Source organism: Microbispora bryophytorum, assembly GCF_043197435.1.
GTDB classification, from domain to species: domain Bacteria; phylum Actinomycetota; class Actinomycetes; order Streptosporangiales; family Streptosporangiaceae; genus Microbispora; species Microbispora bryophytorum.
Genome location: NZ_JBICTF010000011.1, coordinates 225,175 through 282,431, shown reverse-complemented (window position 1 = coordinate 282,431; position 57,257 = coordinate 225,175). Strand labels below are relative to the sequence as shown.

The 57,257-nt window shown below is 69.2% G+C and carries 52 protein-coding genes and 1 tRNA gene (1 of these 53 running past the window's edge); 27 read left to right on the top strand and 26 right to left on the bottom strand.

Annotation, left to right across the window (positions count from 1 at the left end):
* Positions 1-445 precede the first annotated feature (445 nt).
* Complete coding sequence (locus ACGFIB_RS31620) at positions 446-2,368, bottom strand: AAA family ATPase (RefSeq protein ID WP_393376724.1); 1,923 nt, start codon at positions 2,366-2,368, stop codon at positions 446-448.
* A 473-nt stretch (positions 2,369-2,841) separates the two neighbouring features.
* On the opposite strand from ACGFIB_RS31620, the gene ACGFIB_RS31615 reads away from it, so the two are divergent.
* Both ACGFIB_RS31615 and ACGFIB_RS31610 read left to right on the top strand, forming a co-directional pair.
* Entirely contained in the window at positions 2,842-3,162 is a 321-nt protein-coding gene (locus tag ACGFIB_RS31615) for a transposase (RefSeq protein ID WP_393376723.1), read from the top strand.
* Positions 3,163-3,191: 29 nt separating this feature from the next.
* On the top strand, positions 3,192-3,617 hold the full coding sequence (locus ACGFIB_RS31610) for a hypothetical protein (protein WP_393376721.1): 426 nt from the start codon (positions 3,192-3,194) through the stop codon (positions 3,615-3,617).
* 241 nt (positions 3,618-3,858) lie between these two features.
* Here ACGFIB_RS31610 and ACGFIB_RS31605 read toward each other — a convergent pair whose 3' ends face one another.
* On the bottom strand, positions 3,859-4,530 hold the full coding sequence (locus ACGFIB_RS31605) for a hypothetical protein (RefSeq protein WP_393376719.1): 672 nt from the start codon (positions 4,528-4,530) through the stop codon (positions 3,859-3,861).
* Positions 4,531-5,132: 602 nt separating this feature from the next.
* On the opposite strand from ACGFIB_RS31605, the gene ACGFIB_RS31600 reads away from it, so the two are divergent.
* The gene (locus ACGFIB_RS31600; RefSeq protein WP_393376718.1) at positions 5,133-5,321 is read left to right on the top strand and encodes a hypothetical protein; all 189 of its coding nucleotides are present in this window, start codon (positions 5,133-5,135) and stop codon (positions 5,319-5,321) included.
* Positions 5,322-5,507: 186 nt separating this feature from the next.
* Here the strand turns inward: ACGFIB_RS31600 and ACGFIB_RS31595 are convergent.
* From ACGFIB_RS31595 to dnaA, 9 genes are all read right to left on the bottom strand, one after another.
* A tRNA-Ile gene (locus ACGFIB_RS31595) sits at positions 5,508-5,584 on the bottom strand.
* Positions 5,585-5,738: 154 nt separating this feature from the next.
* The gene (locus ACGFIB_RS31590; RefSeq protein ID WP_229689480.1) at positions 5,739-6,446 is read right to left on the bottom strand and encodes a DUF3566 domain-containing protein; all 708 of its coding nucleotides are present in this window, start codon (positions 6,444-6,446) and stop codon (positions 5,739-5,741) included.
* A 217-nt stretch (positions 6,447-6,663) separates the two neighbouring features.
* Positions 6,664-9,165, bottom strand: a complete 2,502-nt coding sequence (gene gyrA, locus ACGFIB_RS31585) for a DNA gyrase subunit A (protein ID WP_357238423.1) — start codon at positions 9,163-9,165, stop codon at positions 6,664-6,666.
* Between the two features lie 28 nt (positions 9,166-9,193).
* A complete protein-coding gene (gene gyrB / locus ACGFIB_RS31580) occupies positions 9,194-11,140 on the bottom strand; it encodes a DNA topoisomerase (ATP-hydrolyzing) subunit B (protein ID WP_142573363.1) in 1,947 nt (648 codons plus the stop codon).
* A 387-nt stretch (positions 11,141-11,527) separates the two neighbouring features.
* Positions 11,528-12,061: a DUF721 domain-containing protein gene (locus ACGFIB_RS31575; RefSeq protein WP_357162678.1), complete on the bottom strand. Its 534-nt coding sequence runs from the start codon at positions 12,059-12,061 to the stop codon at positions 11,528-11,530.
* A complete protein-coding gene (recF, locus tag ACGFIB_RS31570; RefSeq protein WP_393376715.1) occupies positions 12,051-13,238 on the bottom strand; it encodes a DNA replication/repair protein RecF in 1,188 nt (395 codons plus the stop codon). The genes ACGFIB_RS31575 and recF overlap by 11 nt, the downstream gene beginning before the upstream one ends.
* Positions 13,239-13,488: 250 nt before the next feature.
* A complete protein-coding gene (gnd, locus tag ACGFIB_RS31565; protein ID WP_393376773.1) occupies positions 13,489-14,433 on the bottom strand; it encodes a phosphogluconate dehydrogenase (NAD(+)-dependent, decarboxylating) in 945 nt (314 codons plus the stop codon).
* Positions 14,434-14,536: 103 nt separating this feature from the next.
* Positions 14,537-15,676: a DNA polymerase III subunit beta gene (dnaN, locus tag ACGFIB_RS31560; protein ID WP_142573366.1), complete on the bottom strand. Its 1,140-nt coding sequence runs from the start codon at positions 15,674-15,676 to the stop codon at positions 14,537-14,539.
* 525 nt (positions 15,677-16,201) lie between these two features.
* On the bottom strand, positions 16,202-17,845 hold the full coding sequence (gene dnaA / locus ACGFIB_RS31555) for a chromosomal replication initiator protein DnaA (RefSeq protein WP_142573367.1): 1,644 nt from the start codon (positions 17,843-17,845) through the stop codon (positions 16,202-16,204).
* 432 nt (positions 17,846-18,277) lie between these two features.
* Between dnaA and rpmH the strand changes: the two genes are divergently transcribed.
* The 8 genes from rpmH to ACGFIB_RS31515 all read left to right on the top strand — a co-directional run bounded on the left by rpmH (position 18,278) and on the right by ACGFIB_RS31515 (position 23,987).
* Complete coding sequence (gene rpmH, locus ACGFIB_RS31550; RefSeq protein WP_015772801.1) at positions 18,278-18,415, top strand: 50S ribosomal protein L34; 138 nt, start codon at positions 18,278-18,280, stop codon at positions 18,413-18,415.
* A gap of 61 nt (positions 18,416-18,476) precedes the next feature.
* A complete protein-coding gene (gene rnpA / locus ACGFIB_RS31545) occupies positions 18,477-18,854 on the top strand; it encodes a ribonuclease P protein component (protein WP_142573368.1) in 378 nt (125 codons plus the stop codon).
* 26 nt (positions 18,855-18,880) lie between these two features.
* Positions 18,881-19,165 carry a membrane protein insertion efficiency factor YidD gene (gene yidD / locus ACGFIB_RS31540; protein WP_142573688.1) on the top strand — a complete coding sequence of 95 codons (285 nt, stop codon included), beginning with the start codon at positions 18,881-18,883 and terminating at the stop codon, positions 19,163-19,165.
* A gap of 4 nt (positions 19,166-19,169) precedes the next feature.
* On the top strand, positions 19,170-20,120 hold the full coding sequence (yidC, locus tag ACGFIB_RS31535) for a membrane protein insertase YidC (protein ID WP_393376713.1): 951 nt from the start codon (positions 19,170-19,172) through the stop codon (positions 20,118-20,120).
* 18 nt (positions 20,121-20,138) lie between these two features.
* Complete coding sequence (locus ACGFIB_RS31530; protein ID WP_142573370.1) at positions 20,139-20,633, top strand: Jag family protein; 495 nt, start codon at positions 20,139-20,141, stop codon at positions 20,631-20,633.
* Positions 20,634-20,831: 198 nt separating this feature from the next.
* Positions 20,832-21,512 carry a 16S rRNA (guanine(527)-N(7))-methyltransferase RsmG gene (gene rsmG, locus ACGFIB_RS31525; protein ID WP_191053173.1) on the top strand — a complete coding sequence of 227 codons (681 nt, stop codon included), beginning with the start codon at positions 20,832-20,834 and terminating at the stop codon, positions 21,510-21,512.
* Positions 21,513-21,834: 322 nt separating this feature from the next.
* Positions 21,835-22,608, top strand: a complete 774-nt coding sequence (locus tag ACGFIB_RS31520; protein ID WP_357263898.1) for a ParA family protein — start codon at positions 21,835-21,837, stop codon at positions 22,606-22,608.
* Positions 22,609-23,000: 392 nt separating this feature from the next.
* Positions 23,001-23,987 (top strand): ParB/RepB/Spo0J family partition protein, encoded by a 987-nt coding sequence (locus tag ACGFIB_RS31515; RefSeq protein ID WP_393376711.1) that lies wholly within the window; start codon positions 23,001-23,003, stop codon positions 23,985-23,987.
* A gap of 827 nt (positions 23,988-24,814) precedes the next feature.
* On the opposite strand, the gene ACGFIB_RS31510 is transcribed toward ACGFIB_RS31515, so the two are convergent.
* Complete coding sequence (locus ACGFIB_RS31510) at positions 24,815-25,765, bottom strand: D-alanine--D-alanine ligase family protein (RefSeq protein WP_142573378.1); 951 nt, start codon at positions 25,763-25,765, stop codon at positions 24,815-24,817.
* Positions 25,766-26,078: 313 nt separating this feature from the next.
* On the bottom strand, positions 26,079-27,311 hold the full coding sequence (locus ACGFIB_RS31505; protein WP_142573690.1) for an aminotransferase-like domain-containing protein: 1,233 nt from the start codon (positions 27,309-27,311) through the stop codon (positions 26,079-26,081).
* Positions 27,312-27,663: 352 nt separating this feature from the next.
* Here ACGFIB_RS31505 and ACGFIB_RS31500 point away from each other — a divergent pair, with 352 nt between their 5' ends.
* On the top strand, positions 27,664-28,284 hold the full coding sequence (locus ACGFIB_RS31500; RefSeq protein WP_139575468.1) for a GNAT family N-acetyltransferase: 621 nt from the start codon (positions 27,664-27,666) through the stop codon (positions 28,282-28,284).
* Between the two features lie 179 nt (positions 28,285-28,463).
* Here ACGFIB_RS31500 and trxA read toward each other — a convergent pair whose 3' ends face one another.
* The 8 genes from trxA to ACGFIB_RS31460 form a co-directional block, all read right to left on the bottom strand.
* A complete protein-coding gene (gene trxA / locus ACGFIB_RS31495) occupies positions 28,464-28,787 on the bottom strand; it encodes a thioredoxin (RefSeq protein ID WP_030508599.1) in 324 nt (107 codons plus the stop codon).
* 78 nt (positions 28,788-28,865) lie between these two features.
* Positions 28,866-29,795 (bottom strand): thioredoxin-disulfide reductase, encoded by a 930-nt coding sequence (trxB, locus tag ACGFIB_RS31490; RefSeq protein WP_357238433.1) that lies wholly within the window; start codon positions 29,793-29,795, stop codon positions 28,866-28,868.
* A 151-nt stretch (positions 29,796-29,946) separates the two neighbouring features.
* On the bottom strand, positions 29,947-30,936 hold the full coding sequence (locus ACGFIB_RS31485; RefSeq protein ID WP_357238435.1) for an anti-sigma factor family protein: 990 nt from the start codon (positions 30,934-30,936) through the stop codon (positions 29,947-29,949).
* The gene (gene sigM, locus ACGFIB_RS31480; RefSeq protein WP_357238437.1) at positions 30,926-31,516 is read right to left on the bottom strand and encodes an RNA polymerase sigma factor SigM; all 591 of its coding nucleotides are present in this window, start codon (positions 31,514-31,516) and stop codon (positions 30,926-30,928) included. The genes ACGFIB_RS31485 and sigM overlap by 11 nt, the downstream gene beginning before the upstream one ends.
* Before the next feature lie 60 nt (positions 31,517-31,576).
* Positions 31,577-33,106 carry a protein kinase family protein gene (locus ACGFIB_RS31475; protein WP_142573388.1) on the bottom strand — a complete coding sequence of 510 codons (1,530 nt, stop codon included), beginning with the start codon at positions 33,104-33,106 and terminating at the stop codon, positions 31,577-31,579.
* Between the two features lie 416 nt (positions 33,107-33,522).
* On the bottom strand, positions 33,523-35,121 hold the full coding sequence (gene murJ / locus ACGFIB_RS31470; RefSeq protein WP_393376709.1) for a murein biosynthesis integral membrane protein MurJ: 1,599 nt from the start codon (positions 35,119-35,121) through the stop codon (positions 33,523-33,525).
* A 93-nt stretch (positions 35,122-35,214) separates the two neighbouring features.
* Entirely contained in the window at positions 35,215-37,470 is a 2,256-nt protein-coding gene (locus ACGFIB_RS31465; RefSeq protein ID WP_393376707.1) for a hypothetical protein, read from the bottom strand.
* Between the two features lie 46 nt (positions 37,471-37,516).
* Positions 37,517-38,053 (bottom strand): aminoacyl-tRNA deacylase, encoded by a 537-nt coding sequence (locus ACGFIB_RS31460; RefSeq protein ID WP_393376705.1) that lies wholly within the window; start codon positions 38,051-38,053, stop codon positions 37,517-37,519.
* 140 nt (positions 38,054-38,193) lie between these two features.
* On the opposite strand from ACGFIB_RS31460, the gene ACGFIB_RS31455 reads away from it, so the two are divergent.
* Positions 38,194-39,630: a CCA tRNA nucleotidyltransferase gene (locus ACGFIB_RS31455; protein ID WP_393376704.1), complete on the top strand. Its 1,437-nt coding sequence runs from the start codon at positions 38,194-38,196 to the stop codon at positions 39,628-39,630.
* Positions 39,631-40,896, top strand: coding sequence for an adenosylmethionine--8-amino-7-oxononanoate transaminase (locus tag ACGFIB_RS31450; RefSeq protein WP_393376702.1), 1,266 nt, complete (start codon positions 39,631-39,633; stop codon positions 40,894-40,896).
* A 71-nt stretch (positions 40,897-40,967) separates the two neighbouring features.
* Here ACGFIB_RS31450 and ACGFIB_RS31445 read toward each other — a convergent pair whose 3' ends face one another.
* Positions 40,968-42,266, bottom strand: coding sequence for an MFS transporter (locus tag ACGFIB_RS31445; RefSeq protein WP_142573398.1), 1,299 nt, complete (start codon positions 42,264-42,266; stop codon positions 40,968-40,970).
* A 102-nt stretch (positions 42,267-42,368) separates the two neighbouring features.
* On the opposite strand from ACGFIB_RS31445, the gene idi reads away from it, so the two are divergent.
* Positions 42,369-42,968, top strand: a complete 600-nt coding sequence (gene idi / locus ACGFIB_RS31440) for an isopentenyl-diphosphate Delta-isomerase (protein ID WP_142573400.1) — start codon at positions 42,369-42,371, stop codon at positions 42,966-42,968.
* 114 nt (positions 42,969-43,082) lie between these two features.
* On the opposite strand, the gene ACGFIB_RS31435 is transcribed toward idi, so the two are convergent.
* Both ACGFIB_RS31435 and ACGFIB_RS31430 read right to left on the bottom strand, forming a co-directional pair.
* The gene (locus tag ACGFIB_RS31435; RefSeq protein WP_142573403.1) at positions 43,083-44,162 is read right to left on the bottom strand and encodes an inositol-3-phosphate synthase; all 1,080 of its coding nucleotides are present in this window, start codon (positions 44,160-44,162) and stop codon (positions 43,083-43,085) included.
* A 13-nt stretch (positions 44,163-44,175) separates the two neighbouring features.
* Positions 44,176-44,814, bottom strand: a complete 639-nt coding sequence (locus ACGFIB_RS31430; protein ID WP_142573405.1) for a PadR family transcriptional regulator — start codon at positions 44,812-44,814, stop codon at positions 44,176-44,178.
* A 125-nt stretch (positions 44,815-44,939) separates the two neighbouring features.
* Here ACGFIB_RS31430 and ACGFIB_RS31425 point away from each other — a divergent pair, with 125 nt between their 5' ends.
* From ACGFIB_RS31425 to ACGFIB_RS31410, 4 genes are all read left to right on the top strand, one after another.
* Complete coding sequence (locus tag ACGFIB_RS31425) at positions 44,940-45,323, top strand: DUF5318 family protein (protein ID WP_142573406.1); 384 nt, start codon at positions 44,940-44,942, stop codon at positions 45,321-45,323.
* An 82-nt stretch (positions 45,324-45,405) separates the two neighbouring features.
* Positions 45,406-48,390 carry a transglycosylase domain-containing protein gene (locus tag ACGFIB_RS31420; RefSeq protein WP_393376699.1) on the top strand — a complete coding sequence of 995 codons (2,985 nt, stop codon included), beginning with the start codon at positions 45,406-45,408 and terminating at the stop codon, positions 48,388-48,390.
* Positions 48,391-48,493: 103 nt separating this feature from the next.
* Positions 48,494-49,870, top strand: coding sequence for a glycosyltransferase family 87 protein (locus ACGFIB_RS31415; RefSeq protein ID WP_357238454.1), 1,377 nt, complete (start codon positions 48,494-48,496; stop codon positions 49,868-49,870).
* A gap of 114 nt (positions 49,871-49,984) precedes the next feature.
* Entirely contained in the window at positions 49,985-51,220 is a 1,236-nt protein-coding gene (locus ACGFIB_RS31410) for a glycosyltransferase 87 family protein (protein ID WP_357238456.1), read from the top strand.
* A gap of 43 nt (positions 51,221-51,263) precedes the next feature.
* Here the strand turns inward: ACGFIB_RS31410 and ACGFIB_RS31405 are convergent, their stop codons facing one another.
* Entirely contained in the window at positions 51,264-52,055 is a 792-nt protein-coding gene (locus ACGFIB_RS31405; RefSeq protein ID WP_142573414.1) for a deoxyribonuclease IV, read from the bottom strand.
* 180 nt (positions 52,056-52,235) lie between these two features.
* On the opposite strand from ACGFIB_RS31405, the gene ACGFIB_RS31400 reads away from it, so the two are divergent.
* Positions 52,236-52,412 (top strand): hypothetical protein, encoded by a 177-nt coding sequence (locus ACGFIB_RS31400; protein WP_167530482.1) that lies wholly within the window; start codon positions 52,236-52,238, stop codon positions 52,410-52,412.
* 41 nt (positions 52,413-52,453) lie between these two features.
* Here ACGFIB_RS31400 and ACGFIB_RS31395 read toward each other — a convergent pair whose 3' ends face one another.
* On the bottom strand, positions 52,454-52,786 hold the full coding sequence (locus ACGFIB_RS31395; RefSeq protein WP_393376697.1) for a hypothetical protein: 333 nt from the start codon (positions 52,784-52,786) through the stop codon (positions 52,454-52,456).
* A 184-nt stretch (positions 52,787-52,970) separates the two neighbouring features.
* Between ACGFIB_RS31395 and rpsF the strand changes: the two genes are divergently transcribed.
* The 7 genes from rpsF to ACGFIB_RS31360 all read left to right on the top strand — a co-directional run.
* Positions 52,971-53,261 carry a 30S ribosomal protein S6 gene (rpsF, locus tag ACGFIB_RS31390; RefSeq protein WP_142573418.1) on the top strand — a complete coding sequence of 97 codons (291 nt, stop codon included), beginning with the start codon at positions 52,971-52,973 and terminating at the stop codon, positions 53,259-53,261.
* Between the two features lie 101 nt (positions 53,262-53,362).
* Positions 53,363-53,920 (top strand): single-stranded DNA-binding protein, encoded by a 558-nt coding sequence (locus ACGFIB_RS31385; protein WP_142573420.1) that lies wholly within the window; start codon positions 53,363-53,365, stop codon positions 53,918-53,920.
* 86 nt (positions 53,921-54,006) lie between these two features.
* Entirely contained in the window at positions 54,007-54,243 is a 237-nt protein-coding gene (gene rpsR / locus ACGFIB_RS31380) for a 30S ribosomal protein S18 (protein WP_030508621.1), read from the top strand.
* A gap of 18 nt (positions 54,244-54,261) precedes the next feature.
* Positions 54,262-54,708 carry a 50S ribosomal protein L9 gene (gene rplI, locus ACGFIB_RS31375; protein WP_142573422.1) on the top strand — a complete coding sequence of 149 codons (447 nt, stop codon included), beginning with the start codon at positions 54,262-54,264 and terminating at the stop codon, positions 54,706-54,708.
* Positions 54,709-54,887: 179 nt separating this feature from the next.
* Positions 54,888-55,766: an ABC transporter substrate-binding protein gene (locus ACGFIB_RS31370; protein ID WP_357263923.1), complete on the top strand. Its 879-nt coding sequence runs from the start codon at positions 54,888-54,890 to the stop codon at positions 55,764-55,766.
* On the top strand, positions 55,763-56,671 hold the full coding sequence (locus ACGFIB_RS31365) for an amino acid ABC transporter permease (protein ID WP_393376695.1): 909 nt from the start codon (positions 55,763-55,765) through the stop codon (positions 56,669-56,671). Before ACGFIB_RS31370 ends, ACGFIB_RS31365 begins: the two co-directional genes overlap by 4 nt.
* A protein-coding gene (locus ACGFIB_RS31360) for an amino acid ABC transporter ATP-binding protein (RefSeq protein ID WP_393376693.1) crosses the window boundary here: on the top strand, positions 56,668-57,257 show its 5' portion. Its footprint extends 154 nt past the window's final position; only the first 590 of its 744 coding nucleotides appear in the window; its start codon is at positions 56,668-56,670; the stop codon falls past the right edge of the window. The genes ACGFIB_RS31365 and ACGFIB_RS31360 overlap by 4 nt, the downstream gene beginning before the upstream one ends.

Sequence of the window (57,257 nt, the reverse complement as noted above, 5' to 3'; positions counted from 1 at the left end):
CGCGCCCACCGGGCTCTCCAGCTCGTTCACGGTCGCGTTCATCGAAGTGTCCGCCGCCTTCAACGCCACGTCCGCCGACCTTCCCGCGCACAGGCCTCGTCACTGCGCCACACCGTTGCCCGTCTTGAGTCACCCACCGGGCGCGGGCAGTCGACGCTGTTCGTCAGCCGGGTGAGGCGTTGGCGGCTGACGTCCAGCATCACTCGCCGATCTCGACGGCGCCTACGGGCTGAGCAGCCCAACCCCATGTTTCGGCTCGAGTCCGAGTGAATCGGCTGCACCGCCGTCGCCCGCGCCGCTGGCAAGACCATGAACGGGGAGATCGCTCGCCGCGCTGCTAGAGGGCACGGACGACGAAATCAAGACGAAAGCGCAAGCGGCTTATGCTGTGACTCGCCGGTGACTGCCAGAGGCGGCCCGATCGAGGTCGGGCTGCCTCGACGTTCTAGGGGAGGAGGCCGTTCAGTCGGGCAAACAGCTGCGCTGCCCGGGAGACGGTGACGGAGCTGATCTTCGGCAGAAGGGTAGCTTGCTCGCGGACGAGCACTGCGGCCGGCCGGTAATGATTGAACTTACCCAGGCTGTTCTGTTGGAAGTAGCTCTCAATCTGTCGTACTACTCGGGGATCGTGGGCGTTGAGGTCGGCCGCGGTGAGAGGCGTGGTCAGTTCCTTGGCGTAGGCCAGGTTGACCAGATCGAGGTAGAAGTCCGTCTCGAAGAGGTCTTCGATGTCGGCGTCAGCGGTGCCGGTGACCTCGCTGATCTGGACCAGGCCGTTGGCGCTGAGCTGTCCGTTCTCGCGTAGGCGCTTGACCGCGCTGACATCCTTGGTGCTTGAGTCGACTAGGACCGCGACATTGAGCTTGTTGGCTCCGAGCAGGCTGACGAAAGTGGAGAGCTTACCTGCCCCACCGATCGGAATCTTGACCCAGCGAGGATCGAGGCCACGCTGTCCGCCCTTCTCCACGACGTCGGTGAGAACGTCGAGATAGATCAGGTCGCTCGGACCTTCAAGGAGGAGGTTGTGCTCACCGATGAACAAGGTCTGGGTCATATCGATACCCATGGCGGTGAGCAGGGGGAAGATGGTGTCCTCGTCGGCCTTGAAGATCTCCGCCGATACCTTCGTACCTACCTTGTCCTGGTCAACGACGGTGCGGACCCTGTCCAAGTGATCGGGCGAGACGAGGAACGGGGAGTGGGTCGTGTACAGCACCTGATGCTTTGGGGCGAGCCGATCATCGATCAGGCGGAGCAGATCCTCCTGAGCGCGGCCATGAAGAGACAGTCCGGGCTCGTCGAGGAGCAGGATCAGGTCCTGCTCCGCGTCCTCCTCGATCTGGTTGAAGTAGGCCAGGAACGAGAAGAACCAGACGAAGCCGCGAGACCGCTCATCGAAGGGCACGGAGGCACGGTGCCGATGATTGTGGACGCGCACCTCGAGAATTGGCCCCTCGTGGAGCGGCGGTTGGGCGTTCTGCTCGGGATGCAAGATCTTGAGCTGCACTTCGAGTTCGTTGTTCTGTGACCAGTACTCGAAGACTTCGTCTGAGATCAGGTTGCTAGCGTTCTCTAGTTCACGGGTCAACCTTTCATGGTTGTCGGTGACGAGGAAGTCTTCGAGTTTGGCACCGGCCATGGACAACAGGCTGAGGAGCGCGTGCTCGCCCCGCTTCAGTTCGTCCTGGGCGCGTCGCCTCATCAGGTCGGGGATGGACACCTTTCCGGGCATGGTGTCGTAGTCCGCGAAGTAGACGAACTTCGGCATGGCCGGGAAGACGTGCTTATCGATGACGTGCGACAGTGCACTGTGATTGCGCCATCCTCCGATTCGTTCCGCTACCCGCTGGAGCGCGGACGGGATCTCGTCCAGGGAGGTGATTGCAGCGAACAGCTCTTCGATAGTCGTCGCCGCGCCGATGGCCGTGGCGGCGGCAGAGGAAAGGTCCAGATCCTTGCGCAGGTGGTCCAGCACTGCCTTTTCGTTGACCTGAACACTCATGCGACCACTCGCGTCGCGGTAGCCGCGTTTGTAGACCACGTTCGGGTCAGTCACGGCTCCTTCGCCGAGATCCTCCTCGATCTTCTCGATCTCGTCGTCGCCCATGCGGAAGGACAGTGTGACGACCGGGATCATCTGATCGGCGTCCCATCCTTTGCGCAACCGAGTGTGCCGCGAGGGGAAGTCGACGATCTCGTCGAATCGCTTGTCGGCCTCGACAGGATTGGACCGGAAGATAGCTTGCAGGACAGCCGTCTTACCGGATTCGTTCTTGCCTACCAGACAGGTGACGTCCGGCTCAATGGCGAACTCTCCGGAGTCTTCCACGGACCTGTAGTAGGTGACATGGGCACCGGTCAGTTGCACGTACTCCTCCTTGAGCTACGTGGTCGGCCGGTGCGCGTCGGATCGGAACGAGGAACGGTCCACTAGGGGGCGACCGTGTGCTCCATCGGAGGCTGGGGTATCGTCCAGGTGCGAATTGGGAAGAACCCCCGGGGCGCTCGTCACCCGCGTGCGACGCATACCGGGCTTTTTGCGTTGATCGAAGCCTACTCCCGGCGCCCGACAAAACTGCGCCATTCGAACAAGGCCCGCTTTGTGGCATCTTGACCTGCGGTCTAAGAGCCTGCTGACGAAGGATTTGGTCGCTGGGGCGGGGACGAGGGTGCCCTGGTCGAGCTCTTCGAGCGATACGCCTGCGGATAGGAGCGGGCTCCTGATAGCTGAGGTGTTGTCTACGCAACTCGGCAACCAGGAGCCCGTGGTTGTCTGTTTACACGCCCGCGTCCGTGAGCGCCAGTGGTTGCGCCTCACCGGGGTGCCGATGTCATGACCGGATGCCGTCATATCCGCCGGATCTGACCGATGCCGAGTGGGCGGTGCTCGAAGGTGAGGCACGGGCGGTCATGGCCGAACTGGTGCAGGCCGCCGGCAGGCCGATGGTGCATGACCTGCGCGCGACACTCGACGCGATCAACTACGTGACCAGGTACGGGATCGAATGGCGGGCCCTGCCGGTGGACTTCCCGCCGCACGAGGCGGTCTACGCCTTCTTCCTGCGGTGGTCGCGGCGTGGTCTGCCCGAACGGCTCGCCGGACGCTTACGCGGCCGGCTGCGCATCCTGGCCGGACGCGGCGAGTTGCCCTGCTCCACCTGAGCGTCGCGATCGTCAAGCGCTCCGACGACGTGCGTGGCTTCGTCGTGCTGCCGCGCAGGTGGGTGGCGGAACGGACCTTCGCCTGGCTGACCCGCTACCGCCGGCTGGTGCGGATCTACGAACGCAGACCCGAGCACCACGAAGCCCTGATCTGGTGGGCCACGGTGCACCAGATGACCCGCCGCCTGACCCGCGAGCTGGCAGGCCAGCCACCCCATGGCCGGTGGGCCGGCCCGCCACCACTTCCGGACCTGTCCAGCCCCGACCGGCGCGGCAAGGTCCTGGAACTCCTGGCCGCCCAGCCCTGGCGAGCCTGGAAGGGGACCGAACTGGCCGCCATTCTCGGGATCGAGAACGTCAACAGCTTCCGCGTCCAACTGTCTCAGTGGTCCCACCAGGGCTACATCAACAAGATCGGACCAGCGCTCTACGGCCCCATCCCCACGAGCACTTAAGCCTTCGTCAGCAGGCTCTAAATCGTGAGTCGGGACCAGCGGGAACGAGGTGGAGGCGCTCGTGTCCGACGGCCGTCCTCCGCATCCGCTGTCTCGCTAGCACGTCGCTTACTGCCGCACAGTGGCCGAACTCCGCCGGCTTCTCAAGCATGGCGATCGAGGTCGACCGGCTCAGGCAAGGCGTTGGAGGCGGTCACCAGCGCATGAGCGGCGAGGCGGACTCCATCGGCCGCAACCTGTCTTAGTTTGCGGACTCGGATCGCGATCGCAGCGTCTCCAACACTCTTTCGTGCGCCTCGCGTGCCGAGAGGTCCGGCTCCCATGTCTTGGGCGACTTCAGCCATTCCAGCGTCGTTGCTTCGATGACCTCTAGGTCCACTCTGGTCTTGTTGATGAGTTGTATGAGTTCGGCAGCCTGGGCTGGCTCGGGAGGATTCCTGAGAGCCCACTTGAGCGGCTGGAGCTCAGGACTGATCGGCCCGGCCAAATATGTGAGCCAGGTCGCGAATGATCCGTGGACGCGGTGACCCGAGTAGAGACTGTGCACTCGCGCATAGGAGGCGACGAAGCGATGGAGCTTCTCATCGAGAAGCGAGGGAGTTAAGTCTGGAGACACAAGCTCTTTGGCCAGTTGGTGGGTGGCGTCGGCGAACTCCAGAGCCAAGTTGCGGCGGTACTCCTCATCGCGCCCCCCACGGTCACTCTTGATGACGAACCAAGTAGCCAGCATCGCTCCCAGGACACCGAGCAAGGCGCCGCCGAAGTTGCCGAGAAAGAAGTCCTTCAGCCAGCTGAAGTCGTCGGCCGGCGCCACGACGCGGATGATCGGCGTGGGGAAGGACGTTGGTACGACCACGGTCTGCGTAACGGTCACAGTGGGGATGGGCGACGGCGTCGGCGCCAGGAAGAGCATGCACGGAACCTATCGGAGGGGACTGAAGATTCGAACAAACCGCCGGGGCTGATCATGCAACGCCTGCCGGTCACGCAGGAGTTCCCGCCATGATGAAAACATGAGGCTGGCTGTCGCCGTCGACTGTCGAAGACGCCGCCTGCGAACTCCACCTTGTCATGACTCGATTCCAAGACCTGTCTACTCGCCTACCAAGCGATCGAACTCCGACGTGAACCCGCGCCGTTGGCTCCTCCGGGGTCCGCTGCGCTGCGAACGACAAGAGGAACGCCCCGCGCTGGTAGCCGTTCTCCCCCTACCACGCCGCCACCCGCATGTCGTTCACGCGGGCGCCGACACTGACGCTGCATCAGCAGCCGGGGGGCGACCGCCGCACCGCGGCCGCGCCGGGCGGTTTTCTGAGCCGGCGCCCTGACCCGCGATCACGAGACGACATCAACCTGCCGCCTCGCTGCGTCATTCCTGCAGCCAAAGTGCAACGGCTCCTCGTCGGTAATACCGCAGCGACGGACGCCAGCCCGACACAGGCGAAACGGGGCGCAAGCCGAGGCCCTCGCGCAAGGGGAAGCGGCCCTGGGCAGGCGACGGGCACCGGCGCCTACGTGCGCGCCATCGCCCACCAGCTGCGCGCGGATGCGGCTGGCCTTGACGCCGACAGCGCCGTCGCGCACGCCAATGCCACCACCCGACGCGCCGATCTGATTCCCCAAGACCTAGCCCATCGGTTCGACCTGACTCACCCGCTCGCCGGGCCACTGCTCATGAGCGGGCTGGTGCCCAACTGGACCTGAAGCGCCAGTGGCGTAGATCTTCCGTGTTCAAGCAACCAGGAATGATCGTCCAGGTCGAACCTGGGTGCTGTCGATGCAGACTGATCTCTGTCACCTGGTCGGGGCTGGCCCACTAACGAGTGGCTAACAAACGATCAAGAGACCAGGTCCCGAATCTTGGGAACTGGCCTCTGAGCTGGTACTTCGTGGTGGGGCTACCAGGACTTGAACCTGGGACCTCTTCCTTATCAGGGAAGCGCTCTAACCGACTGAGCTATAGCCCCGCACCGTGCGACGAACGTTACCGCATCCCGTTTCCGGTGGCGAATCCGTCGCTGCGAACGAGGAAAAGCTTACCGTGTCCGGGCCTGTGGTCGTGCCATAGGGCGCATCCGTACGGCAGGCCGCTCGTGTGGGCGGCCAGCCGTACCGGTGGGGTCACTCGGCTTCGCTGAAGGTGACCTCGACACCGCCCACGAGGTCCGCGGAGATGTTGTAGATCACGGAGCCGAGGGTGGACAGCGCGGTGATGAGCACGACGTTCAGCGCGCCCAGCAGAGCCGCGTACCCGAGGATGCGGACCGGCTCGAACCAGCTCGCGATGTCGATGGTGCCGGCTCCGGCGCCTCCGGCACCGCTGGTGAGCTGGTTGACGGTGTCGGTGATCGAGGCGAAGACGCCGAGCGCCGACAGCACGCCGTACAGCACGGCGACGGCCACGAACAGCACGACGAAGCACACCAGTGACACGACGAAGCTGAACTTCATCGCCGACCACGGCTCGATCCTGCGCAGGACCAGGTGGGCCTTGCGCGGCGGGCGCACGCCGAGCTTCTTGTCCTTCTTGGAGGACTCGGCCTTGGACGACTCCGCGCGGTCTCCGGCCGGGCCGAAGCTCAGGCCGCGTACGGAGCCGCCGTCCGTCGGGGGACGACCGTTGTCCACAGGCGGACGCCCGTTATCCACAGAGGGTGTGGACGCACCGAGGCCGGTGGGCCGGGGATACTGCGCGGTCGCTCCGCCGCCGTCGGCCCTGCCGTTGTCGGACGCGCCGTCCGAGGCCGTCTGCCGCTTCCAGGGCTGGTCGGCGGCCGAGGTCCGGATGCGCATGGTGTCGTCGGCCTTCGCCTTGTCGGCGGCGGTCACGTCATCTCCTTCGGAAGCCACCTTGGCGACGCTACCGCCATCGTGCGCCCGTGCGGTAACGCCGTTCGAAGATGACGACGGGCGAGCGCCCGTGGGTCCCTGCTTGCCGCCAGGTGTCCGCGGTCCGCCGGTGTCACTCATGCCACGCCCTCGTCTGACGGCTCGGGTGCGCATCCGCGGACCGCACTGTGTTCGGCGATTCGCTCGCTACGCTCGCTCATGCCTCGCCTCCTGCCCCGTTCTCCTCGGTCTCCAACGACTCGGCGTTGCGAGCGAGGGCCACAACGCTGTCACCCTCGGCCAGGTTCATCAAGCGGACGCCCATGGTCTGGCGGCCCGACTGCTTGATCTCGCCGGCGCTGGTACGGATCACCCCGCCGGCAGAGGTGATCGCGAAGACCTCGTCCTCGGGACGCACCATGACGGCTCCGACCAGCTTGCCACGAGCGCTGACAATCTTCGCTGTCAGTACGCCCTTGCCGCCCCGGCCCTGGACCGGGTACTGGTCGGCGGGTGTCCGCTTCGCATACCCACCCTCGGTCGCGATCAACACGTCGTCGCCGTCGCCCATGACGTTCATCGCGAGAAGTTCGTCACCGTCCACGAACCGCATGCCGATCACACCGCTGGTGGCACGCCCCATCGGGCGCAGCGCATCGTCCGAGGCGGTGAACCTGATCGACTGCGCGTTCTTGGACACGAGCAGCAGGTCATCACCCTCGGAGACGAGACGGGCGGCGATCACCTCGTCATCCTCGCGCAGATTGATAGCGATCAGGCCACCGGATCGCGGCGAATCGTATTCCGAAAGCCGCGTCTTCTTCACCAGACCGCTGCGGGTCGCCAGCACCAGATAGGGCGCGACGTTGTAGTCCCGCAGGTCGAGAATCTCCATCACGTGCTCGTCGGGCTGCATGGCGAGCAGGTTGGCCAGGTGCTGCCCGCGGGCGTCCCGGCCCGAATCCGGCAGCTCGTACGCCTTGAAGCGGTAGACCCGGCCCTTGTTGGTGAAGGCCAGCAGCCAGTGGTGCGTCGTGGTGACGAAGAAGTGCTCCACGATGTCGTCCTGGCGGAGCTGCGCGCCCCTGACGCCCTTGCCCCCGCGCCGCTGCGCCCGGTACAGGTCGGTGCTCGTCCGCTTGGCGTAGCCACCGCGCGTGATCGTGACGACCACGTCCTCCTCGGCGATCAGGTCCTCGATGGACATGTCGCCCTCGTACGCGATGATCTCGGTCTTGCGCTCGTCGCCGTACCTGGAGACGATCTCGCCGAGCTCGTCCGACACGATCCGGCGCTGCCGCGGCTCGGAGGCCAGGATGTCCTGGTAGTCGGCGATCTGCGCCATCAGGCCGTCGTACTCGTCCTGGATCTGCTGCCGCTCCAGCGCGGCCAGCTTGCGCAGCTGCATGTCGAGGATGGCCTGCGCCTGGACCTGGTCGATGTCCAGCAGCGTCATCAGGCCGCCCTGCGCCTCGGCCGCCGAGGGCGACCGCCTGATCAGGGCGATGACGTCGTCGAGCCGGTCGAGCGCCTTGAGCAGGCCGCGCAGGATGTGGGCCCGCTCCTCCGCCTTGCGCAGCAGGAACCGGGTCCGCCGGACCACGACCTCGATCTGGTGCGTGATGTAGTGCCGGACGAACTGGTCGAGCCGCAGCGTCCGCGGCACGCCGTCCACCAGCGCGATCATGTTCGCGCCGAACGTGGTCTGAAGCTGGGTGTGCTTGTAGAGGTTGTTCAGCACGACCTTGGCGACCGCGTCGCGCTTGAGCACGATCACGAGCCGCTGGCCGGTGCGCGAGGACGTCTCGTCGCGGACGTCCGCGATCCCGGTGACCTTGCCGTCCCTGACCAGCTCGGCGATCGTGAGCGCGAGGTTGTCCGGGTTCACCTGGTACGGCAGGGCGGTGACGACCAGGCACTGCCGTCCCTTGGGGTCCTCCTCGACCTCAACGATGGCCCGCATGATGACCGAGCCGCGGCCGGTGCGGTAGGCGTCCTCGATGCCGCGGCGGCCGACGATCAGCGCGCCGGTCGGGAAGTCGGGGCCCTTCACCATTGTGAGCAGCCCGTTGAGCATCTCCTCGTCGGTGGCCTCGAGGTTGTCGAGCGCCCACTTGACGGCCTCGCCGACCTCCCGGAGGTTGTGCGGCGGGATGTTGGTCGCCATGCCGACGGCGATGCCGGCGGATCCGTTGACCAGCAGGTTCGGGAACCGCGACGGAAGGACGATCGGCTCCTGCGACCGCCCGTCGTAGTTGGGCTGGAAGTCGACGGTCTCCTTGTCGATGTCCCGGAGCATCTCCATGGCGATCGGCGCGAGGCGGCACTCGGTGTACCGCATCGCGGCGGCCGGGTCGTTGCCCGGCGAGCCGAAGTTGCCCTGACCGTCGACGAGCGGGTAGCGCAGCGACCACGGCTGCGCGAGCCGTACGACGGTGTCGTAGATCGACGTGTCGCCGTGGGGGTGATACGAACCCATGACGTCGCCGACGACGCGGGAGCACTTGAAGTAGCCGCGGTCGGGCCGGTAGCCGCCGTCGAACATCGCGTAGAGCACGCGGCGGTGCACGGGCTTGAGGCCGTCGCGGACGTCGGGCAGCGCGCGGGACACGATGACGGACATCGCGTAGTCCATATAGCTGCGCTGCATCTCGGCCTGGATGTCGACCGGCTCGATGCGATCGGCGGGGGGCCCAGGCGGCGTGTTCACTTCCGTCACGAAAAGTCCTTCTGGTTGGCCGCGCTGCTCAGACGTCGAGGAACCGGACGTCGCGGGCGTTGGTGATGATGAAGTTCCTGCGGGCCTCGACGTCCTCGCCCATCAGCACGCTGAACAGGTCGTCGGCCTGGGCGGCGTCGTCGAGGGTGACCTGGCGCAGCACCCGGGTGTCGGGGTTCATCGTGGTGTCCCACAGCTGGGAGGCGTTCATCTCGCCCAGACCCTTGAACCGCTGCACGCCGTCGTGGAGACGGGGGTCGCGCCGGCCGCGGGCGACGCCGTCCTCGATGATCGCGTCCCGCTCCCGGTCCGAGTACGCGTACGACGCGTCCTCGCCCTTGCGGTCCCACTTGATCTTGTAGAGCGGCGGCTGGGACAGGTAGACGTGCCCGGCCTCGATCAGAGGGCGCATGAAGCGGAACAGCAGCGTCAGCAGCAGCGTGGTGATGTGCTGGCCGTCCACGTCGGCGTCCGCCATCAGGATCAGCTTGTGGTAGCGCAGCTTCGAGATGTCGAACTCGTCGTGAACGCCGGTGCCGAGAGCCGTGATGAGCGCCTGGACCTCGTTGTTCTTGAGGACCTTGTCGATCCGGGCTTTCTCGACGTTCAGGATCTTGCCGCGGAGCGGGAGGATCGCCTGGAACTTGGGGTCGCGCCCGCCCTTGGCCGAGCCGCCGGCCGAGTCGCCCTCGACGATGAACAGCTCGCACTTCTCCGGCTCCGACCACTGGCAGTCGGCCAGCTTGCCGGGCAGGCCGCTGCCGCTCTCCAGCAGCGACTTGCGGCGGGTGAGGTCGCGCGCCTGGCGGGCCGCGATGCGGGCCCGGGAGGCCTGCAGCGACTTGTTGATGATCTCCTTGGCCTCGCCCGGGTTGCGCTCGAACCAGTCGCGCAGGTGGTCGTTGCAGGCCTTCTGGACGAACGACTTCGCCTCGGTGTTGCCCAGCTTGGTCTTGGTCTGGCCCTCGAACTGCGGGTCGGCCAGCTTCACCGAGATGATCGCGGCGAGCCCCTCTCGGACGTCGTCGCCGCTGAGGTTGTCGTCCTTGCCCTCCTTGAGGAACTTCTGCTCGCGCGCGTAGCGGTTGACGATCGTCGTCAGCGCGGCGCGGAAGCCCTCCTCGTGGGTGCCGCCCTCGGCGGTGTTGATCGTGTTGGCGAAGGTGTAGACCGACTCGCTGTAGGAGGCGTTCCACTGCATGGCGATCTCGACCGAGATGCCGTCGCCGTGCTCCTCGAAGTCGATGACCGAGTTGTGGATCGGGTCCTTCTTCGAGTTCAAGTGGCTGACGAAGTCGGACAGGCCGCCCTCGTAGTGGTAGGTGACCACCTTGAGCGCGCCGTCGATGATGTGGTCGGGCCGCTCGTCGGTCAGCTTGATCATGAGGCCCTTGTTGAGGAAGGCCATCTCCTGGAATCGGCGCGCCAGCGTCTCGAAGCTCCAGGCGGTCGTCTCGAAGATGTCCTGGTCGGGCCAGAAGCTGATCGTCGTGCCGTGCTCGCCGGTCGGCTCGCCCTTCTCCAGCGGGGCCGTCGGCTTGGCCGTCAAGTACTTCTGCCGCCACACGTGGCCGTCGGTGCGGACCTCGACCTCCAGGCGGCTCGACAGCGCGTTGACGACCGAGGCGCCCACGCCGTGCAGGCCGCCCGAGACGGCGTACGACTTGCTGTCGAACTTGCCGCCGGCGTGCAGCACGGTGAAGACGACCTCGACGGCGGGCCTGCCCTCGGCGGCGACGATACCCACGGGAATGCCGCGTCCGTGGTCCATCACGCGCACGCCGCCGTCGGCGAGCAGGGTGACCTCGATCAGATCGTTGTGGCCGGCCAACGCCTCGTCGACCGCGTTGTCGACGATCTCGTAGACGAGGTGGTGCAGCCCGCGCTCACCGGTGGAACCGATGTACATGCCGGGGCGCTTGCGGACCGCTTCCAGCCCTTCGAGAACGGTGATAGAGCTAGCGTCGTAGGACAAGTGCGAAATCCTCCTGCCGCGGACACGCGGCGGGCGACACCGTGGATCGGCTGCCCCTGCCGTGCCCGTCACCGTCGTGAGTGCCCCGATGCGCACCCAGGGGAAATCGGCCCCATGGGACCGGGGTGACGCAAACCGGACGTGTCCTTGAGTCCGTTTATATTCTACCGGTCCGACAGACATGAGGTGGCATTCACGGGGGCTGTGATGCCCTGTCGCTTGATGATCATGTTTTTGAGCATCCCCCACACGGAACGGGGGTCGGAGCCTCAGACGCGATTATGGGCCGGTTCGGCTCTCCTCGGGCCGGTTCTCGGCTCGTCGCGCGCCGGTGCGGGCCCCGGACAGCCGCCGGTGCGGGTCCCCGACGGCCCTGCCGCCTGGCGCTCAGCCGTACGTGTCGCCCGGCCCGCGGCTCCCCCGTACGCGCAGGCCGCCTGCCTGGCGCTGGCCCGCGCCGGGGCCGTGCACCTTGACGCGGGTCACGATGCCGTCGCCGAGCTCCTCGTTCAACCGCTTGACCAGGGTGGACGCGAGCAGCCGGACCTGGGTCGCCCAGGCGGTCGAGTCGGCGGCGACCACCACCTCGCCGTCCTCGAAGGTCTCCGGCCTGGTGTGGGCGGCCAGCTCGGGGCCGACGATCTCCGCCCAGCGGCCGAACACCCCGCCCACCGCGACCGGCTGCTCCCATCCCCGGGCCGCGAGCAGGTCGCGAATCGCCCGGCCGAACTGCAGCGGGTCGCCGGAGTCCCGTCGCTGGCCGCCCGAGCCGGAGCGGCGGCGCGGCTCGGCCCGCGGGAGCTGCCCCCGTTTCAGCGCGTCGGTCTTCGCCTGGGCCAGCTTCTCCCGCGCCATCGAGGCGCCGCGCGAGGCCGCGCCCTGCGGGGACTGTCCACCGCCTGTGGATATCTCATCGGACACGGGTCACGTCACCCTCCATCACGTCGAACCGGGCACCGGCCAGCTCGGGGGGCACGTCGTCCGGCACCGCCGCCGTGATGAGCACCTGCTCGGCCGGGGCGACGATCTCGGAGAGCCGCCTGCGCCGCTGACCGTCCAGCTCCGCGAAGACGTCGTCCAGGATCAGCACGGGATCGCCGCCGTCGGCTCTCAGCAGGTCATAGGCCGCCAGCCGCAGCGCGAGGGCGAACGACCACGACTCGCCGTGGCTCGCGTAGCCCCGGGCCGGCAACTCGCCCAGCCGCAGCAGCAGGTCGTCGCGGTGCGGGCCGACGAGGGTCACGCCGCGTTCGAGCTCCGCCTGACGCGCTTCCGCGAGGCCCGCCCGCAGGTGCTCGGCCAGCAGCTCCTGATTTGTCCCCAGGGTGGGGATATCTGTGGATAACCCCGACGCGCGGTAGTCGAGATCGGCGAGTCCCGACGACGGGGCGAGAGTGGCGTACGCCTTGGCCACGAGCGGACGCAGCGCGTCCACCAGGCGCAGCCGCGCCGCCAGCAGTTCCGCGCCGTGGCGCACCAGGTGGGAGTCCCAGACCTCGAGCGTGCTCAGGACGTCTCCCGCGCCGGCGGCGGCGAAGGCCGCGTCGTCCTCCTGCCTGCGGCCGCCGCGCCGCCGTCCCACCCGCGTCGCCGCGGCCGTACGCAGGAGTGCGTTGCGCTGCTTGAGCACGCGCTCGTAGTCGGCGCGCACGCCCGCGAACCTGGGGACGCGGGCGACGAGCAGGTCGTCCATGAAACGGCGGCGCTCGGACGGGTCGCCCTTGATCAGCGAGAGGTCCTCCGGGGCGAACAGCACGGTCCGCAGCACGCCGAGGGCGTCGCGCGGCCGGGGGACGGCCGAGCGGTTCACCCTGGCGCGGTTGGCCCGGCCCGGGTTGATCTCGATCTCGATCAGTGCGCGGCGGTCGTCCCTGACCACCGCGGCGCGCACGATCGCCCGCTGCGCGCCGTGCCGCACGAGCGGCGCGTCGGTGGCCACCCGGTGGCTCGAATGGGTCGCGATGTAGCCGAGCGCCTCGACCAGGTTGGTCTTGCCCTGGCCGTTCGGCCCGACGAACGCCGTCGCCCCCGGTTCCAGCACGAGTTCGACCTCCGGGTAGGACCGGAAGTCGGTGAGGGACAGGCTCGCCACGTGCACCCCGCCAGGCTAGTGCCGGTGCCCGGCCTTCGTGTCCCGGCTACGACGTGCTGTGGAGAAACGGCGCACTGTGGAGAAGCGCGTGGGGGCGGGGCGGTTCGTCCACAGCCTGTGGAAGATCGGCGCCGCCGTCCCGCGGTCAGGCCGCGTCACCCGGACGAGCCCGGAATCCACACCCCTGTGGACGAACGTGGACGACCGTGGGCGCGCAGGCGGCCCAGCCCCGGGACACCGAGGTCTGAGGGCGCGGTCAGCCCTCGGCCTCCACCGGCGGGGTGACGTCGGCGCCGGGAGCGTCGGCGCCCTTGCCGGTCTGGCCCTCGGACGAGGCGACCGCGTGCCCGCCGAACTGGTTGCGCAGCGCCGCGACCATCTTCATCGCCGGGGAGTCGGCCTGGCGCGAGGCGAAACGGGCGTACAGCGCGGCCGTGATGGCCGGCAGGGGCACGGCGTGGTCCACGGCGGCCTGGACCGTCCACCGGCCCTCGCCGGAGTCCTCCGCGTAGCCCTTGAGCTCGGTGAGGTCGGGGTCCTCCTCCAGCGCCCGCACCAGCAGATCGAGCAGCCAGGACCGGATGACGGTGCCGTGCCGCCAGCTCTTGAACGTGTCGGGGATGTTGGTGACGGCGTCGCTGGCCTCCAGCAGTTCCCAGCCCTCGGCGAAGGCCTGCATCATGCCGTACTCGATGCCGTTGTGGACCATCTTCGCGAAGTGACCCGCGCCCACGCTGCCCGCGTGGACGAAGCCGTCCTCGCCCTCCGGCTTGAGCGTCTCGAAGATCGGCATGAGCCGGCGGACGTGCTCCTCTTCGCCGCCGGTCATCAGTGCGTAGCCGTACTCCAGGCCCCAGACGCCGCCGCTGACGCCCACGTCGACGAAGCCGATGCCGCGGGTGCGGAGGTCGGCCGCGTGCCGCTGGTCGTCCAGATAGTACGAGTTGCCGCCGTCGATGACGATGTCACCGTCCGCCAGCAAGTCGCGCAGCTGCTCGACCGTGCTCCTCGTCGGCGCCCCGGCGGGCACCATGACCCAGACCGCGCGCGGCGCCTGAAGCCTCTCCACGAGCTCCTGGAGGCTGCCGACGTCGCTGACGGAGGGGTCGCGGTCATAGCCGACGACCTCGTGGCCGCCGCGCCGCAGCCGCTCGGCCATGTTCCCGCCCATTTTGCCGAGCCCGATCATGCCGATCTGCATCTGAGCCACCCCTCAACTCTGCACCGTCCACCGAGGCACGCGTACCCATGCATCAGGGGTCCATGCCCGCAGCAGATCGTACGCCCGGGGTGTCCGGGCCGCGTCAGCTGGACAGGCGGATGGGCATGATGAGGTAGCGGTAGTCCTCGCTCCCCCCGTCGTCCACAGGCTTGCCCCCGGTGAGGATGGCGGGCTTGGTCGGCGTGGTGAACTGGAGCCGCGCGACGTCGGAGTCGATCGCCCCGAGGCCCTCCAGCAGGAACTGGTGGTTGAAGGCGATGTTGATCTCGTCGCCGTCGAACTCGACCGGCAGCGCCTCCACGGCCTGCGCCTCGTCGCCGCTGCCGGCCTCCAGGACGACCTCTCCGCCGCGGAAGGTCAGCCGTACGGGGGTGTTGCGCTCGGCGACGAGCGCGACGCGTTTGACGGCCTCCACGAACGATGCTGTGGACAGATCCGCCCGCGCGGAGAACTCGGTGGGCAGCAGCGAGCGGTACTTGGGGAATTCGGGGTCGAGCAGCCGGGTCGTCGTCCGCCGTCCGGAGCTGGAGAACCCGATCATGCCCTCGCCGGTGCCGCCGGCCGAGCTCAGCGCGATCTCGACCTCCGCGCCGGTGCCGCCCAGCGCCTTGGCCGTGTCCGCCAGCGTACGGCCGGGGATCATCGCCACCGCCTGGAAGCCGGGCTGCTCGGGCTGCCACTTCAACTCGCGTACGGCGAGGCGGTAGCGGTCGGTGGCGGCGAGGGTCACGGTGTCGCCCTCGATCTCCATCCGCACGCCGGTGAGCATCGGGAGGGTGTCGTCCTTGCCCGCGGCGACGGCCACCTGCCCGACGGCGGAGGCGAACACGTCGCTGCCGACCCGTCCGGCGGCGGGCGGCATGGCCGGGAGGGAGGGGTAGTCCTCCACAGGCATGGTGAGAAGGGTGAATCGGGCACTGCCGCAGGTGACGACGGCCTTGGCTCCGTCCACAACCAGCTCGACCGGCTGTGCGGGGAGCGCGCGGGTGATCTCGGCGAGGAGCTTGCCGGAGACGAGGACCACACCCGGCTCGCCGGTCTGCAGGTCTAGGGTCACCTCGGCGGAGACCTCGTAGTCGAACCCGGAGAGCTTCAGCCGCTGCTCGTCGGTCACCTCCAGCCGCATGCCGGCGAGGACCGGCACCGATGGACGGGCCGGAAGGCTCCGTGCCGTCCACGCCACGGCCTCGGCGAGCACGTCGCGATCGATCCGGAACATCACGTGGATCAGCCTCCTGGGTGTCGCTGCTTCGTCAAGTCTTCACTCTCCCGCACCTGTGTGCCTCCAGAACCCCTTCTATGGTTCTTGAGTTCCTTAGGGAGAGAGATACAAGTCGTCTTATTAGGCAGTGTGGATATGTGGATGTCGAGCATTTTCGCAGCTCAGCGAAGCTGGTTCATCCACTGCCGGTGTGGGGGGAACGTGGACGGACACCCCGTGCCCTGTGGGTGGAGCCGCTGTCCCCACACCCGTTCCCCAGATGGAGGGCCCTCTGTCCACGAGTAATCCACGATGTTTCCACCGGTTGTCCACGGGGTAAATGGGACAGCTGAGCTGTGCGTGACGAGTGCACACAGGGCGTCCCCAGCTCGTCCACGGGTATTCCCCAAGCCATCCCCAAGTTCTCCCCAGAGTTGTCCCCAAGCGGGGACGGCGCGTTGGCGGGCCGGAAAGGGTGGGGGTAACGCGGAGAGCCGCCGCCGAGGGGCGGCATTTTTGATCCACAGAGTTATCCACAGCTGTGTACTAAGCGTTGCGTGCGCGCTGCTTGATCCGAGTCGTCAGCTCGTTGACCTGGTTGTACATCGAGCGCCGTTCGGCCATGAGCGACCGGATTTTACGCTCCGCGTGCATCACGGTCGTGTGGTCGCGTCCCCCGAACTGCTGGCCGATCTTGGGCAGAGACAGGTCGGTCAGCTCCCGCGCCAGGTACATGGCGATCTGGCGGGCGGTTACCAGCGCGCGCGAGCGTGAGCTTCCACACAGGTCGTCGAGCGATACACCGAAGTACTCGGCGGTTGTGGACATGATGAGGGAGATGGTGATCTCCGGGCTCGCGTCCTCGCTGATGAGGTCCTTGAGGACGATCTCGGCGAGCTGGATGTCCACAGACTGCCGGTTGAGGCTGGCGAACGCGGTGACCCTGATCAGCGCGCCCTCGAGCTCGCGGATGTTGGTCGCGATGCGGCTGGCGATGTACTCCAGCACGTCGGGCGGCGCGGCCAGGCCCTCCTGGATCGCCTTCTTGCGCAGGATCGCGATGCGGGTCTCCAGCTCGGGCGGCTGGACGTCGGTGATCAGCCCCCACTCGAACCGGTTGCGCAGCCGGTCCTCCAGCGTCACGAGCTGCTTGGGCGCCCGGTCGCTGGAGATGACGATCTGCTTGCTGGCGTTGTGGAGGGTGTTGAAGGTGTGGAAGAACTCCTCCTGCGTCTGCTCCTTGCCCTCAAGGAACTGGATGTCGTCCACGAGGAGGATGTCCACAGCCCGGAAGCGGGAGCGGAACCCGTCGGCCTTGTGGTCGCGGATGGAGTTGATGAAGTCGTTGGTGAACTCCTCGGAGCTCACGTACCGCACCCGGGCGCCGTCGTACAGGCTCTGCGCGTAGTGGCCGATCGCGTGCAGCAGGTGGGTCTTGCCCAGTCCCGAGTCGCCGTAGATGAACAGCGGGTTGTACGCCTTGGCGGGGGCCTCGGCGACCGCGACGGCGGCCGCGTGCGCGAAGCGGTTGCTGGCGCCGATGACGAACGTCTCGAACGTGTACTTGGCGTTCAGCCGGGCCGGCTCGCCGGAGGTGCGTCCGCTGCGGGCGTCCCAGCGGTTCTGCCCGGGGCCGCCGGACCCGGGCCCGGACACGGGGCCCGGCACCGGCTCGGGCTTGGGCGCCGCGGGCGGCTCGGGGGAGTAGCCGCCGGGCCGCTGCGCGTGGTCCGGCGGGGACATGTGCTGCGGCGGCTGCGAATACTGCTGGGCCTGTGGATAGTGCGGCTCGGCGTCCCGCCGGATCGGGCCGTCCTCAGCTAAGGGAAAGCGTGGAGCCTGGGGGTGGGGCTGTGGATAATCTGTGGACGGCGCCTGTGGGCGGTGATCGGCCGACGGCGCCCCGGAGGGGTCCGAGGCGGAGGGCAGGCCGGCGCCGGGATCCACCATCACGGCGATCCGCACAGGCCGGCCGAGCTCCTGCGACAACGCGTGCACGATCAGCGGGCGCAGCCGGACCTCGATGACCTCTTTGGCGAAATCGTTGGGGGCCGCCAGGAGAATCGTGTCGTTGATGAGGCCGGAGGGCTGCGTCATCTGGAGGAACGCCCGCTGCTGCCCCGAGACGCCCTCGTCGAGCAGGGTCCTGAGGGCCCGAGCCCATACAGCGTTGAGATCGACGCCTTCCATGGCTCGGCCCCTCCTCTCGTTACGCGGCCCCGCTCGCCCGCCGCGATCCGTGTCGTTTCCCGTCCTGTACGCCTCGCCACCGGACCTCGTCCGGCTTGCCATCCACAAATGATCCACATGATGTGCACAGCCCGTGCGCCTCCCCCGGGCACATTCACGCTGATGGGGGGAAGGGCCGGACGGCCGACGGTAGCGGTGTGCGCAACCTGCGTTCAAGGCGTTGTCCACAGCCTAACGGCCCATGGTCGCTTGCCGTACTCGCTTGGCGTCACGGGCGCGGTTTGACCTGACGTACCGTGTGCCCGTAACGTGTCCCGGTCGGCTAATCACGCGACGGCTATTTCGCATGCCCGCGCATCTGACGAGCCGTGACCATGGAATGTACCGCGCCCGCGGAACGCCGCGGACGCACCTGAAGCCTGGAGCCCACTCGTGAGCAAGCGTACTTACCAGCCGAACAACCGTCGCCGCGCGAAGACCCACGGCTTCCGGCTGCGCATGCGCACCCGGGCCGGCCGCGCCATCCTGGCCGCGCGCCGCCGCAAGGGCCGCGCCGAGCTGACGGTCTGACGATCAAACGCCGCCCGCCCGTGCTGAGCGGAGCGGGCGGCCATATGCCGAGGAAGGCCCGGTGCTGCCGTCCGCGTCCCGCATGCGGCGGGGTGACGAGTTCGCCGACGCGATTCGCCGTGGGCGGCGCGCCGGGCGTCCCACCCTGGTCGCACACCTGAACCTGCGTGACGCCGACGAGCCACCGCTGGTCGGCTTCGTCGTGAGCAAGGCGGTCGGCGGCGCCGTGGTGCGCAACCAGGTCAGGCGCAGGTTGAGACACCTCCTGCGGAGCCGCCTGCCGCTGCTGCCGAGAGGTAGCCTTCTGGTGGTACGCGCCAATCCACCGGCCGCGTCCGCGCGTAGCGAGCACCTGGCCGCCGAACTCGACATCGCGCTGAGTCGTTTACTCCGGCGGCGCGGGTCCGATGCCGGGACCCCGACGGATGGACGGTCATGACAGCGCAGCAACCGACCCCGGCCGTGATGCCCGGGGAGGCCGACCGGCCCGCGACCGGGCCGGTCGCAAGCGTGCTGCTCGCGATCATCCGGTTCTACCGCGCCTTCATCAGCCCGATGCTGGGGCCGAGGTGCCGGTTTGAGCCGTCCTGCAGCGCCTATGGCCTGGAAGCCGTCGCCGTTCATGGAGCGGCGCGCGGGGTATGGCTGACCGTCAGGCGTATCGGACGGTGTCACCCGTTCCATCCTGGAGGTTTCGACCCGGTGCCCCCACGCCGAGTCCGGTCTCACGACGAAACGCAAGGGAGCTAGCTCGGTGGAGCTGCCATTCCTGAATTGGCTGTACACGGCGGTGGCCTGGGTGATCACCCAGATCCACGCCGGCTACAGCACTTTCATCCCCTCCAGCAGCGGGCTCAACTGGGCGCTGACCATCATCACGCTGACCGTGCTGATGCGTCTGCTGATCTTCCCGCTCTTTATGAAGCAGATGCGCTCGTCGCGGAAGATGCAGGAACTGGCGCCCAAGGTCCAGGACCTGCGCAAGAAGTACAAGAACGACAAGCAGCGCATGAACCAGGAGGTCATGCGGCTGTACCAAGAAGGGGGCGCCAACCCACTCGGGGGCTGCCTCCCGATCGTCGCGCAGTTCCCGATCTTCATCTCGATGTTCACCGTGCTGCGGGCCATCGCCGAGGACCGGGCCGTTTTCGGCATGACCAAGGAGCTGGTGAACAGCGCGCGTGCCGCGCATGTCATCGGCGCGCCGCTGACGGCGAAGTTCTTCGACAGCTCCGAGATCATCCAGAGTCTCGGCGCCCAGCCGCTGATGACGAAGATCGTGCTTGCCTGCTTCGTGGCCGTCAGCTCGTGCACCACGTTCCTCACCGTCCGGCAGAGCGTGAAGCGCTCGGTGGCGCAGATGCCGGACAACCCCATGGCACAGCAGCAGAAGCTCCTCATGTATGTCTCGCCGCTGTTCGCCGTCTTCAGCCTGAACTTCCAGCTCGGTCTGATCCTCTACTGGGTGACCACCAACCTGTGGACGCTCGGCCAGCAGCACTGGTTCTACAGCCGCCATCCCATGCCGGTCGTGGACGAGAAGGGCAACGTCACCACTCCCGAGCCGACGAACGGGATTTTCACCAAGCTGGTGGGGAAGCCCAAGGCGGCGGCGCAGCCTGAGCCGGAGCCCGCCCCCAAGATCGTCCGTCAGCAGCAGGCGCGCCAGCCTCGCAGCAAGCGCACCGGCAGCAAGAAGTCGTAGGAGAAGGAGAGTTCGGACGTGACCGAAGCTGAGGAGACCCTCAAGCCTGCTCCCGACGTCGATGCCCTGGAACAGGAGGGTGAGATCGCGGCGGACTACCTGGAGGGCCTGCTCGACATCGCCGACCTCGACGGCGACATCGACATGGACGTCGAGGGAGACCGCGCGATGGTCTCGATCGTGGGTATCAAGGGCGACGAGCTCGTGGGTGCCGGCGGGGAGGTGCTGGAGGCGCTGCAGGAGCTGACGCGCCTGGCCGTGCACCGCCAGACGGGGGAGCGCTCACGACTCATGCTCGACGTGGGCGGCTTTCGGGAGCGGCGCCGGGCCGAGCTCACCAAGGTGGGCAGCGCGGCGGCCGACGACGTCAAGCGCACCGGCGAGCCGAAGGCGCTCAAGCCCATGACGCCGTTCGAGCGCAAGATCGTTCACGACGCGGTCGCGGCCGCGGGCCTGCGCAGCGAGTCCGAGGGCGAGGAACCCCGCCGCTTCGTGGTGGTCCTGCCCGCCTGACCGCTTTTCACAGTTCCGACGCGGGGAAGCCGCCGGTCCCACATCCGGGACCGGCGGCTTTTCCGTCCTGTACGTCCCTTCCTCGCCCTGCCCCTTCACCGGCATCGCATCGCCGGCGGCCGCCGGATGTACGGCTGACCGTCGCCGAGGGGAAAGGACGGTTACCCTTGGCCGAGAGCGTTCCTGGATGAGTGAGTGATGACGGAGAGCAACGAGCTGCCCGAGGCGCCCCCGGTGGCCCGGGAGATTTTCACCGATGAGGCGTTGGAGCGGGCACAGGTGTTCGCCGAGTTGCTCGCCGGGCCGGGCGTGGTGCGGGGACTGCTGGGGCCGCGCGAGGTGCCCCGCATCTGGGATCGGCACCTGTTGAACTGTGCGGTGCTGGAGGAGGCGGTCCCGCCGGACTCGACTCTGGTCGACATCGGCTCGGGCGCCGGCCTTCCGGGCCTCGTGCTCGCGATCGTGCGCCCCGATGTGACGGTGACGCTGCTGGAGCCGCTGCTGCGCCGCACCGTGTTCCTGTCCGAGTGTGTCGAGACGCTGAAGCTGGACAACGTGGAGGTGCTGCGCGGGCGGGCCGAGGAGCTCGCCCGTAAGCGCGTCTTCGACGTCGCGACGGCGCGGGCGGTCGCGCCGCTCGACCGTCTGCTGTCGTGGTCGATGCCGCTTCTGCGCGAGGGCGGGGAGTTGCTCGCGATGAAGGGAGAGCGCGCGCAGGAGGAGCTGGAGGCGGCTCGCCCCCAGTTGGAGTCGTTCGGCGTGAGGCACGTCGAGCTGGTCACGGTGGGGCGCGGTAAGGTCGAGCCGCCCGCGACCCTCGTTCGCGTCGTCGCCGGACGGTCTGCGCGGACGGACACGCGGAGGCGACGAAAGAGGTGAGCCGGTGGCGGACGCCGGATCAGGCGGTGTGACAGCTGGTCTGGGTTGGCCGGAGACTCGGCTCCCCCTACGCTGGGAGATCGCGACAGCAGGCCGGTCCTCCGGGGTGGGCTGGCCTCGTCCCCCTGTCTCGCCGGTCGAAAGGACGACGACCGTGTCCCAGACCCCCCTTAACTCTGGCGATTCGCCGCTGGTACGAGAGGCACTGAGTTCTGTGGTTTCACGTGAAACAGCCGCCACGCCCCCGCAGGCGGCTGCGCCTTCGGTCGGTTACTCGACGCGCGACGAGGGGACCTGGCCCCGACCTTCCCGGTGTCGCGTGATGACGGTGGCCAACCAGAAGGGCGGCGTGGGGAAGACCACCACGGCCGTCAATCTTGCGGCGGCGCTGTCCATGCACGATCAGCGCGTTCTCGTGGTCGACCTCGACCCGCAGGGCAACGCGTCCACGGCGTTGGCGACGGAGCACCGGTCGGGGATGCCGTCGGTGTACCAGGTCCTCGTGGACGACATGCCGCTGGCACAGATCATCAAGCCGGTCCCCGAGATGCCCAATCTGTACTGCGCTCCGGCCACGCTCGACCTCGCGGGCGCGGAGATCGAGCTGGTTCCGATGGTCGGCCGGGAGGCCCGCCTACGGCGGGCGCTCGCCTCGTTCGATGCGATGGAGTTCGACTACATCCTCATCGACTGCCCGCCGTCGCTGGGCCTGCTGACGGTGAACGCCATGTCGGCGGCCCAGGAGGTGCTGATTCCCATCCAGTGTGAGTACTACGCCCTGGAGGGTCTCACCCAGCTTCTGCAGAACGTGGAACTGGTGCGGGCGCACCTGAACCAGACGCTGGCGATCTCGACCATCCTGCTCACGATGTACGACGGCCGGACCCGCCTCGCCTCCCAGGTGGCCGAGGAGGTGCGCTCCCACTTCGGCGACACCGTGCTGGACTCCGTCATCCCCAGGAGCGTGCGCGTCTCCGAGGCGCCCAGCTACGGCCAGTCCGTCATGACGTACGACCCGGGATCGAGCGGGGCGCTGGCATACATGGGCGCCGCCCGCGAGATCGCCTATCGGGCGGCGGCCCTCGCCGGCGCCTGACAGACCCGAGCGGCGCTCCGGACGTGCGCCACGCTGTCCGTACGGACGGGGTGAGAGACGGCGCGCGGACGAGGACGTGCCGGAGGGCGTCACCGGCGCCCGGCGCGGGTGATGGCGACGGGGCCATGATGGCTGTGGCTCAGGGGAACGGGCAGAAGCTTCGGTCCTCGTGAAACCGCTCGGCTGGGCGTTCGCGGCGGTGCTCGCTCCCGCCCGCTTGCTCCGCATGCCGGGACACGCGCGGGGGCTGACGGTGGAATCGCGCACGGCTGGGCGCACGGAGACTCAAGGCGGGGCTTCACAGCGGTACTCTCTCCTGGTGTGTGCATGCCGGTGCCCAGTGACTCCGAGTCGCTGGGCACCGCCTTCTGTGCGGTTATGAAGGAGCAGCGGTGAGCCAGCAGCGTCGGGGACTGGGCAAGGGTCTTGGGGCTCTGATCCCCACAGGACCGATCGTCGATCCGGCGTCCGCGGCGAGCGCTCCGCCCGCCGGCCCGCCGTCGGCCGCGCCGGGAACGGACAGAGTGGGCCTGCGTCCGGTGGAGGGCGCCTACTTCCAGGAGATCGAGGTCGACTCCATCTCCCGGAACCCGCGGCAACCGCGTGAGGTGTTCGACGAGGACCGGCTGGACGACCTCGCGGCATCCATCAGGGAGGTCGGCCTGCTGCAGCCGGTCGTCGTCCGCGCCCTGGAGGATGACCGCTTCGAGCTCATCATGGGGGAGCGGAGGTGGCGCGCCTCGCAGATCGCCGGGCTCAACCGCATCCCCGCGATCGTCCGGAGCACCCAGGACGACGAGATGCTCCGTGAGGCGCTCATCGAGAACCTCCAGCGGGAGCAGCTGAACGCGCTGGAGGAGGCGGCGGCCTACCAGCAGCTTCTGGACGACTTCGGGGCCACCCACGAGGTGCTCGCCGGGAAGGTCGGACGGTCACGGTCGCACATCAGCAACACCCTGCGACTGCTGAACCTTCCTCCCGAGGTGCAGCGCCGGGTGGCGGCCGGGGTCATCAGCGCAGGGCACGCGCGAGCGCTGCTGGCGTTGAACGACCCCGCCGCGCAAGAGCGGCTGGCGACCCGGATCGTGGCCGAGGGGCTGTCTGTCCGGACCGTAGAGGAGATCGTGGCTCTGGGCGAGGCCACCGCTGGGCCGGCTCCACGCAAGCCCCGAGCGAAGAAGCCGACCGCCCCGGCGCTGAGCGACCTGGCGAATCGGTTGTCGGACCACTTCGAGACGAAGGTGAAGGTCGATCTCGGCAGCCGGAAGGGGCGCATCGTGGTCGAGTTCTCCACGATCGACGACCTGGAGCGCATCATCGACACGATGGCGCCGGAGGCCGCTCACGCGATGCGAAGCAGGGGCATCACGGCGGAGTGACCGCAGAGGCTGCGGTGGCACCCGCGTTCTGCCGCAGGTTTCACGTGAAACATCACGTCCCATGCTCCTCGTCGGCTGCGCCGGGGCCGATATGGCAGGCGATCCGTCTCGCATCCGCTCTCTCGACGGCGGCTACATGAGCACCCCTTCGGCATGGGCACCCCTTAGGCATGAGCACCGCTTATAGGGGTTGGATGCGCCAGGTCGGATGCGACCAGGTCGATGTCGGCCCACGCGTTCGCCGGTTCCGCCCAGCCCTGCTGACGCGCACGTGCGGCACCGGCGGTGGTCGCGACGTACGGCCCGCCGCCGGGGGAGGGGGCCACGGCCCGGCCGGGTCGAAGTCTGCTGGGTTCACTGGTGGGCCGCCACGGGCGGAGCCACAGTGAGCGGACTCGCCTCCGTCCTGTCCCGCCTGGCGTTCAGCCGTCTCTCCGGAAGACCGTGCGGGCACACGGGCGCTCTGAGGGGCCCCTTCTGTGGCCGCCGTGGTGGCGGGTGTGTCGCTCGTCAGATCCCTCTGGTCCGCTGGGCACCGACGACCCCCGGGATGAGGGAGCGGAGCGGAAAGGATCGACAGTCAGGGATCCACAGTCGCGGGGAAGGCCCTGGCGACCCTCTGGGGAGATTCCGAGCCTGCGAGGATTTTTCTGAGCGGAGCGGAGGGGGATCGCGAGGACCGGAGATTCCTTCCGGCGCTGTGACCGTCCCGGCCCAGGTTCGAGACCCCCACTCGGCTCCGCCTGCCGGAAGCACGGTCTTGGGAACGACACAGCCCCCTCCATGCTCGCCCGGAGGGGGCTGTTTCACGTGAAACCGTGGCGGGGTCAGCCTCGGGTGGCGGCGAGCTCCAGGAGTCCCTTGCACAGCGTGCCGAGATCGCGCCCCGCCGCCTCCGCCGCCATGGGCAGTAGAGAGGTCTCCGTCATGCCGGGGGCGACGTTCACTTCGAGGAAGTACGGCTTGCCGGCGGCATCGACGATGATGTCGGTGCGGGAGATGTCTCGCAGGCCGAGCGCGGTGTGGGCGGCGACCGCCATGCCCGCACACGCCTCGGTGGCCTCGGGGGAGAGCCGGGCCGGTGCGAAGAACTCCGTGTGCCCGGCCGTGTAGCGGGCCGCGTAGTCGTACACGCCTCGGTCGGGCACGATCTCCACGGGCGGCAGGGCGACCGGCCCGTCGCCGAGATCCACCACGGAGACCGAGACCTCGATGCCCTCGACGTACCGCTCGATGAGCGCGGTGTCGCCGTAGGCAAAGCAACCGACCATCGCGGCGGGCAGCTCCTCCGCCGTGCGCACCATGGAGGCGCCCAACGCGGAGCCGCCGCGCGAGGGCTTGACGAACAGCGGCAGGCCGAGCCGGTCGATGATGCGGGCGAGCACGGCGGCGGCACCGAGATCGTGGAACGTCTCCTTGGGCAGCGCCACCGAGTCGGGCGTGTTCAGCCCCCAGGAGCGGACGACCGCCTTCGCCGTGGGCTTGTCGAAGGCGACCCGGCAGGCGTCCGGCGTCGCTCCGACGTAGGGCACGTCGAGAAGTTCGAGCACCGAGCGGATGGCGCCGTCCTCTCCGGCGCCGCCGTGCAGGGTGACGAAGACCGCGTCCGGCGGGTCGGCCAGCACGGCGGGCACGAGGGTGGAGTCGGCATCGCGCGTCTCCACGTCCACCCCGGCCGCCCGAAGCACCTCCGCGACGCGGCGTCCCGAACGGATGGAGACCTCACGCTCGTAGGAGAGCCCTCCCGCGAGGATGAGCACGTGGCCCAGATCGCTCATGGCGTCTCACCGCCGATGTGCTCCACCACGGCACCGGCTGCGGTCCAGCGGTGGTCGGTGTCACCCGGCCCGGATCGCGTCCCCCTCCACGGACGCGCAGGGGGCGATCCTTGGGTCATCGTTCGCTCGGTCACGAAGAGGGCCTTTCTCGCCTCGAGAAGTCAGTACGGCCAGCCTGAACAGGCTAGTGCCCTGCCCGTGCCGCCGCGCCGGGGCACCGCGTCTCAGCCAAGGTCGCACGTGCAGCCGGAGCCGCCCATGGGCGGTGCCATGGGCGGCTCCTCCGTCGCTGGGGGCTGCGGCCGTACCGTGTCTAGGCGAGATCCGGGCCGGGAGTGTCGACGCCGGCGTGTCCCGGCGTGGAGCCCGTGCCGAACGTGTCCCGCAGCCTGAGCTCCTGCTCGATCACACCGGCCAGGCGGCGCACGCCCTCCTTGATGCGGTCCGGCTCCGGGTAGCAGAACGACAGGCGCATGTTCCGCGCGCCGCCGCCGTCGGAGTAGAAGCCGGTGCCCGGCACGAAGGCGACCCGCTCGGCGACCGCGCGGGGGAGGATCGCCTTGGAGTTGAGCCCCTCGGGGAGCGTCATCCAGACGAAGAACCCGCCGGCGGGGCGGGTCCACGTGCAGCCGGGCGGCATGAGCACATCGAGCGCGCCCAGGAGCGCGTCACGCCGCTCGCGGTACAGCTCACGGAACGACTTGATCTGCTCGCGCCACGGCTGGGTGGCGAGGTACTGGCCGACGGCGAGCTGGGTGAAGGACGAGTGCGACAGCACCGCCGACTCCATCGCCAGGACCAGTTTGTCGCGAATCGCGTGCGGAGCGAGGGCCCAGCCGACGCGGAAGCCGGGGGCGAGGGTCTTGGAGAACGAGCCGAGATAGACGACGCCCTCGGAGTCGTCGGCCCGCAACGCCCGCATCGGCTCCCCGTCGAAGCCGAGCAGGCCGTACGGGTTGTCCTCCACCACGAGGACGCCGGCGCGGCGGCAGATCTCCAGCACCTGGCGACGGCGCACCTCGTTCATCGTCACGCCGGCCGGGTTCTGGAAGTTGGGGATCGTGTAGAGGAACTTGATCCGGTTGCCGGCCGCCTGGAGCGCGTAGATGGTCTGCGCGAGGGACTCGGGGATGAGTCCCTGGTCGTCCATCGCGATGTGCACGACCTTGGCCTGGTAGGCGCTGAACGTTCCGAGCGCCCCGACGTACGAGGGTCCCTCGGCGAGCACGACGTCGCCGGGGTCGATGAAGATCCGGGTGATCAGGTCGAGCGCCTGCTGCGAGCCCACCGTGACGACCACGTCGTCGGCGTTCGCCTCGATGCCCTCCATGCGCATGACCTCGCAGATCTGCTCGCGCAGGGCGGGGTCACCCTGCCCGGAGCCGTACTGCAGGGCGACGGAGCCGCGCGAGGTGACCAGATCGGCGACGAGCTCGCTGACGAGGTCGAGGGGGAGCGCGTTGACGTACGGCATGCCGCCGGCGAGCGAGACCACCTCGGGCCTCGATGCGACGGCGAAGAGAGCTCGGATCTCGGAGGCGACCATCCCGGCAGCGCGGGCGGCGTACCTGTCGACGTAGGCGTCAATGCGTGACCCATGGGTCACGTTCGTCCGACCGTGATCTAGCTCTTGTGCCACGGTCCACCTCCGATCACGTAGCCGAGAAATCCAGAGTACGGTAACGCGCCACTCCGATCACAACAGGGTATTGACCATCAAGGGCCCCTTTTCTTGCATTCCCGTACCACTGGTTTCGGTCCGGCCAACCCCTTTAACGGGCGCCGGTGAACGTTGTGGCACACCCGCTCCCGCCCTTCCGCTGAGTTACGATGCGAGCTGGAGACGCCGTATTCGCGCGCTTTTCTGGCAGGACTCCTGACGGGGATTGGGGCTTCACGTGTCGCGTCGGCTGGTCAATGTCACCCTCGACAATCTCGATGACCTGCCGCGGCGGTGCCGGCGGTGCGTGTTCTGGGAGCTCGACCCTGTCAGCGGCGAGCGCGCCGTGGAGGCGGGCGACCCGGCCCTGGAGAAGGAGGCGTGGATCTCCGCGACCCTCCTCGAGTGGGGGAGCTGCGGGAAGATCGCCTACGTCGACGGCGTGGCGGCCGGATTCGTGCTCTACGCCCCGCCGTTGTACGTCCCGCGCTCGGTGGCGTTCCCGACCTCGCCGGTCAGCTCGGACGCCGTGCTGCTGATGACCGCGCACATCGTGCCGGAGTTCACCGGCGGGGGGCTGGGCCGGATGCTCGTGCAGGGCGTCGCCAAGGACCTGACCCGCCGCGGTGTTCGGGCGATCGAGGCGTTCGGCGACCTGAAGTGGGAGCAGCCGGGCGGCTGCGTGCTGCCCGCGGACTATCTGCTGTCGGTCGGGTTCAAGACCGTGCGTCCGCATCTGCGCTTCCCCCGGCTCCGGCTGGAGCTCAAGACGGCCGTGTCGTGGCGTGAGGACGTCGAGGTGGCGCTGGAGCGACTGCTGGGATCGATGTCACCCGAGCGGGCCCTGCGGCCCGTCTGAGAGGGCTTCCGGCCGTCCCACACAAGTCCCACGGGCTGTCCCACAGGAGTCGGCACAACGCACGTCCCACATAGCTCCCGCACGGGTCCCGCACGGGTCCAAGGTGGCACCAGAGAACGCGCGAGCCCCCCGCGCCGCACGCACGGGGGGCTCTTCGGGTGGTGCCGGCGGGAACGGCGTCAGATGACGCCGTCGAGCTCGCGCAGCAGCATCGCCTTCGGCTTGGCGCCGATGATCTGCTTGACGACCTCGCCACCCTTATAGACGTTCATCGTCGGAATCTGGAGCACACCGTAGTCCCGCGGCGTGACCGGGTTCTCGTCGATGTTCAGCTTGACGATGGTCAGCTTGTCGGCGTTCTCGGCGGCGATCTCCTCGAGGATCGGCCCGACCTGACGGCACGGACCGCACCACTCGGCCCAGAAGTCGACCAGGACCGGCTTGTCGCTCTTGAGGACCTCGGCCTCGAAGCTCGCGTCCGTCACGCTCTTGATCGCGCCCACGGTATCTCTCCCCTTGCATGAGTGGTGTGGCGGTGCAGTCAACCGCGGGGACGCTCCCCGCATTCCCGATGCCGGGACTCAGGCGTTCAGCGTCAGCCAGCGCTCGGCGTCCAGCGCCGCCGCACAGCCGGTCCCGGCCGCCGTGATCGCCTGACGATAGGAGTGGTCGACGACGTCGCCGGCCGCGAACACCCCGTCGATGTTCGTCCGGGTCGACGGCGCATCGACCTCGATGTACCCCTCTTCGTCCAGGTCGATCTGGCCCTTGAGCAGGTCGGTGCGCGGCTCGTGCCCGATCGCGATGAACAGGCCGCCCACCGGCAGGTCGGACTCCTCGCCGGTCTTGACGTTGCGCAGCCGGACGCTGGAGACGCGCTCCTCGCCGACCACGTCGACGATCTCGCTGTCCCAGATGAAGCGGATCTTCTCGTTCGCGAACGCCCGATCCTGCATGATCTTGCTGGCGCGCAGCGAGTCGCGGCGGTGGATGATCGTCACCGACTTCCCGAACCGGGTCAGGAAGATGGCCTCCTCCATCGCCGTGTCGCCGCCGCCGACGACCACGATCTCCTTGTCGCGGAAGAAGAACCCGTCACAGGTCGCGCACCACGACACGCCGCGTCCCGACAGCCGCTTCTCGTTTTCCAGCCCGAGCTCGCGGTAGCGCGACCCGGTGGCCAGGATCACGGCCTTGGCGTAGTAGGTGTCGGTGTAGGTCTTGACGACCTTCGGGTTCGCCTCGAGATCGACTTCGATCACGTCGTCGGCCACCAGCTCGGCGCCGAACCGCTCGGCCTGCTTGCGGAAGTTGTCCATGAGGTCCGGGCCCATGATGCCGTCGGGGAACCCGGGGAAGTTCTCCACATCGGTCGTGTTCATCAACGCCCCGCCGGCGGTGACCGACCCCTCGAAGACGAGCGGCTTGAGGTCCGCACGCGCGGTGTAGACGGCCGCCGTGTAGCCGGCCGGCCCCGACCCGATGATGATCACGTTACGAACGTCGCTCAACGGACCCGCCTTCTTCGCTCCCGGTTGATATGCAGTGCCGTCAACAGATCCTAGGCCCCGGTAATTCCCGCGCGAACCCCCGATACGGCGAAGCCCCCCGGAGGTCGCGGGGGGCTTCGTCACTGATGATGATATGGCTCGCGCCGCGTGGTCATTTCCAGGAGGCCAGAACCTCGGGCCGTAGCTTGTGGCACTGCGAGTCCACCACGACCACTCGGACGGCGTTGCTGCTCTTGTCCTCCCAGAATGCCATGACCGTGGCCTCGTTGCCGTTGTAGAGGGCCTTGTCGACGCCGATCGGCGCGCGGTCAAGCTGGGTCGAGAACCGCTTGACGCAGGTGTCGAGGTCCTCGTCGTCGTTGGTGCCCGAGCCGGGCGCCACGCCGAAGTACCCCAGCAGCGGCCCGCGCAGCTCCCGGCTGGTGTAGTTGTGGCCGCTGGCGTACGTCGAGTAGGTCAGCGCCTCCACCTTGGCCGGGCTCTGGCCGGGATCACCCTGGCTCACCACCTGCTGGGACGGCGAGTCGCCGAACGAGAGCAGGCCGGTGGCGAGACCGCCGCTCCCGATCACGACGGCCGCCGCCGCGGCGACCGCGGCCGGCAGCGCCCACGTGCGTCGCCTGGACGCCTTGCGGCCCCCCGTACGCGTTCCGGATCGGCGCCTGGCCGGCACGATCGTTCCGTCGTCGGCGACGACACCCAGTGGAGCCGCGGTCGCACTCGCGGCCACCGGCTCGCGTTCCGGCTCCGCGTGCGTCTCCACAGCGCTGTTCACGGTGGTCCCCACCGGGGTCGCGACCGGAGGCTCGGCCGTCTCCCACGGAACGTCGTCCCATGAAGTGCTGTCCCATGGGGCGATCTCCTGTGGAGCGCTGTCCCATGGAGCGTCCCGCAGTACGCGGTTCCAGTCCGGAGCCTCGGCGGCCAGCGCCTGGTCGATGCGCCTGGCGACGCCCAGAGGCATCGCCGGCACCGGCATCGCCGCCAGGACCTCGCGAACCGCGGCCAGGTCGGCAAGGCTCTCCCCGCAGGGGTCGCAGACCGCGAGATGCTCACGGACCCGCCGGGCCGTCGTGTCGTCGAGGAGACCCTCCGCCAGCTCGGCGAGAACCTCCAGGTCGTAGTGCGTGTCACCCGTCACGAAGTTCTGCTCCCTTCCCGGATGAGACGCGAGTCAGGTCGGATCGGTTCCGCAGATGCGAAAGAATCGGGGCGAGTTTGGCGCGTCCCCGTGCGCAGCGGCTCTTCACGGTGCCCGGCGGGACGCCCAGCACCGCCGCCGCGTCGTCCACCGCGTACCCCATCATGTCGACCAGCACGAGGGCCGCCCTCTGGTCGGGCGGCAGCAGCTTGAGCGCCGCCGTGACCTCCAGGGAGACCTCGCGCTCGCTCGCCTGGTCGGTGGCCGGGACCTCGCGCTCCACAGCCTCGATGAGCTCGTCGTCGGCGACCGGGCGCATCGACTTGCGGCGCATGCGGTCGAGGCAGGCGTTGACCACGATGCGGTGGAGCCACGTCGTGACCGCCGCCTCGCCGCGGAAGCTGCCCGCCTTCCGGTACGCCGAGACGAACGCGTCCTGGACGGCGTCGGCGGCCTCGTCGGGATCGCCGAGCGTACGCAGGGCGACCGCCCACATCCGGTCGCGGTGCCGCCTGACGATCTCGCTGAACGCGTGAGGGTCGCCGGCGAGGTGACGGGCCAGCAGATCGGCATCGGTCATCGCGCGTCGCGCGTGCTCAGCCGGAGGGGGATTGTCTGGTGGGGAATTCACAAGTCCCTGCTATGCCGATCCTGGGGAATGCACAGTTACGTCGTAGATAGTGCCACGATACTGCCCGTTGTAGGGGGGAAGCCGGGTGAACCAGATCAAAACGTACTGACCCGTAGTGGCCTTTTCCGGGGTGAGCGTCACCGAACCCGACGCGCCCTTCTTTTCCGCCACCGTCTTGAGCGAGGACAGTTCCGCCGCGTCGCCCACCTTGAGCTGCACGGTCGCGCCGCCCGCGTTACCCAGGGAGACGACCACATCGGCGACGGGGATCGGCTCGCCCATGTCGAGGAGGAGCCCGACACCGTCCTTGAGCCGACCCAGGTCGGTGGTGCTGTAGCTGTCGGTGTGCCAGTCGGTGGACGGCTTGCCGTCGATGGCGAGGGGGGCGATCTCCGGCTTCTCCGCGCGGTCGGTGCCGAGGGGGTCGAACCCGGTCGCGCTCACCGGCTTGACCGTGACCGGCTTGCGGGAGGGGGAGGGAGACGCGCCGGAGTCCGACTGGGCCACGCCTCTCGGAGTGTTGCCGAGGTTCTTGCCCACGGTCCAGGCGCCCACACCGACGGCCGCCATCACGAGCAGGACGATGACGGTCAGCAGGACTTTGCTCGCGGCGCCGGTCTGCGGGCGCGGCGGCGGCAGCGGCGGCGGTGAGGTCATCGCCATCTGATGCGCCAGATGAGACGGCACGCGGGGCGGCATGGTCGACCGGCCGAGTCCGTCCGGCGCCTCGCTGCGCAGGTTCAGCGCGGGCGGCGCGGTGGTGACCGGCGCCGGCGCGGGACGGGGAACCTCGGCGAGTGCCTCGGCCACGGCGGCCGGGGTGGTCAGTGGCGGCTGCCCCCGGCGCGGCTCCTGCAGCAGCGCGCGGCAGGTGATGGCGTCCAGGTAGCCGGGGACCCCGGCGGTGACCTGCCGGGGCGTGCAGATCTTGCCGTCGTCCAGGGGCGCGGGGGGCAGTCCGCAGTCGGAGTCGCCCGGCCAGTGACCGGTCAGCACCGCGTAGAGCAGGCGGCCCAGCCCCTCGGCGTCTTCCCGGGCGGGCTCCTCGCTGCTCAGGTCGAGGATCGCGGCGTCGACGGCGAGGCCGAGGAGCTTGACCGTGCCGCCGCTCGTCCAGACCAGGCGGCCGGGGGTCAGGTGCAGGTGGGTGAGCCCGGCCGTGTACGCGTGCGCCAGGGCCTCGGCGGCCTCGGCGACCAGGGCCGCACCCCGCTCGGGCTCGACGGGCCCGCTCTCCAGCAGGTCGAGGAGCGAGTCTCCGCTGACCCACTCGCTCACGACGTACGCCGTGCCGTCCTCGTCGGCCGCGTCGAAGACCTGGGTGAGGCGGGGGTCGGTCAGCCGGCTCGCCAGGCGGGCGGCGGTGACCACCTCCTGGACCCGGGGAAAGTCGGGCGTGAACGTGTGGACCGCGACCGGGCGGGCGAGGATCTCGTCCAGGGCCTTCCACAGGGTCGCGCCGCCGGATTCGTGGACCCTGTCCTCAAGGCGGAACCGATTCGCCAGCCGGGTCCCCGGTTCGACCGTGGACATGCTCATGCGGTCGCCCCGCTCCGCGGCCCGTCGGCATGCATCAGCCGATGCCGGGTGCTTCCGCCCACGCCTTCCCGCTTCCGCTCGCCGGTCCGAAACTCAGATCGCGCCCCTAAGACCTCCTGCCTGCCGTGGTCGCCGAGCGGAGCACCGCCGGGTCGGGGAGACCCCGGAGACGAGCATCCGCGGGGCCGGAACAGGCCCGCACGGCGCCGCCGCCGCAGGTCCTCCTCCGCCTCGCGGTCGCCCGCCCGGCCGAATCCATCGGTAGGGCAAGTTCTGCGGGACGTTCCCTGGGTGTGTCTCAACACTCCCTGGCGCACCATGCTAGTGCCGTGCCGCTTGTGCCCGCCTTCCCGATCGAAGACGTCCGAATCGGACTTTCGCGTTACCTTCCAGTTGCCGGTCGTTCTTGAGGACTCTTACCGTCCTACCCGGCTTGCGACAAGTCCAATGATGGAGCGGACCTCGGGCACCCGCAGCCGGTGCGCGGCCAGCATGTACAGCAGCAGCCCGGCGCCGCCGCCCACCACGAGCACCACGGCCGAGGTGACCGGGGTGATCGAGGTGACCTCCCTGGTCAGCCACAGGACCGCCAGCGCCAGCGCGGCGGCCGGGATCGCCGCCGCGTACATCCGGCCCAGGCCGGCGACGATCTCCCGGCCGCCCAGCCCGCCGATCTTCCGGCTCGCCAGCACCCATGCGACGCCGCAGAGCACGACGTACGTGATCAGGTAGGCGAACGCCAGCCCGATGACGACGTACCGGTCGGGGAGCGTGAAGTAGGCGACGAGACTGAGCGACGCGTTGACGACCACGTTCACCCCCGACATGATCGCGGGGGTGCGGGTGTCGCCGAAGCTGTAGAAGACGCGCAGCAGGAGCTGGAAGACCGAGAACGGCATGAGCGCGACGCCGAACACCTGCAGGACGTGGCCGATGTAGATCGCGTCGGCCGACGTCATGTGGCCCCACGAGAAGATCAGCGTGGTGACCGCCGGGCCGAGCACCATCAGCAGCAGGCCCGCCGGGACGATGACGCAGGAGACCAGCCGCACCCCGGAGGAGAACTCCTCACGGGCCGTGGCGAGGTCCCCGTCCGCCACGAGCCTGCTCATCCTGGGCAGCATCGCCGTGATCACCGACACCGCGATGATCCCGTACGGGAGCTGGAAGAGCTGGAACGCGTATGCCCACGCGCTGTTGCCGGCGCCAGGCGCCCGGTCGCCCGCGCCGGTGGCGAGCTTGGTGGTGACCCAGAACCCGATCTGGTTGATGCCGACGAAGGCGAACGTCCACACGGCGGTCCTGGCCGCCTCACCGAGCCCGGTGTTGCGCACCCCGAACCGCGGGCGGAACCGGAACCCGGCCCGGTGCAGCGCGACGATCAGCACCAGCGCCTGGGCCACGATGCCGGCGGTGGTGCCGAGTCCGAGCAGCGTGAGGTCGCGCTCGCTCACCTTCTCGATGTCGGACGTCCCGATGGCGTAGTAGGCGGCCAGGACGCCCATGACCACGATGTTGTTGAGCACCGGCGCCCACATGGGGGCGGCGAACCTGTCCCGGGTGTTCAGGATCGCCCCGGCCAGTGAGCCGATCCCGAAGAACGCGATCTGCGGGAGCAGGAACCTGGCCAGCGTGGTGGCCACCGCCACCTTGTCGTCCGACCAGTTCGAGGCGGTGTAGAACTCCATGATCGGCCGGGCCAGTAGCACGCCGATCACCGCGACGGCCGTCAGGACCACCACGGCCAGCGTCATCAGCCGCTGCTCGAACGCCTGGCCTCCGTCGGGGTCCCGCTTGCGCGCCCGCACGATCACCGGCACGACCACGGCGCTGAGGACGCCCTGGAGCAGCAGGTCGAGCAGGATGTAGGGGATCTGGTAGGCCGCGTTGTAGGCGTCGCCGAGGGCGACGGTGCCGATGGCGGCGGCGAGCATCGCCGTGCGGACGAAGCCGGTGAGCCGCGAGACCATCGTCCCGGCCGCCATGATCGCGCTGGCCCGCAGCATCCTGCTCATGGTTGTCCTTCGATTCGCGGCGGCCGGAATCGGGTGGCCGCCTTCCTCCAGTGGTCCCGGACGTGAGGATGGTCCAGACTACGGCGACCCAGACTACGGCGACCCAGACGAAGGCGACTGGGTGCGCTCGGCCGGAACGGCTCCCTGCCGGTCGCCGTTCGGGCCCTCCTCGTCGTCCGGCCCGAACGGGAACGCCTTGCGCGACCTGCGGCGCAGGATGCGCATCACCACGGCGGCCAGCATGATGACCACGGCCGCACCCACGATGACGAGGGCGATGCCGGTGTAGCCGGTCGCGCGCACGACGACGCGCACCGCGCTGCCGTACTTCTCGTCCCCGTCGGTCAGCAGTTGCACCGAGATGCTGGCGTCGCCGCCCTCGTTGCGGACGATCACCGGCACGTTCACGAGCTGGCTGCGCCCCGCGAGGATCGTGGTGGTGGGGGTCAGGTAGACCCCTCCGGGACGGGCGATCGCGAGCCGTGACTTGCTGGCCGAGGTGACCCGGACCTTGATCTGGATGTCCTTGTCCAGGTTGTTGGCCACGCTGACCGGGACCTGGCCGTTGCTTCCCGCGACCGCGCGCGGGGTGTCGAGCACGGACACGTCGTCGATGCGCGCGTCGATCGCCTTCTGCACCTGGCCGGCGAAGGACAGCGCCCGCTTGCCGTCGCCCCGCCAGGAGGCGGAGGCGAGCCGGAGTATGGCCGTGTGGAAGACGTCCGTGTGCTCCTCGGTGACGGTGGCCACGGCGTCGGCCTTGCGCTCCAGCTTGCGTACGGTCGCGAGGTAGGAGCGGCTCAGTTCGGCCTGGCGGTCGTGCTCGGAGTACGTCAGGTCGGCGCGCGGCACTCCGGCCCTGCCGGGCTTGACCGAGTCGAGCGAGGTCATGCGCAGCCAGGGGGCGCCGGCGGCGGCCTGCAGGAGGCCGGAGACGAACGCCGGGTCGGGCGTCCACAGGTGTGACTGGGGGACCGCGATCACTGTGCGCGAGGCCGTCTTCGCCGCCGTGCCCTGCCCTGTCTGCCCGTTCTGGCCCGTCTGTCCGAACTGACCGTTCTGCTGGGCCGGCTGCTCGAAGGCGATCATCGCGGTCTCGGCGAGGAACCGCTGCCGCGCGAGCATCGCGGCGCCGGGGCCGGACACGTTCCCGCCGAGGACCGCGCTGAGCGTGGGGTCGGCCAGCAGCGCGGTGAGCGGGTTGTCGGCGATGGTGTCGAGCCTGGCCGCCGCGTCGGGAGTGGTCTGCGCGGGCGGGGGGACGACCTGTCCGTTCTGCGTGGCGTCCTGATTCGCGGCCCGCGGCGGCAGCGCGTCTCCCGACAGCAGCACGGACGTCACACCCGACATCGCCAGTTCGTCCACCGCGTCGCGGTCGATCTTTCCGCCGGCCGGCCACGCGGTGGTGCCGTGGATCTCCCGGCCGAGCAGTTCGGTCGCGAGCGCCGCTCCGCGCTGGATGGACGCTGCGGCCTGCTTGTCGAGGCCGTGGTGGACCAGCGCGGCCATGTCCGGGTCGGCGTACGGCGTGGCGACGACGGTCTTGTCCGTCAGCGCGCTGCGCAGACCGTTCAGCCACTGGCCCGCGGCCGGGTCGGCGTTCTTGCGCGTGCCGCGCACGCTCCTGGGGCCGGAGGACAGGACGCGGACGTCGTCGAGCAGGGCGGGGTCCACGAACCAGGTCACCCCGTCGCCGGTGTCCTGCGCCGTCTGGAGCAGCGACGCCAGGCGACCGGAGGTGAGCGAGGCGGACAGGTCGTCGTCCATGAACGTCGCGTCGTCGGCGCGGTGGGGCCGGTCCACGATCGGCAGGGCGACGGCCAGCTTGACCTTGGGGATCTGCTCGCCCTTGGGGGCGTACGTCAGGAAGGTCCGCTCGATCCCGAGCCGCTGCCCGGTGGCGGCGTCGGTCACCTCGATCTCGAAGGGATAGACCCCGGGCCGGGGCATGCCCAGCTCCGCGGGGGTCACGGTGAACCGGAAGGGAAGCTTTCCCGACTGGTCGAGCAGCGTGGCCTGGACCCTGGTGCTCCAGTTGGTGGTGGCGTACCCCTGCTCCGACAGGTAGGCCGCCATCTCGGCGCGGGAGGTGAACGGCCTGTCCCGGGAGTAGCGGACGGCGACCCGGACGAACGACCCCGCCGTGCCGGTGACGGCCCCCGCAACCGTTACAGGGGCGGTGGCATCGCGCACGACCTCCGGCGTGATCTCGCTGACGAAGAGCGGGTCGGCCGGAGCCGCGGCCGCGACACGACCCGGAGGAGGCGCTGCGACAGCCGTACCGGCCATGCCCGCGGGGACGGCGAGCAGGGCGGTCAGCAATGTCAGCAGCGCGGCCTTACGGATCATGTGCCGGCCGGCGGTGAGGTACGGCGCACGTCCAGAATGCTATTGGCTATGCGGTCCGCATAGGACTCACGAGGCTCGCCGGACCTCTCCTGTGGGCGGTGGTCAGGTCGACGGGCTTGGCCGCCACCAGGTCGAACAGGTGGATGGCACGCACTCGCAACGCGGTGCGGCGTTCGCCGGTCGCGGTGTGGACGACCTCGTCGGGATCGATGCGCCCCAGCAGGCGCTGGTCCACCAGGACCGTCAGATCGTCGGGCAGCAGCAGCGGGCAGACCAGGCCGTGCGCGTAGTCGGTCGCGGCGTTCACCGTGTAGGCGGACGCGGGGGTTACCCTGTGGGCGCGCAGGGCGGCGCCCACCGCCGCCGGCCCGGGACAGGAGTTCACGGCGCTCACGACGGCCACCTCATATGTCCGCCCGCGCGCCGACACCTCGAACAGCGACACGCACAGGCATCTCTCTGGAGTGACCCCCAGCACCTGGGGAAGCTCGTCCGAGCATGTCAACGGGCGCGGAAGACGTACGATCTCATGGTGGATCTGGTGGGCGAGGAGCCAGCGGTGAATCGCGAGAGCGTCTTTCATCTCGTGTGCTCCTTGCGTCGTCCAGCGCCCCCGAACCGTCCGTAGCCTGGTGATCGCCAGGTGTGTCTCCCCTGAGTGACACCTGATCACCTGGGCCATCGGGGGAGTCTCTGTTCCGTGACCGAAGGACCTACCCAGCCTTGTCCGTTTCAAATCTGAGCGACAGCCAGCAGCGCGCCGTGAACGAACTGTTCCGCCGGATCGCCCCGGTCGCCGACGAGCTCGGGGAGCTGTTCTCGGCCCGGGGGCACGAGCTGGCCCTGGTCGGCGGTTCCGTCCGCGACGTTCTCCTCGGCCGTGCGAGCAAGGACCTCGACCTGACCACGGACGCCCGCCCCGAACGGGTGCTGGAGATGGTCAAGGACTGGGCGGACGCCGTCTGGACGATCGGGATCGACTTCGGCACGGTCGGCGTGCGCAAGGGCGGCTGGCTGCTGGAGATCACCACCTATCGCAGCGAGTCCTACGACCCTGCCTCGCGCAAGCCCGAGGTGATGTACGGCGACTCGCTCGACGGCGACCTCGCCCGGCGCGACTTCGCGGTCAACGCGATGGCCGTCCGCCTGCCCGGCCACGAGTTCATTGACCCGTACGGCGGGCTGCAGGACCTCGCCGCCAAGACGCTGCGGACGCCGGGCCGGCCCGAGCAGTCGTTCGACGACGACCCGCTGCGGATGCTGCGGGCGGCCAGGTTCGCGGGCCAGCTCGGGTTCACCGTGGCCCGTGAGGTCGTCGAGGCCATGACCGCGATGTCCGGCCGCATCGAGATCGTCTCGGCCGAGCGCATCCGCGACGAGCTCGACAAGCTGATCCTCGGCGCGCACCCGAGGGCCGGGCTGGCGCTGCTGGTGGGGACCGGGCTCGCCGCCCACGTCCTGCCCGAGCTGCCCAAGCTGCGGCTGGAGATCGACGAGCACCACCGCCACAAGGACGTCTACGAGCACACGCTGATCGTGCTGGAGCAGGCCATCGGGCTGGAGACGGCCGGCCCCGACCGGGTGCTGCGGTGGGCGGCCCTGCTGCACGACATCGGCAAGCCGAAGACGCGGCGCAACGAGCCCGGCGGCCGGGTGTCGTTCCACCACCACGAGGTCGTCGGCGCGCAGATGGCCAAGAAGCGGCTCACCGAGCTCAAGTTCCCCAAGGACGTGGTGTCCGACGTGTCCACGCTCGTGGAGTTGCACCTGCGCTTCCACGGCTACGGGACGGGGGAGTGGACCGACAGCGCCGTGCGCCGCTACGTCCGCGACGGGGGACATCTCCTCGAACGCCTCCACAAGCTGACCAGGGCCGACTGCACCACCCGCAACAAGCGCAAGGCGCAGGCCCTGTCGCGCACCTACGACCAGCTGGAGGAGCGCATCGCCCGGCTGGCCGAGGAGGAGGAGCTCGCCAAGATCCGGCCCGAGCTGGACGGCAACGAGATCCAGGAGATCCTCGGCGTGCCGCCGGGACCGGTCGTCGGCAGCGCCTACAAGCACATGCTGGAGATCCGCATGGACCAGGGCATGATCGGCAAGGACGCCGCACGGCAGGCCCTGCTCGCCTGGGCGCGCGACAACGGGATCGTCTCGTAGGTGGACGCCGGGGAGGTCCTCCGGCTCGACCGGGAGCACGTCTGGCACCCCTACGCGGCCGTGCCGTCGGGGGTGCCCGTGCACGTCGTCCGGCGGGCCGGGGGCGTGCGGATCACGCTCGGCGACGGCCGTGAGCTGATCGACGGCATGGCCTCCTGGTGGGCGGCCATCCACGGGCACAACCACCCGCGGCTCAACCGGGCCGCGCGCGACCAGATGGACGACATGGCGCACGTCATGTTCGGCGGCCTGACCCACGAGCCCGCCGTACGGCTCGCGCACCGGCTGGCCGGGATGACCGGGCTCGACCGCGTCTTCCTCGCCGACTCGGGCTCGGTCGCGGTCGAGGTCGCGATCAAGATGGCGGTCCAGTACAGCGGGCACTCGACCCTGCTGACCGTGCGGGGCGGCTACCACGGCGACACGTTCGGCGCGATGTCGGTCTGCGACCCGGTCAACGGCATGCACCACCTGTTCGGCGGGATGCTCCCACGGCACGTCTTCGCCCCGGCGCCGCCGCACGACTACGGCCGCCGCCCGGTCGGGAGCCAGGAGGCCGGTCCCGACGAGGCGTATCTGGCGGAGCTCACCGCGGCCGTCGAGGCCCACGCGGACCGGCTCGCCGCGATCATCGTGGAGCCCGTCGTGCAGGGCGCCGGCGGCATGCGGTTCTTCCACCCGGCCTACCTGCGGCGGCTGCGCGACCTGGCCGACGAGCACGGCATCCTGCTGATCGCCGACGAGATCGCCACCGGTTTCGGCCGTACGGGGGAGATGTTCGGCTGCGACCACGCCGGGATCAGGCCGGACATCATGTGCGTGGGCAAGGCGCTCACCGGCGGTTACCTGACGCTGGCCGCCACGCTGTGCACCGCGCGGGTGGCCGACCGCATCGGTGTGCTGATGCACGGCCCGACCTACATGGGCAACCCGCTCGCCTGCGCCGTGGCCGGAGCCTCGCTCGACCTGCTCGCCGAGCGGCCCTGGAGGGAGGAGGTCGCGCGCATCGAGGCCGCACTGCTCGACGGCCTCGCCCCGGCGGCGGGCGCCCCCGGCGTACGGGACGTGCGGGTGCTGGGTGCGATCGGAGTGATCGAGACCGACCAGCCCGTCGATGTCGCGAAAATTCAGGACATCGTGATGGGGCACGGCGTGTGGCTGCGTCCCTTCGGCCACCTGATCTACACGATGCCGCCGTACGCCTGCACGCCCGAGGACGTGGCCCGCATCAGCGCCGCCATGGTCGCCGCCACGGCGGCGCTCTGACCGAGCCGGCAGAGGTCAGTCGGCGGAGCCCAGCCTGCAGAGGTCAGTCGGCTGAGCCCAGCCTGCGGACCTCAGTCGGCGGCGGGGACCGGCGGCCTGCGTACGGCGGTGGGCAGGATCATCCGGTAGACCACCGCGCCGAGCAGGTAGCCGACGCCGATCACGGCGAGCGCGAGATAGGACTTGCCGTCGGCCGGCAGCAGCGCCGCCGCCAGCACCGCGCCGAGGACCGTCATGCCGTTGAACAACATGTCGTACACGGAGAAGGCGCGGCCGAGATAGGCGTCCTCGATGTCGCGCTGCACGACGGTGTCCGCGCAGATCTTCACGCTCTGTCCAGCGACGCCGATCACCAGCCCGGCGGCGAAGATCGCCCCCTCCCGGAAGGTCGCGCACAGCGCGAACTCCAGGACTCCGCAGGTCACGAGCATTATCGGGACCCAGATCTCGATGCGGATCCGCTCGGTGGCCCACGGGGTGACCACCACCGCGGCGAAGCTCCCCGCGCCGACGGCGCCCAGCACGAGCGCGATGCCCTTGAGCGCGTCGTCGGCGTCGGTGGTGAAGTGGTAGCGGTAGAGCATCACCACGGCCGCCGTCGAGATGCCGAACATCAGGCGGTGCGTCGCGACGCCGCTCAGGGCCGCCCCGGCCGAACGCCGGTGCTTGAGGTGCCGCGCGCCGTCCACCAGCCCGGCGAGCACGTGCCGTACGGCCTCGCGGGCCTGCGGCCGGTCCGGGTCGTACGCGGGGCCGAGCAGGGAGCGCTCCATCGTCCGCGCGATCAGCGCGCTCAGACCGAAGACGAGGCCGGAGCAGACCAGGAGCACGGCCACGCCCGTGTCCTCCCCTCCGGCGATCATGCGGAGCGCGACGCCGGCGCCCGCCCCGACGAACGTCACCACCGTGCCCGAGGTGGGGGTGACCGCGTTGGCCATCATCAGGTGGTCGGACGGCACGACGTGCGGCAGCGCCGCGCTGAGGGCCGACAGGAAGAAGCGGTTGACCGCGAGGACGCCGAGCGCCGCCGCGTAGAAGACGGCGTCCGAGGCCCCCGCCGCGACGAGGACGGCGGCCAGCACCAGCAGCACTCCCCGCACGACCGGCGCGATGACGAGGATCTGCCGCCTCGACCAGCGGTCGATGAACACCCCGACGAAGGGCCCGAGGACGCTGTAGGGCAGCAGCAGCACCGCGAGGCCCGCCGCGATGGCGGTCGCGCTGGCCTGCCGTTCCGGGCTGAAGAACGCGTAGCCGCCGACGGCGAGCTGGAAGATCCCGTCCGAGAACTGCGAGACGAGCCGAGTGGCGAAAAGCCGCCGGAAGTTTCGGCCTCGCAGGACCACCCGCAGATCGGAGACGTAGGACACGGCGACAGCCTACGCGGGACGATCACATCCGGGCATCCGGACCAACCCTGATAAAGCCCCCTACGTCTCCCCTGTTCCAAGGTGATCACGTACTCTCGCAGAGTGACTTCACAGGAACATGTCGTGCTGGTCGACGGCGAGGGCAACCCGATCGGCACCGCTCCCAAGTCCACCGTCCACGGCGCCGACACGCCGCTGCATCTGGCGTTCTCCAGCTACGTCTTCGACCACCGGGGACGCGTGCTGCTGTCGCGTCGGGCGGGCTCGAAGCTGACCTGGCCCGACGCGTGGACCAACAGCTGCTGCGGGCACCCGCTGCCGGGCGAGCCGCTGTCGTCGGCGGTGATCCGCCGCCTCGGGTTCGAGCTGGGCCTGGACGTCGAGTCCGTCGACCTGGTCCTGCCGGGCTTCTCCTACCGGGCCGTGATGGACAACGGCACGGTGGAGAACGAGCTGTGCCCGGTCTACCGGGCCGTGGTGACCGAGGAGGCCGCGCCCAACGCCGAGGAGGTGGGCGAGGTCCGGTGGGAGCCCTGGACGCTCTTCGCCGCCGGGGTGATGAGCGGGGAGCTGGACATCTCACCCTGGGCCCGGAAGCAGGTGCCCCAGCTCGTCGCGCTCGGGCCGGACCCGCTGGCCTGGCCGGTGGCCGACGTCGCCGCCCTGCCGCCGGCCGCGCGCCCGCTCACCTCGAACCACTGACACGCTGACACGCTGAGACGCGCTGACATCCCGTGACTCCGGCACCCGGAGACACGGGACCGCCCCGGTCCGATCGAGCGGAGCCGGGGCGGGACACGCGGTGGGCGACGGACGTCAGCGCTCGATCTCGCGGCGGATGAACTTCTCGACGGCCTCGCGGGCGTGGTCGTCGGAGTACTGCTCCGGCGGCGACTTCATGAAGTAGGACGAGGGCGACAGCAGCGGGCCGCCGATGCCCCGGTCAAGGGCGATCTTGGCCGCGCGGACCGCGTCGATGATGATGCCGGCCGAGTTGGGCGAGTCCCAGACCTCGAGCTTGTACTCCAGGTTGAGCGGGGTGTCGCCGAACGACTTGCCCTCGAGGCGGACGTAGGCCCACTTGCGGTCGTCCAGCCACGGCACGTGGTCGGACGGGCCGATGTGGACGTCGGCCTTGGCCATCTCGTGCGGGATCTGCGACGTCACCGACTGGGTCTTGGAGATCTTCTTGGACTGGAGGCGGGTGCGCTCCAGCATGTTCATGAAGTCCATGTTGCCGCCGAAGTTGAGCTGGTAGGTGCGCAGCAGCTCTACCCCGCGGTCCTCGAACAGCTTGGCCAGCACCCGGTGCGTGATCGTGGCGCCGACCTGCGACTTGATGTCGTCGCCCACGATCGGGACGCCGGCCTCGGTGAACTTCGCGGCCCACTCGGGGTCGGAGGCGATGAAGACCGGCAGCGCGTTGACGAAGGCCACCTTGGCGTCGATCGCGCACTGCGCGTAGAAGCGGTCGGCCTCCTCCGAGCCCACCGGGAGGTAGGACACCAGGACGTCGACCTGGGCGTCCTTCAACGCCTGGACGACGTCGACCGGCTGCTCGTCCGACTCCTCGATGATCTCGCGGTAGAACGTGCCCAGCCCGTCGAAGGTCGGGCCACGCTGCACGGTGACGCCGAGCGGCGGCACGTCGCAGATCTTGATCGTGTTGTTCTCGGAGGCGACGATGGCCTCCGACAGGTCGCGGCCGACCTTCTTGGCGTCCACGTCGAAGGCCGCGACGAACTCCACGTCACCGACGTGGTAGTCGCCGAACCGCACGTGCATGAGGCCCGGCACACGGGTGCCCGGATCCGCGTCCTTGTAGTAGTGGACGCCCTGCACCAGCGATGAGGCGCAGTTGCCCACACCGACGATGGCTACGCGCACCGAACCCATAGCACTCGCTCCTTTACCTATCTGCCTCGGGCGTGTCCGCCCTCCGGGTCTGTTCCTGTACGGCTTGCGCGGGATCCGGGGGGTGATCCCCCTCGCCGGGAGCCGAACGGCTCCGCCGTTCCGAGTCGATCAGCTCGTTCAGCCAGCGGACCTCGCGCTCGACCGACTCCAGCCCGTGGCGCTGGAGCTCAAGTGTGTAGCTGTCCAGTCGCTCTCTCGTACGGGCGAGAGCCTCACGGACGCGGTCGAGGCGTTCTTCCAGGCGGCTGCGACGGCCCTCCAGGATCCGGAGCCGCACCTCCGCCTCCGTGTGACGGAAGAAGGCGAAGTGGATGCCGAAGCTTTCGTCCTCCCATGAGGACGGGCCCGACTGGCTGAGCAGCTCCTGCAACCGCTCCTTGCCCTCCGCCGTGATCTTGTAGACGATCTTTGACCTGCGGCCGAGGACCGTGTCCTCAGGGGGTTCCTCTTCGGCGATGAGGCCATCGTTGAGCAGACCCCTGAGGCAGGGATACAGCGAGCCGTAGGAGAACGCACGGAACATGCCGAGCAGCGTGTTGAGCCGTTTGCGCAGCTCGTATCCGTGCAAGGGCGTTTCGTGCAGCGATCCCAGGACGGCGAGCTCCAGCACACCTCCACGAGAGCCCGTCACTGGAACCACCTCCTGTGTCCGGCCGATGTATCGACTCGATACATCCGCAGGATACGTCGGGGTGTCATATATGGCAACGGGTCAACGGTTCGGCAAGATTTGGCAAAGGGTCGTAATCTGGCCGTATGTGGTCACAGCGGTCGGTCGTGGACTACGGCCTCGCTAAGCGGGCGGCCGTACAGTCCGTCCGCGCCGGCCGCATGCGGGCGCGGGACGTGTGTGACGCCCACCCATATCTGCTCCGCGCGGCCCGGTTCCACGGAGAGCCGACGAGTCGCACGTGCCCCATATGCGAACGAAGGAACGTGACCAACGTCACATACGTATATGGGGACGAACTAGGACGAGTAGCCGGCCAGGCAAAAGGGATGGCCGAGCTCACCACGATGGCCCGGGAATACCGCGAATTCCGGGTCTACGTGGTGGAGGTCTGCCAAGGTTGTTCCTGGAACCACCTGGCGGTGTCGTTCGTCCTCGGAACAGCCGATCCCCCGGGCCCTTCTCTGTAGGGCGACCTCCACCTCCAGGAGGGCGGCCAGCCGGCCTGTCGGCCGACGTCGATCAATTCCCCGAACCATCTGACGAGGACGCGTGACTTACAGCAGCTACGGACCGGAGCCGACCGGCCGTCCCGAGGACGCCTCGGGCTCCGGTGGATCAGCCCGCCCTGGGCGCCGCCGTCGCTCGACCAGGGAATCCGACGAGTACGGCGAGTATGGCGAGCCCGCCCCGCCGCGACAGCCCGGCAGGGGACCGGCCCCCCAGCCGCCCCGGGCCGCCCGGCAGGGAGAACCCGAGCGGCGCCGCAGGGAGTCGGCCGCCTTCGAGGACACGGCGGCCATGAACGCGGTGCCTCCGGGCAGGCCGCAGAGCTCGCCGCAGGGGCCGCAGCAGGGATCCCGGGGGCCGGTGGGCGGCGGACGCCCGCCGGCGGGCCGTGACCCGCGCCACCCCGGCGGCCCAGCCGGTCCTGGCGCTCCCGGTGGACCCGGCGCTCCCGGGGCTCCCGGTGGTCCTGGCCGGCCCGGCGTTCCCGGCGTTCCCGGCGGGGAGCAGCGCACCCAGGCGATGGGCATGCCGACGGGCGGCTTCCGCCGCGACGGCCGCGGGGACGCGGACGGGCAGAGCACCGAGGCGATCCAGACCGGCGGCCGTCGCCGCAGGCCTCCGTCCCGAGGCGGCCGTGGTCCCGGCGGCCCCGGCGGCCCGGGTGGACCGGGTGGTCCGGGTGGTCCGGGTGGTCCGGAAGGCCCCGGCGGGCGCGGCCCCCGGGATCCACGAGACTTCGACGACTTCGACGAGGACGACGAGAAGCCGCGCCGTACGGGCTGGAAGCGCTTCCTGCCGAGCTGGAAGATCCTCGTGGCGGCCTTCACCGTGCTGGCCGCCGGCACCTTCGGCATGATCGCGGTGGCCTACGCCAACACCCCGCTGCCGGAGGCGACGCAGGCGGAGGCCGTGGCGCAGGGCAGCGCCATCTACTACAACGACGGCAAGACGCTGATCGCCAAGGTGGGCACCCCGCGCGTCATCCTGACCGACATCAAGAAGGTGCCGACGCACGTTCAGGACGCCGTGATCGCCATCGAGAACAACACCTTCCGCACGGACAGTGGCATCTCGGTCCCCGGCATGATCAGGTCGGTCTACATGACGGCCACCGGCCAGCAGCTCCAGGGCGCCTCGACCATCACCCAGCAGATGGCCCGCAACTACTACGACGGCCTGAGCCAGGAAGTGTCGATCAAGCGCAAGATCAAGGAGATCTTCGTCGCGGTCAAGCTCGACAAGGAAATGCCCAAGGACCAGATCCTGCTGCAGTATCTCAACACGGTGCCCTTCGGCCGTGCCTACGGCATCGAGGCCGCCGCGCAGGCGTACTTCAAGAAGCACGTCGAACAGCTCACCCCGGAGCAGGGCGCCTACCTCGCCGCGCGCATCCAGACGCCCGCCCTGGACGCCGACTCCCCGCGGTTGCAGAGCCGGTTCAAGGACGTCATCAACGCCATGGCACGGCTCGACCCGGCCAAGTACGGCAAGCTGCCGAGCACGGCCAAGTTCCCCAAGACCGTCCCCGAGCGCAACACCAACGAATTGGGCGGTCTGAAGGGCTACATGGTCGTCCAGGTGCTGGAGGAACTGAAGACCCGGATGAACCTGCCGCCCGACCAGGTCAGGAGCGGCGGCTACAAGATCATTTCGACCTTCGACAAGAAGCTCATGCAGGCCGCCAGGAAGGCGGTCATCGGCACCACCTCCACTCTGCCGAAGGAGATCCACGCCGGTCTGGCCGCGGTGGACCCCAAGACGGGGCGGGTGCTCGCCTTCTACGGCGGTGAGGACTACGTCAAGGACAACTGGAACGAACCGTTCGACTCCTACAAGCAGGCCGCCTCGGCGTTCAAGCCGTACGTGCTGGCCGCCTGGCTGGACGCCGGATACAGCCTCAACAGCTTCGTGCCCGGCAACAAGACGGTGCCGGAGAAGCTGCCTGGCACCACCCGCATCGGCAACAGCCACAACCCCGGGCCGGCGATCAGCGTCACCACGGCGACCGCCGACTCGATCAACACCGCCTTCGCGTCCATGGCGTACAAGCTGGACGAGGAGAACGGCACGATCGGGCAGCTCAGCGCGGTGAAGCAGATCGCGGAGGAGGCCGGGCTCGGCAAGCAGCGCATGGAGGACGACGTCAAGGCGCACAAGTACCAGTTCTCCATTGGTAGCGCCCTGGTCACTCCCGTCGAGCAGGCCGCCGGCTATTCGATCTTCGCCAACGAGGGCAAGCACGTCGACTACCACGTGGTCAAGGAGGTCCGGAAGGACAAGGGGGTCGTCTTCCCCGAGCGGCGGGACGTGAAGCAGGTGATCACGCCTGAGGCGGCGGCCGACTCCGTGGCGGCCATGGAGGAGGTCCTCAAGTCCGGTACGGCGGCGGGCAAGGGCATCGGCCGCCCGGCCGCCGGCAAGACCGGCACGAACAACGACAACAAGGAAGCGTGGTTCGTCGGCTTCACCCCGCAGGTGTCCACCGCCGTCGGCATGTACCGCGAGCAGTGCGTCACCAAGAAGGGCAAGATCGTCCAGCCCATCAACGCGAACTGCCCGGAGACCCCCGGGGGGAAGCCGAGTAAGAAGTACGGCCCGAACAACCGGTATTCCGATCCTCGTGAGATATCGCTCGGCAGCGGCATCGAGGGTGCGACCTACCCGACCACCATCTGGCGGAACTTCATGGTGGAGGCGCTCGCGAGCAAGCCGGTCGAGCAGTTCCCGCAGAAGTCCGGGCTGGGCAGCCCGGAGAACATCGTGCCGAGTCCGACGCCGAGCCCGTCGCCGACTCCGGAGGACGGCGGGTTCCCGACGGACTTCCCGACGGACTTCCCCGACGACGGCAACTGCTTCGACGGCGGCCCGGGGTGTGACAGCGGTGACGGCTTCGGCGACGACCAGGGCACGGGCGGCCAGGACGGCGGTCCCGGGGGCGACGATGTCCCGTTGAACATCAACCAGGCCCCGGCCGCCATGCCGCCCGGGCCAGGAAACGGCAGAAACGGCAGGGGCGGCGGCGCCTGATCCGCGATCCGATGTCCTGAAGGGGCCCGCGGCGACTCCCGCCGCGGGCCCTTTCGGTGCGAGGAGTCGCCAAGCCGAGGCGTTGAATGGTGCAATACCGAGCATGACGACCCGGACCACGAACGACTCCGCCCCGCTGCCCGGGGTCGCCGCGCGGGCGGTGCCGTACCTGCCTCTCGGGCTTCTCGCGGGGCTCGGCGCCGTTCTCGCCTACCTGTGGAAATATCCCTGCCGGTTCGGCGGAGCCTGGAACGGCGGTGTCGGGCAGTTCACGAACTTCTGCTACACCGACATCTATCCGCTGTTCTGGGCCGAGAAGCTCAACGAGGGCAAGGTCCCCTACGTCGACTACCCGGTCGAATACCCGGTGGGCATCGGCGGGATCATGGAATTCGCCCGCAGGCTCGCGGGCGGCGACGGGGTCGTGTTCTACGACGTCACCGTGATCCTCATGGGGATCGCGCTGGTCGCGGGCGTGCTGCTCACGGCCGCGCTCGCCGGACCGGCCCGCCGCTGGGACGCCCTCTGGTACGCCGTCGGCCCGGCCGTCATCCTCTGCGCGTACATCAACTGGGACCTGGCCGCCGGCGCCCTCGCGCTCGGCGGCCTGCTGGCGTGGGCCCGCCACCGGCCGTGGCTCGCGGGCGTGCTGCTGGCCCTCGCCGTCGCCACCAAGTTCTACCCGCTGATGTTCTTCGGCGCGTTGTTCCTGCTCACGGTGCGTACGGCGAAGTGGGTGCCGTTCCTCAAGACCGTCGCCGGGGCCGCGGCCGCATGGCTGCTGGTGAACGTGCCGATCATGCTGGTGAACTTCGAGGGCTGGGAGAAGTTCTACGCGTTCAGCAGCGAGCGCGGCGCCGACTGGGGCGGGCTGTGGTTCTTCTTCCAGAAGACCCAGTGGTTCGGCATGGAAAGGCCCGGTTTCCTGGCCTTTCTCGGCGACGCCGAGAAGTTGAACACCATGGCCATGGCCGCGCTGGCGGTGCTGCTGCTGGGCGTCGCCGTGCTGGCGCTCGCCGCGCCGCGCCGGCCGCGCCTGATGCAGCTGTGTTTCCTGGCCCTGGCCGCCTTCATGATCACAAACAAGGTCTGGTCGCCGCAGTACGTCCTGTGGCTGGTGCCGTTCGCGGTGCTGGCCAGGCCGAAGTGGGGCGCGCTGGCCGCCTGGCAGGTCGCGGAGTGCTGGTACTTCTTCTCGATCTGGCTCTACCTGGTCAGCCAGTATCCCGACCACGCCGGGGAGGGCATCGGCGACGACCCCTACTTCCTGTCGGTCTGGGCCCGGGCGCTGACCATCGTCGTCCTCATGGCCCTCGTCGTCCGCGACATCCTGCGTCCCGAGCACGACGTCGTACGCCAGGGGGAGGCCGACGACCCGTCGGGCGGGGTGTTCGACCACGCCGAGGACCGTCTCGTGCTGCGCCGTTCGCTCCTCGCGCGGGGCGAACGGGACGCCCGGCAGCAGCCGGAGACGGCGTGAGACCGTGAAACTTACATCGGATTTCACGCCCGTCACGGCGCGGTCAGGAGCCGTCCGAGCGGAGGCATCGCGTAGCGTCGCGTGAGAGTGTGCGCGACGAACGGGGGAGACGCGATGCGCCGGAGGCCACCATGGCTCCTGCTGCTGGTGTGGGCCGCGACCAGGGGAATGCTTCTCCTCGTCGCGACCCAGACCATCCCCACCGGGCACGGCGAGGCCTTCAGGAACGACGTCACCCTCTACCGCCACTGGTCCGAGATCCTGATGGAGGGTGAGTTCCCGGCGGGTGACGAGAAGTGGCAGTATCCGCCGTTCGCGGCGCTGCCGCTGCTCGCCCCCCGCCTGCTGCCGCTGGGCTACCACGTCGCCTTCTTCCTGCTGGCGGCGCTGTGCGACCTCGTGATCCTGCTCCTGCTGTGGTGGTTTTCGACCTCCCGCCGCGGCGGCGGCCGTACGGGTCCGTGGGCGTGGACCGTGGGCGCGGCCCTGCTCGGCCCGGTGCTCGTCTCCCGGTACGACCTCATGGTCACGCTCGTGGCGGTGCTCGCGCTGACGGCGTCGGCCAACCCCGCGGTGCGCGGGCCGCTGATCGGCCTCGGGCTTCTCGTGAAGGTGTGGCCGGTCGCGCTGCTCGCCGGCCTGCGGCGGTGGCGCGAACTGCTGACCGCGTCGGGGCTCACGCTCGTCGTCGCGGTGGCGGGGTGCGGCGTGGCCGCCCTGACCGTGCCGCACGCGCTGGACTTCCTGACCGCGCAGGAGAAGCGGGGGCTGCAGATCGAGTCGCTGGCCGCCACACCGCTCGCGCTCGCGCGGGCCCTCGGCTGGTGGGACGGCTACACCACCTACCGGCACGGCGCGATGGAGGCCGTCGGCGGTGGCGTGGGCGTCGCGACGATGCTGAGCCTGGCCGCCACGCCCGTGGCGCTGGCGCTGATCGGCCTGTGGTGGCTGCGCGCGGCCCCCAGCCCGCGGTCGTACTACGACGCCGCCCTCACCACCGTGCTCTTCCTGGTCGCCACCAGCCGGGTGCTGTCACCGCAGTACCTCGTGTGGGTGATCGGGATCGCCGCCGTCATCCTGTCGGTGCGGCGCGACCGGCCGGGCCCGACGCAGCGGCCGGCCGCCCTGCTCGTCATGGTGGCCGCTCTGCTGACGGGGGTCATGTATCCCTGGATGGAGCTGGACTACAGCTGGACGGGCGCCCTGCCGGGGACGCTCGTGCTGGTCCTGCGCAACCTCGTCTTCCTCGCCGCGGCCGTCACGTCGTACGTGCAACTGTGGCGCGCGACGCGCAGGCCCGCGCGGGTGAGGGACGCGCACGAGGTTCAGGCGGCCGTACCCGCTTCCTGAGGTTTTCAATCCGCAGAGTTGTCCACAGGGTGTGGACGAGTGCCTACAGATGCTTGCGCAGGAACGCGATGTCGTCGGCCTGGCCCTCGAACGGCGTCTCGACCACGATCGGCGCTCCCGCCGCCCGGCAGACCTCCAGGATCGACTCGGGGTCGATCTGGCCGCTGCCGAGGTTGGCGTGGCGGTCGGCCCCGGAGTCGAACGCGTCCCGCGAGTCGTTGCAGTGCACGAGGTCGATGCGGCCCGTGATCGCCTTCACCCGCTCCACGAGCCCGGCGAGCTCCTCGCCGCCCGCGTGGAAGTGGCAGGTGTCCAGGCAGAAGCCGACGACCGAGGGGTCCGGCGCCCCCGCCGTCGCCGCGTCCCACAGCCGCGCGATGCGCTCCAGCTTGCGCGCCATCGCGTTGCCACCGCCGGCCGTGTTCTCGATCAGCACGGGGATCGGGCACTCGGTGCGCTCGAAGACCTTGCGCCAGTTGTCGAATCCGGTCTGCGGGTCGTCGCCCGCGTTGACGTGCCCGCCGTGGACGATCAGGCCCTTGGCGCCGATGGCCGCCGCCGCCTTGAGGTGCGCGTCGAGCAGCTTGCGGCTCGGGATGCGGATGCGGTTGTTGGCGGTGGCCACGTTGACGACGTACGGCGCGTGCACGTAGACGTCCACGTCCGAGGCGCGCAGGGCGTCGGCGGTGGCGGGAGTCACCGGGCCCTTCCAGCCCTGGGGGTCGCCGAGGAAGAACTGCACGACCTCGGCGTCGCGGGCCGCCGCGTGCGCCAGCGGGTCGTCCTGGTCGACGTGGGCTCCGATCCGCGGGCGGGAGCCGCTGTGGCTGTCCATGCCGTTCCTCCACCGTTGCTTGCGCGTCAAGGGGCTGCCGGATGCGGAGGGCGAACCTTATGCGCTCTCCAAGAGCGTTTCAAGGGGACACGCTGTTTCAAAGGTGCGAACCAGGGCAGTCGCGTGTCGCGCGCCCCCGAAACCCGCGCGCGATACTACTTCGTCGCCAAGGAGGCGAGCATGAGATATCGCTTAGGCAGCTTCATCCTTCTCATTTACATCCTCGTCGGCCTCTATGTGGCCTGGCTCCACCACTACATCACCCCCACTCTCCTCAAGCAGGTCGCCCAGGCTCTGATCGCGGTCTTCCTGTGGTTCCTCGTGCTGCTCGGCGTGGACCTGCACATCGGCGGCTGACCGGCCACGCCGCGACCGCCCGGGCTTCGGTCGCGTGCGCGTCAGTTGCGCAGGGTGAACCCGCGGGGGAAGAAGCCCCCGTGCGCGATGCCCAGCGCGGCGCCGACGAACGACCCCACGATCCCCACGATGATCAGTGCCCGCTGTCTGGTGGTCGACGAGACGAACTGGGCGTACAGGCCGCCCCAGAACCCGACCGCGCCCACCCATGACGCGATCATGTGGGCCGTCACGATGAAGCCCGTGACGAACGCCACCAGGCCGCACACCAGCGTCGCGATCGTCATCGCGTTCTCCCGCGGGTGCGGCCTGCCGTCCGTGTTCAGCGTGAGATGAACGGGGTGCCTTCTCTTGTGGCCGATGGCGAGTCGCATCGCGCCTACCCCCTCTCCGACCTCCAGTTTCACTCTCCGGGCCGGGTATGGCCAAGTGGCTGGTAGCCTTGTTCGACTGCGTCTGATAAAGGCCGGGGGCCATGGCCGCCCGGACGAAGCGCAGGGTCCTCCTGTCACGGCAAGGCGTCGTGACCGCAAGAGTCCAGAGGAGGTTGGATCACACATGCGTCGCTACGAGATGATGGTCATTCTCGACCCGTCCCTCGACGAGCGTACCGTGCAGCCGTCGCTCGACCAGTTCCTCACCGTCGTCCGCAATGACGGCGGCACCGTGGAGAAGGTCGACGTTTGGGGCCGCCGCCGCCTGTCCTACGACATCGCCAAGAAGTCCGAGGGCATCTACGCCGTGGTCGACCTGACCGCCGAGCCCGCCACCGTGAAGGAGCTGGACCGCCAGCTCAACCTGAACGAGGGCATTCTCCGCACCAAGGTCCTCCGCCCCGAGCTCCACTGAGCTCCACTGGCAGACCCCGAAGCCCGGCGATTTGTCGGGCCCGGGCCGTACTCTGAGCCCTTGACAGCTCAGCTGACGGGATAGGAAGGCGAAAGCGACCGATGGCAGCAGGCGACACACAGATCACGATCGTCGGCAATCTTGTCGACGACCCGGAGCTGCGCTTCACCCCCACGGGGCAGGCCGTGGCCCGGTTCCGCATCGCGTCCACTCCGCGGTTCCTCGACAGGCAGACCAACGAGTGGAAAGACGGCGAGGGCCTGTTCCTCACCTGCAACGTCTGGCGGCAGGCGGCGGAGAACGTCGCCGAGAGCCTCCAGCGCGGCATGCGGGTGATCGTGCAGGGACGGCTGCGCCAACGGTCGTACGAGACCAAGGAAGGCGAGAAGCGCACGGTCTACGAGGTCGAGGTCGACGAGGTCGGCCCCTCGCTGCGCAACGCCACGGCGAAGGTCAACAAGACCTCCCGCCAGGGCGGTGGCGGCGGTGGTGGCGGCGGCTTCGGCGGCGGCCCGGCCAACGACCCGTGGGCGACCGCTGCGCCCGCCCCGCAGGGTGGCGGGGGCTACGGCTCCGGCGGTGGCGGCGGTTTCGCCGGCCCGCAGGGCGGTGGCGGCGGCGGCTTCGGCGGCGACTTCAGCGACGAACCGCCCTTCTAGGTCACCGGGGCCTTCCGGTCCCACCACCGTAAACACAACCGAGCGACCATTCCCGCGACATGCGGGGCTCTGAGAGGAGCACCACGATGGCGAAGCCGGCAATTCGCAAGCCTAAAAAGAAGGTTTGCCTTTTCTGCCACGACAAGATCTCCTACGTCGACTACAAGGACACGGGGCTGCTGCGGAAGTTCATCTCCGACCGCGGCAAGATCCGTGCCCGCCGGGTGACGGGCAACTGCACCCAGCACCAGCGCGACGTGGCGACCGCTATCAAGAACGCTCGTGAGATGGCCCTGCTGCCGTACACGAGCACCGCGCGCTGAGAAAGGAGACTCAGGACAATGAAGCTCATCCTCACCACTGAGGTCTCCGGCCTCGGCGCTCCCGGCGACATCGTCGAGGTCAAGGACGGCTACGGCCGCAACTACCTCATTCCGCGTGGGTTCGCCTTCCGCTGGACCCGCGGCGCCGAGTCGCAGATCGCCTCGCTGAAGAAGGCGCGTGCCGCCCGCGAGATTCGCGACCTGGGCTCCGCCAAGGAGGTCGCCGGCCGGCTCGGCGCCCTCAAGGTGCAGCTCAAGACCCGCGCGGGCGACACGGGCCGGCTGTTCGGCTCGGTCACGACCGGTGACATCGCCGACGCCGTCAAGGCCGCCGGCGGTCCGCAGCTCGACCGCCGCCGCATCGAGATCGGCAACGCGATCAAGAGCGTCGGCACTCACAAGGTGAGCGTCCGGCTGCACCCGGAGGTCGCCGCCACCATCGATGTCGAGGTGGTCGCGGGCTGACACCCGCCGCAGTTCCGTCGAGGGCCCTTCTCCGTCCGCCGGGGAGGGGCCCTTCGCGGTTCTCGGGTCGCCCGGCGACGATGCGATTCCCCTCAGGTAAACGCGGGTTATACGGAACGCTAGTATCTTGCCGTCCGATTTGGCGGATTTCGTAGTAAGACCCTCTGATGGAGGCTGTGATGCGCCGTCCCTCACTCCTGCTGGCGTCCGGCGCCCTCGTGCTGGCGGCCGCCGCCTGCGCACCGGCGGACGACACCTCCAGCACCACGAGCGTCGCGAGCCCGGCCGGCTCCGCCGCCGCGGACGCGTGCGCGAAGGAGAGCCTGAAGCTCACCACCCCCGGCAAGCTCACGATCGGCACCGACAAGCCGGCGTACGAGCCGTGGTTCAAGGACGACGACCCCTCCAGCGGGCAGGGGTTCGAGAGCGCGGTCGCCTACGCGGTGGCCGGGAAGATGGGCTTCACCAGGGACGAGGTCGCCTGGGCGGTCGTGCCGTTCGACTCGTCGTTCGCCCCCGGGCCCAAGAAGTTCGACTTCGACGTCAACCAGATCTCGATCACCCCCAGCCGGGCCAAGGCCGTCGACTTCAGCCAGGGCTACTACACGGTCAAGCAGGGCGTGGTGGCGCTGGACGGCACGAAGTTCGCCTCCGCCACGAGCCTCGCCGAACTCAAGGACGCCAAGATCGGCGTGCAGGCCGGCACCACCGCCCTGGAGGCGGTGCGCGCGGTCATCCAGCCCACCAAGGACCCGAGCGTGTTCAACCAGCAGGTCGACGCGGTCAACGCGCTGAAGAACAAGCAGATCGACGCCATCGTCGTCGACCTGCCGACCGCCTTCTACGTCACCGCGGCCCAGGTGGAGGGCTCGAAGATCGTCGGCCAGTTCGCCGCGAACAGCGGCGAGCCCGAGGAGTTCGGCATGCTGTTCCAGAAGGGCAACTCGCTGGTGAGCTGCGTCGACAAGGCGCTCGGCGAGCTGAAGTCGTCCGGTGAGCTGGCGCAGATCGAGAGCCAGTGGCTGACCGCCGCCGCGGGCGCGCCGGAGCTGAAGTGACCGACGGGCAGTCCGCCGCCTCGCCCGTGCCGTCGGAAGACGCGGAGCAGGTGGGGCCCGCGTGGGTGAAGAGCGAGCGGCAGCTCCGCCGGGAGGCGGAGCTGCGCGGCCGGGCGCGGCGATCCGTCTCCGTCGCGACCGCGTCCACGATCGTCGTGGCGGTCATCCTGGTCGTCGGGATCACCTCGTCGCCGGGGTGGCCGCGAGTGCGGGCGACCTTCCTCAGCCCCGAGGCGTTCGTCGCCGCGCTGCCCGACGTGCTGCGCGGCTTCCTGCTCAACATCGAGATGTTCCTCGTCGCCGAGGTGCTCATCCTGGTGCTGGGGCTGCTCGTCGCGCTGGTGCGCGGCCTGCGCGCGCCGGCGTTCTTCCCGCTGCGCGCCTTGGCCGTGGTCTACACCGACGTCTTCCGCGGCATCCCGACCATCCTGCTCATCTACCTGGTCGGCTTCGGCATCCCCGCGCTCCAGTTGCAGGGCGCGCCGAGCGACCCGGTCACGCTCGGCGTCATCGCGCTCGTGCTGTCCTACGGGGCGTACGTCGCGGAGGTGTTCCGGGCGGGGATCGAGTCGGTGCACCCGAGTCAGCGGGCGGCGGCGCGGTCGCTGGCGCTGACGCAGGGCCAGACCATGCGTCACGTGGTGCTGCCGCAGGCCGTCCGCCGGGTGATCCCGCCGCTGCTCAACGACTTCGTCTCGCTGCAGAAGGACACCGCGCTGGTCTCCGTGCTCGGCCCGCTTGAGGCGCTGCGGCAGGCGCAGATCCACAAGGACCTCGACTTCAACTTCACGCCCTACCTGGTGGCCGCGCTGCTGTTCATCCTGCTGACGGTGCCGATGGCGCGGTTCACCGACCATCTCGCCGTGCGTGCCGCCCGGCGCCGTACGGGAGGTGGCACGGCATGAGCCTGCTGAAGATCGAGGGCGTCTGGAAGCACTATCAGGGGCTGAGCGTGCTGCGTGGGATCGACCTGGAGGTCGCGCCGCACGAGGTGGTCTGCCTGATCGGCGCGTCCGGATCGGGCAAGTCGACGCTGCTGCGCTGCGTCAACCTGCTGGAGACGATCGACGACGGCGCGATCCATCTGGACGGCGCCGAGATCACCGACGTGCGCGCCGGGGCCGACGACGTGCGCCGCCGCATCGGCATGGTGTTCCAGTCGTACAACCTGTTTCCGCACATGACCGTGCTCGACAACATCACGCTCGCCCCTCGCAAGGTGCACGGTGTGCGGCCGGAGGAGGCCGAGGCCAGAGCACGAGAGCTGCTCGACCGGTTCGGGCTGGCCGACAAGGCGGGGGAGTATCCCGATCGCCTGTCCGGCGGCCAGCAGCAGCGGGTGGCCGTCATCCGCGCGGTCGCGACCGACCCCCGCCTGCTGCTGCTCGACGAGGTCACCTCCGCGCTCGACCCCACGCTGGTCACCGAGGTGCTCGGCGTGATCCGCGAGCTCAAGGAGACCGGGATGACGATGATCCTGGCCACCCACGA

Excerpts from the sequence above, each read along its gene's own strand:
- ACGFIB_RS31615 (WP_393376723.1), top strand. The coding sequence starts at position 2,842 with ATGCCGTCATATCCGCCGGATCTGACCGATGCCGAGTGGGCGGTGCTC.
- ACGFIB_RS31605 (WP_393376719.1), bottom strand. The coding sequence starts at position 4,530 with ATGCTCTTCCTGGCGCCGACGCCGTCGCCCATCCCCACTGTGACCGTT.
- gnd (WP_393376773.1), bottom strand. The coding sequence starts at position 14,433 with ATGCAGATCGGCATGATCGGGCTCGGCAAAATGGGCGGGAACATGGCC.
- dnaA (WP_142573367.1), bottom strand. The coding sequence starts at position 17,845 with ATGGAAGGCGTCGATCTCAACGCTGTATGGGCTCGGGCCCTCAGGACC.
- yidD (WP_142573688.1), top strand. The coding sequence starts at position 18,881 with ATGCCCGGGGAGGCCGACCGGCCCGCGACCGGGCCGGTCGCAAGCGTG.
- rsmG (WP_191053173.1), top strand. The coding sequence starts at position 20,832 with ATGACGGAGAGCAACGAGCTGCCCGAGGCGCCCCCGGTGGCCCGGGAG.
- ACGFIB_RS31520 (WP_357263898.1), top strand. The coding sequence starts at position 21,835 with ATGACGGTGGCCAACCAGAAGGGCGGCGTGGGGAAGACCACCACGGCC.
- ACGFIB_RS31510 (WP_142573378.1), bottom strand. The coding sequence starts at position 25,765 with ATGAGCGATCTGGGCCACGTGCTCATCCTCGCGGGAGGGCTCTCCTAC.
- ACGFIB_RS31505 (WP_142573690.1), bottom strand. The coding sequence starts at position 27,311 with ATGGTCGCCTCCGAGATCCGAGCTCTCTTCGCCGTCGCATCGAGGCCC.
- sigM (WP_357238437.1), bottom strand. The coding sequence starts at position 31,516 with ATGACCGATGCCGATCTGCTGGCCCGTCACCTCGCCGGCGACCCTCAC.
- ACGFIB_RS31475 (WP_142573388.1), bottom strand. The coding sequence starts at position 33,106 with ATGAGCATGTCCACGGTCGAACCGGGGACCCGGCTGGCGAATCGGTTC.
- murJ (WP_393376709.1), bottom strand. The coding sequence starts at position 35,121 with ATGAGCAGGATGCTGCGGGCCAGCGCGATCATGGCGGCCGGGACGATG.
- ACGFIB_RS31465 (WP_393376707.1), bottom strand. The coding sequence starts at position 37,470 with ATGATCCGTAAGGCCGCGCTGCTGACATTGCTGACCGCCCTGCTCGCC.
- ACGFIB_RS31460 (WP_393376705.1), bottom strand. The coding sequence starts at position 38,053 with ATGAAAGACGCTCTCGCGATTCACCGCTGGCTCCTCGCCCACCAGATC.
- ACGFIB_RS31435 (WP_142573403.1), bottom strand. The coding sequence starts at position 44,162 with ATGGGTTCGGTGCGCGTAGCCATCGTCGGTGTGGGCAACTGCGCCTCA.
- ACGFIB_RS31425 (WP_142573406.1), top strand. The coding sequence starts at position 44,940 with ATGTGGTCACAGCGGTCGGTCGTGGACTACGGCCTCGCTAAGCGGGCG.
- ACGFIB_RS31415 (WP_357238454.1), top strand. The coding sequence starts at position 48,494 with ATGACGACCCGGACCACGAACGACTCCGCCCCGCTGCCCGGGGTCGCC.
- ACGFIB_RS31410 (WP_357238456.1), top strand. The coding sequence starts at position 49,985 with ATGCGCCGGAGGCCACCATGGCTCCTGCTGCTGGTGTGGGCCGCGACC.
- ACGFIB_RS31405 (WP_142573414.1), bottom strand. The coding sequence starts at position 52,055 with ATGGACAGCCACAGCGGCTCCCGCCCGCGGATCGGAGCCCACGTCGAC.
- ACGFIB_RS31400 (WP_167530482.1), top strand. The coding sequence starts at position 52,236 with ATGAGATATCGCTTAGGCAGCTTCATCCTTCTCATTTACATCCTCGTC.
- ACGFIB_RS31395 (WP_393376697.1), bottom strand. The coding sequence starts at position 52,786 with ATGCGACTCGCCATCGGCCACAAGAGAAGGCACCCCGTTCATCTCACG.
- rpsF (WP_142573418.1), top strand. The coding sequence starts at position 52,971 with ATGCGTCGCTACGAGATGATGGTCATTCTCGACCCGTCCCTCGACGAG.
- ACGFIB_RS31385 (WP_142573420.1), top strand. The coding sequence starts at position 53,363 with ATGGCAGCAGGCGACACACAGATCACGATCGTCGGCAATCTTGTCGAC.
- rpsR (WP_030508621.1), top strand. The coding sequence starts at position 54,007 with ATGGCGAAGCCGGCAATTCGCAAGCCTAAAAAGAAGGTTTGCCTTTTC.
- rplI (WP_142573422.1), top strand. The coding sequence starts at position 54,262 with ATGAAGCTCATCCTCACCACTGAGGTCTCCGGCCTCGGCGCTCCCGGC.
- ACGFIB_RS31370 (WP_357263923.1), top strand. The coding sequence starts at position 54,888 with ATGCGCCGTCCCTCACTCCTGCTGGCGTCCGGCGCCCTCGTGCTGGCG.